This is a genomic window from Kordia algicida OT-1 (assembly GCF_000154725.1).
Lineage (GTDB): Bacteria > Bacteroidota > Bacteroidia > Flavobacteriales > Flavobacteriaceae > Kordia > Kordia algicida.
Genome location: NZ_DS544873.1, coordinates 2,082,384 through 2,140,054, shown reverse-complemented (window position 1 = coordinate 2,140,054; position 57,671 = coordinate 2,082,384). Strand labels below are relative to the sequence as shown.

The following is a 57,671-nucleotide window of genomic DNA, read 5'->3' as shown; positions in this document are numbered from 1 at the left end:
AATTTTTGCGAATGCATTATTTGTTGGAGCAAATACTGTAAATGGTCCTTCAGATTTTAATGCTTCTACCAAACCAGCAGCTTTTACCGCAGTCACTAATGTTGAAAAACTTTTGTTTGATGCAGCAATATCTACAATATCTTTATTTTGCGCATTGGTTTTTGCTGTACATAAAAATAAAGCTACAGTTGTAATTGTTAGGATTAATTTTTTCATAATAATTTTTTTAGATTTTTAATTTTTAGTTCTTTTTTTATTTATTCTTAAGCGCTTTCATTTTTATATACACAAGTTTTTACTGTTTGGATGAGCTAGGTGAATTTTTTTTTTAAATTTGATAAGATTTATTTCAAAAGTGAAAGACAACACCTTACTTATTGAGCAATTTCAAAATCGTGATGAAGCTGCGCTATCCAAGCTATACGACTCGTATTCTGGTGCTATTTATGGTGTAATTATTCGGATGTGTAGAAATGAAGAAGCTGCCCAAGAAATTTTACAAGAAACTTTTATGAAAGCTTGGAATAAATCACATTTGTACGACGCATCTAAAGGAAAATTTTATACATGGCTGTATAGAATTGCTAGAAATACAACGTTAAATTTTCTTAGAAAACAGGATAAACTCATCCAAACGGAAGATTTAAGTGTATATAAAGATGAAGGTATAACAGAAAATCAAGAATTGCATACAGAGTTGAAAGGTGTATTGGCAAAGTTAGAACCACATCACCAAAAAGCGATACAACTCGTATATTTCAACGGACTTACACACAAAGAAGCACACGAAGAAATGGGCGTTCCGTTAGGAACTTTCAAATCGTATGTGCGCCAAGCTGTTGAAAAATTACGCGGACATTATGCAAAGGAATCGCTGATATTAATTTGTATATTAGAACTGTTGACATGAAAGATAGAAAAACTATCATAGAAAGCGGAATGTTAGAAATGTACTTGCTTGGCTTATTGCCAGATGAGCAAGTAACTGCGCTTGAAAAAATGTTAGCAGAAGATGCTGTTTTGGCTAAAAAATATGCTGAAATTGAACAAGACTTCGAAAATGTTTCATTAGAAAACGCCATACAACCTCCAAACTTCATCAAAGAAGACCTTTTTGCAGCAATACAAGAAGAAGCAAATGTAAAAACGCTTCCCAAAGAAGAAAAACTAGCCGACGAGCAAAATGGTGGAAAAACGGTATCATTTTTATGGATAGGAATTGCCGCTGGAATCGCTGCTATGTTTATGATAAGTGCTTTGTGGATGTTTAATCAATGGAATGCAACACAGAATGATTTGCAAATCACACAACAAGAATTACAAACTATCAAAGAACAAATAGCAAATTTAGAAGGAAACTTAAAAGATGCTGAATTGCTCGCGGAAGTAGTAAAAGACCCAAACACGTTGCAATATTCTTTAAAAGGAAATGATAAAATTCCTAACGGATTTGCTACAGCATACATCAATCATCAAGATAAATCTGCCATTGTAAACGCTCAAAAACTTCCTGCGTTGCCAGCCGATAAAACCTATCAAATGTGGGCAGATGTTGATGGCGAAATGATAAATATGGGAATCATTGACAAAAGTAAAGATGTCGTTGTATTAAATTATATTGACAAAGCAACTTCGTTAAACATCACTATTGAACCTGCTGGCGGAAGCGATCATGCAACGGTATCACAATTGGTAACCAACGTTTATCTGTAGAATTTTACAATACTCACTTTTTATTCATTCCGAAACATTCCGAGAAAACTTGTCACATTTGTACGTCTCTACTATAAGTTGACAATTTTACTATAAATTTGAAAATCGATTTTATAAAAGAAAAGTTATACCAAACTCCTTTAAATTCGTCTGAATTTTTTAGATACACAAAAAAAGCAACAATGAAAATCCTTATCATCGGTGCATCAGGTTCAGGAACCACAACATTGGCAAAAGAATTGGCAGAGGTAATAGAATGCAAACATTTGGATGTCGATGACTATTATTGGAAGCCAACCAATCCGCCGTTTCAAATAAAAGTTACTTCGGAAGAACGAAACAAAAAGCTACAAACAGATTTTGAAAACTCCGAAGATGTAATTGTCAGTGGTTCGTTGGTAAGTTGGGGAAGTTATTGGCAAACCGCCTTCGATTTGGTTGTTTTTGTCACACTAGAAAAAGAAATTCGTTTGGAACGACTGCAAAAACGAGAACTAGCACGTTACGGAGACAAATTGCAAACAGATACGGAGATTCAAGAACGATCGCAAGCATTTTTGGCGTGGGCATCTCGTTATGACGATTTAAAATTTACAGGTCGTTCTATCAAAACTCATCGCGATTGGCTAGCTTCGATTTCCTGTGAAATTGTTGAAGTAAATAGTAAAAATGCTGTTGAATACAATGTGTTTCAAATCTTAGAGAAATTTTAGTAATTTCATGTAAATTCATCGCATTTGTAACATTTTTTGGCACACAACTACATATAATTGTATATTTCATCACGAGAAAATGAACCCTAACTATTGAAAGAACACTACAATTTTAATCCGTTTGCTGGCGTGTTAGATCACGAAATCAGTCATACGATTGTACCGCGATTTTCGGTTGCTGAGATTGCATCTTATATTGAGAATAATCCGTCGATTGCTATTGAATTTTTAGGTAAACAAGGACGCGGAAAAACCACACATTTAATTTGGCTGCAACAGCAATTACCACACTATCCAATTTTTCTATTGGAAAAAGGAGCAAAGGTTTCAGAGATTATTCAGCATACCGCAAACATCGTTTTTGTAGACAGCATTCACCATTTGAGTTTTAAAGAACGTGTACAACTGTTTACCACAAAAAAAGTAGTGATTTATACAACACATTACACACGAAAAATATCGTGCTTGTTGGTAAAAAAGCCCATGAAAACGATTCGTTTCAAAGGAATTGATACCAAAATCTTAGGTAAAATTATACACAACAGATTGTTGCTTGCGCAAAACGAAACATCGATGAAACAGACAACTTTCAGCGAAAGCGAATTAAAAAAAATCATTCAGAAATATGGCGACAATTACCGTGGAATTATTAACAAACTTTACGAAAAATATCAATGAGTAGTGCTACATTACAAGCAGAAGTTTTTATCAATCAAACTCATGACGGACGTGCTTCTTCAGGGTATTTAGAACTCGTTTCTTCTGAAAATATTTTGATAGATTCCATTTTGGCAGACATCCATTTTGAAGCTCGCGGACGTATGCGCGGGCAGAAAGAAACATTGACTACTTTTCCAATTATTGTTGAACCAACTTTGGTAAAAGCTCACGAAGAAACCATCTTGCCGTTTACGTTTTTTTTAGATGATGCGCCAATTCAAAGTTATCATGGAAGAAATGTGAGTTTTAGCTATACTTGCGAGGTCACAATGCAAGTACATAAAGATGATTTTAAGAAATTAGGATTGAGTTTATTTTCGAGCGTGAAATCGTTTATGACATCCGATAGAAGACTGCGAACACTGAAAAAATTCGACATAAAAGATACCAACAGTTCCTTTAAAGTACGAGAAGGAACGTATGATTTTTCATTGAAAAAAAACTATGGTATTTCTGTGATCTTGGCATTTTTGCTTTTCTTATTATATGTACTTTTTGTGCCTGAAATGAACGTTGCGTATCTGGTTTTGGGAATTGTAGTTTTAATCATTACAACGATTATCACGCAAGCACTTATGGAATCTTCTTTGAGAAAAATAGCAATGAAACTTGAGCATGAAGGCGACAATTTTCGCTGTACGGTTGATAAAACAAAAAAGTTTACCTTGAAAGAACCTACGTTGTTTTATGAAATCATTGAAAAAGTCACGGACAGGCGCGGAACAAAAACCTCAACAAGCATCGAAACGGTGTATATTTCCGAAAGAAAATCATTGAATAATTTTAGAAAAAATGCTGAATTTTCATTTCCGTATGTCAACAATCCAGATTTGGCAACGTTGGAACTAGACGACGTAGCTATTTTTTGGCAAATGACCATAACAGGAACTACAAGTTTGGGGCTTAAATTAAAACTGACTAGCAAATTTCCCGTTAAAAAAGAAAAACTTGTAGACGATAAAGAAGCGTTGGTTACCTTATAATATATGTTTCAACAGAAAAAATCAACATACGTAGAAAACGCACAACAACTGGCTTTTTGCAAAGTCTGTAAAAATAGATTGTTTGCTACTGATGAAACTTTGCTTTGCAGATTGACGAATGCTGTTGCTAATTTTGAAACCGAATGTACTACATTTAGCTTAGATGACGAATCGCTGGAAACTACAGAAAATAATGTTCGCCAAAACATTATCAAATTTATTCACAAAAACTACTTTACATTTCAACTAAAAGATGAAAATTACAAGTGGTTATTTCACAAAGTAGCAACTCCAAAATACAAAACGGTTCAGGAGACGCACGGACTATCGTTTAAAGATATCAACACAAATCAAGAAAGAGTCGGTTGGAGCTTTTGTGCAATTGTTGCAGTAGTGTTTGGCTATACTTGGACAACAGAATCTTGGCACATTCTTATTTGGTTACTCACGCTTTTTGTAGCAATTGGTTTCTTTATTTACGCTATATTCACGTTGTTCTATTACAAACACAAAACCGTATTGAGAACCACTGCAGAAGGTTTGTATTATCACGATCAATTGTATCATTGGAGTGATATTAATGATTTTTGCTTTTTAGATACTTCACAAGAAAAAGAAAAAAATATACGTGTTATTATCGGAACAATTTCTAGTGGAATTGTAGCATTTAATCTTACTAAAATTGATATAGCGGAAGCTGAACTTATCGAAATTTTAAACCTGAATATCGCACAACATTACACCATTTTAGACAAAAAAAGAGGCGCTATGATTGTTTCTGAATAATAATCTTATCTTTAATGAAAATCACACATGAAAAATTGTATCAACTGTAATAGTTCGATGGAAGCCACTGCACATTTTTGTCCGGAATGCGGCACAAATCAAGGTGTAAAAGTGGTGTATATTGATAGAAACGACAAACCTGTTGGCTTAATCGTTTTGTGCGTGTTGACTATTTGCGGTTCACTTTTTACCATTGGACGTGCCATTATATACGAACTTTTTGCCGCCATTACAGAAGATGAAGGCATTGCTACAAGAGGATTGATATACATATTAACTTCGGTTGGAACCATCATTGGTGCAGTTTTAATGATTTCGAGAAAATTAATTGGATTGTACATCTATTCGGTAAGTCAGGTAATATATATCATTACACTTGTTATTGCAATATATACGCATAACAGCGAAACTGGTTTTGTGCCAAGAAATGGTTTGGCAGATATGTCGGGTATTATGATCTTTTACTTCGGACTTCCTGCGTTGATCTTTCTCGGCGTGTATTGGCTGAAAGATATTCGAAAATACTTATATTAATTTCCTCTAAATAAACAATTATGGGTTGGAAAACATCAATGGTTTTAATTGAAAACCGATATGGTTTTAATGATGAAACGGCGCTTTTAAAAGCACTTGGAAAGGCGAATTACGAATTTGACAAAGAAGTTTTGTTTGAAGAATGTTTGTATCCAAATGACGAATCAATCAATATTGGATATCACAATAACACGCTGATTATTTGTGACGATTATCAAATTACCCAACACGCTATAGAACTTTCGGATGGATTAAATTTATCACCACCAGAAACCGCGTTGGTTTCTATATTTCCACATGCAGAAATATTATCGGTATCATGTCATAGTGTTTCAAATTTTCACGGATATGCTTTGATACGTCGCGGATTGAAAACACGTTTAAAAATGGCTGTTGATGGCGAATGTATTGCACATGGTGAACCTTTTCAAGAAGAACTAGAAATTTATAAAAATTCGTATGAAGAAGATGGAATTCGTTATTGGAAAGATGAAAACTATCCTGATGAACCATTTACGGAAGATGCATACATGGAAGATTTCACCTTTGGAGTCGCCAAGCGATTATTAGGCGTCAATTTAGATACAGTAGAAGGCTTCGAATTGATGCAGCATGTAAAATTTAAAAAGTACAAAGATCCAAACGCAAAGCCAAAAGAGTTACCAAACTTTGCAATGCGAACTTTGGAAGAAGAAGAAAAACATAACAAGCGTACCAAATGGTTGAAATACTTATTATATGCGTTACTTTTTTTAGCAATTGCTTATGCAAAATCTTGTTTACGGAATTCGTAAATTATCAAAAAAAACATACATAATACAACTCATAAAGCCTTCGTAAAGTAAATGGAACATACTTCAACACAAATAAGAACTAGCAATACAACCATAATACTATTATTACTTTTTCTTGAACGTATGTGTTATTATGGAATTCGTTCCATACTTATTTTGTATATGGTTGGAGAAGCACTTCAATTAGGTGATTACGGCGCGATTACTATTTACAAATACCTGACTTACTTTTTAATACTCACACAATTTATCGGTGGAATTTTTGGTGATTTTGTACTTAATAATAAAAAAGCAATACTCATTGGCGGATTATTAGCTGTTGTAGGTTGTATAAATACTATTCTTCCTTCTGAATATCTTGTGTATCTAGGATTGGCACTCATGACGTTCGGTACAGGTTTTATAAAAACAAACATACTAGCGGCATTTGGTAAAACGTATATTAATCATAAAAAATACCTTAACACAGCTTTCAGTTTTTACTATTTAATTGTAAATATTGGTGCGTTCATAGGATTCTCTCTGTTTGCTATTATAAGTACTAAATTAGGCTTTGTGGTAAGTTTTGGAATCGCTGCAATATTATATGTTGTAATATCATTGATTTCTTTGGCTATTTCCGAAGGAAAAGAAAAGCTTGAGTACGACATGCAAAAAGTTTCAAGTAACAGTGTTTTGTATGTGGTTGTAGCAATATTTCTATCGGCACTATTTTGGGGAATTTATGAATTGGGAGGAACTCATACATCGGTAATACTCTCAAATGGAGATTTTACAGGACAATTTGGGGACAACATTTCTTTAGGATTTATAAATCAATTAAACTTCTATATCATTGTTCCGTTACTTATTTTTGGTGGAATTCTTTGGTTAAAATTTCACCGTTCACAATTTCTAAAAATTGCTTTTGGATTTTTATGTATGTCACTCGCTTTTCTACAATTGACAAATGTTGCTATGGTTGATGTAGAAGATAGCTTATTTCACTTGATAAGCTCGATATTCTTTTTAGCGTTGGCAGAAATATGTATTGGTCCCATGGTTTTATCTATTGTCACACGGTATACAAATCCTAAATTTTTAACAATGACCATGGCTGCTTATGCAGGAATTAGTTTTTCAATTGTGTATATGCTTTCTCCAGTAAGTGATATTGTATATGATAAATCTGAACTCTTTACTTTTCTAGGAATGATTTTAGCAGCTGCAATTACAATTTTATTATTTTTAGCTGTGTTTTTGCGAAGGTACTATCTTAGAAACAATCAAAACCAATCATCAACTACTTAACATATAAACATGTCATTTTTCAAAAAACTATTTGGTCAAAAAAAGAAAACTTACGAAGAAGATAAAGCATTTACTATTTTCTTTGAGGATGCTTTGAGCAGATATTGTTATGATCCAGAAAAGAAAATCAGTGTAAAATTTTCATCACCAGAAGATAATACTGTCAAAATGCCGCCTTCTGCGGTATACATTGGCGCTTATGAAAAATGGAAAACCATTCAATCTGTTTGGGATCAACGAGGTGCTTTGTATGAATCCTTGGATGAAAATCATTCAAACTTATTGAATAAATGGCAATATATGGAACGCTTAATCATTGATCGTTATCCTACAAGAGCGTTACAATTTGTAAAAGAAAAAGCAAGCGAAGAAGACTTTCAAGATGTGGAATTTGTCACTTCTGTAGCGCGAAGTTTTTTCTTTGTGTCAAATTATGATGAAGCTTACAATTATAGCTTAAATGCGTTAAAAATAGAACCCAATCACAAACGTGCTAAAATTGTACTTGCGGATGCACTTCATATGTTGGGCGATCATGAAAAAGCGCATGAAATATACCACGATATTCTCGAAAAGACAGACTTAAAAGCTATTGAAGAAGATGGAGAAATCAATCTATTTGATCTCGTAAGTTTTCATGGGCAAATTTTGCATTCTTCCATATATGCAATTTCGTTATTGAGTGATGAGCGAATAGGAGAAGCTATGTGGAATGCTGTTGCAGAAGAATTTTATCACTGTCCACAATTTAGAACACAACATGCTTTTTGGTTATTTCAGAATGGAGAAAATCTCAAAGGAGTTGCCAAACTAATTTCTACAACACAAGAATTTCCACAACACGAAGAAGCTGTCATCAATGCACACAGTACCATTTTACAATTCAGAGAACAAATGAAGGCAGATCACTTGTGGCAAGATGAGTTGGAAACACTTACCAAAATCATTCAGGAAAACGAGTGGGAATTTGCTCGATAATTATAAAAAGGAATTGATGTCAATAAAATCATTTACATGAGAAAAAACATTACGAGATTTATCATAGTTTGTATTTTGTTGTTCATTTTCAAGGGTTTTCTCTATAGAAGTCTCGTTAATTACACAGAAATTGGAAAACGAAAAGGTCATACAATTACTAACGAAAAACTCATTGATAGGATAAAAAAAGAAACTATAAATGAAGAATTGACGCTAGAAACAATAGCAGAAATCAGTCAAGAAATTACGAGTAAAGAATTATATTTTGTATCTAGGTCATTAGAAGCAAATCCAAATACAAGCTTTAAAACAAAAGAAGCAAACTGCATCGGATATGCCGCGATGTGTAATGCCATTGGAAATTACATCATCAGACAAAATAAGCTGCAAGAAACCTACGAGTTCAAACACTTAGTCGGAAAAATGCACGTTCTCGGTTATGACATTCACGAACTATTTTCGAGTCCGTTCTTCAAAAACCACGATTACAATGTCATCATCCACAAAAAAACAGGCAAAAAAATCTATCTAGATCCAAGTGTATATGATTACACATGGATTGATCGTGTGTGTTCGGAATAATTTAATCGTAAACAAAAGATAACTTTATCATTAAACTCTAAAAATATTATAACATTGGATAAAATCTGGAAACCAAGAGGAGAAAAGTCAGATACATTGATTTTCATTCATGACGAATGTATTTACAAAGGACGACCAAGTAAAGAAGTCATAAGTATATTCAATATAGAAAGCACAAGCGAAAAAATACCTGTAGGATTGCTCAGTATTCCCTTTAGTTACATCCATAAAGTCATCAACCAAAAAGGTATCAATCATATCAAATTAATAGTAGGGAAAGATTCAGAAGAAGAATTATTTATAGAAGATGAAACCTTAAAAAATGAAATTTTTGAGTATTTAAAAAATAGGCTGTCAACATTTACATACACATCAGAAACACCGAGTGTATTTACTTACGCACGTGCAAAAATTATCGGAATAATAGTCTTAACACTGTTATTTTCTTGGGGATTTTACTTTGCTATTCAAATGGAAAGCGGATATGAATATAATGCAGCAAAAGGAATTACAGGAATTGCACTCGCTTTAGGAACGCTTGGAAGCAAGAACCTTCTAATAGGCTATGTTGTACTTTTGGGAATAATAATTTTTACACTGATTAAAAAACTAGAAACTCGTTCAGAAATTCAAATGCTAAAACGATAATTGTAGTCTAAATTTTAAATAAACCTACAAATCATCCGTAAAATGCGTTCGATCTTTCTCTTTGCTAAATTTATCCGCGTTGTAACTAGAAGATTTTCCTTTCGGAATAGACAATGATTTCCATTCTTCAGCACGAATCAATTTGGCAACATACACCAATTGTCCAATATGATACGGATAATGACACAATTGGCGCGTAATCGCTTCCAAAACCGTATGTCCTTGATTTCGGATATAGATAATTCGAGAAACATCGTCCGCTTGCAACGGATTGATCGCGTCAAACAAACATTGCCAACCTTTTTCCCAAGCGGCAATCATTTCGGCTTTCGTTTTATACGTTGCTTCAAACTCTGAATCGCGGTGACGCCAATCCTTTTCGCCATCTTCTGTTAAAAAATTTGTCCAACGACTCAACATATTTCCTACAATATGTTTCACAATAATTGAAATACTATTGCTATCTTCATGCTGTTGCCAATGAATAGCTTCGTCTGTTAATTGTGCAAACGTTTTATCGCCCAAACTTTTATAATAGGCAAACTGTTTGCGTGTACTTTCTAGATAATTTTCTGCTACGGAATTCATAAAAAAGATTTAATTCGATACTCTTGAAAGTTACTAAAATTAAAAAGTAATTTAAGAAGAAAGCAATCGATTTACCTTATCCTGCAATTTCGGAATCACCTCTTTTTCAAACCACGGATTTTTACGTAACCAAAAGCGATTTCTAGGTGATGGATGTGGTAGCGGAAAAAACTTCGGCAAGTAACTCTCATAATTAGAAACCGTTTCCGTTAAGGTTTTCTTTGCTTCATCTTTCAAATAATACTTTTGTGCATATTGACCGACAAGCAAAATTAATTCTGCTTCTTGCATCTTTGTTAGTAACTGTTTATGCCAAGCTGCTGCACATTCTTTTCGCGGTGGTAAATCGCCTGAAGTTCCTTTTCCTGGATAACAAAATCCCATCGGAATCAATGCAATATTTTTCGCATCATAAAAAATTTCGTCAGACACATTCAACCATTGGCGAAGTCGTTTTCCACTCATATCATTCCACGGAATTCCATTCTGATGTACTTTCAAACCTGGCGCTTGTCCGATTAAAATGATCTTAGAAGATTCATGCGCTGCCAAAACCGGATTCACACCAAGTGGTAAAAAATCTTTACAAATGGTACAACTTAGTATTTCTTCTAGTAAATTTTCCATGAATCTTACATTTCGACTGCGCTCAATGTGACACAGAAATAATAAATAACTCTAATAATCTAAAAAAGCGAAGCTCGGTCTAATATCTAACAGCGAAGCGATCTAAAATCTAAAGTCTATTCCTCAGGTACAAACTTCAAAGCAACTCCGTTTATACAATGTCGTTTTCCGGTTGGTTTTGGTCCGTCGTTAAACACGTGTCCCAAATGTCCGCCACAAGTCGCACAATGTTCTTCAGTACGTGCGTAACCAATCTTATAATCAGTACTAAACGCCACATTTCCTTCAATTTCTTTATAAAAACTTGGCCAGCCTGTTCCCGAATCAAACTTAGTTTCACTTTCAAATACTGGTGTATTACAACCAGCGCAGTGATACGTTCCTTTCTTATAATTTTTATTCAACGGACTGCTAAAGGCATATTCAGTTCCAGCTTCGCGCAACACATAAAATTCTTGATCGGTTAACTGCTTTCTCCATTCGGCTTCCGTTTTCGTAACTTTAAACTTCTTTTCCTGCGTTGTTTTTGTCTCTTTACTTTGAGCTATATTTTTCTGTTGTTTTTGAGCAGCAGAATTACAACTAAAAAACAAACCAACTAAGGCAATGAATACTATCTTTTTCATACGTTCTTTTTTATTTTTTTAAGCAATTTTATTTCTTAAAAATACGGTTTTTTACACAAATAGTTTGTCGTAACCATAAATGAATCATTACGAAAACCTTTTCGATTTAATATAAAGCTAACTGTCTCATAATTATAGCAATTATGTCATTTTAATTAACTAATTTTAAACTCTTTATCAAAAATCAACTAAGAAAAAGGTTAAAAAACAACAATGAAAGTACTTTTCTTTACAAAAGAATTTCCACCTTATGTTTACGGTGGAGCAGGAGTTCACGTAGAATATTTGGCAGACGAATTGAAACAACTAATGCAAGTTGAAGTACGCAGTTTTGGCGATCAGGAAATTAACTCTGAAAACCTAAGCATCACAGGATTTTCTGGCGATCATACAGACTTTGAATCAACTAATAAAAAGCTCAAAACTATTTTCAATACGTTGCAAACAAATTTGCACATGAATGCTAATGAAATTGATGCAGATGTTGTGCATTGTCATACATGGTACGCGCAGTTTGCAGGAATTATGGCAAAACTTTGTTACGGAAAACCGTTAGTGATTACAACACATTCACTAGAACCGTTACGACCGTGGAAACGCGAACAACTCGGTCGCGGATACGATACTTCTTCTTGGATTGAAAAAACAGCGATCGAAATGGCTGATGCGATCATTGCCGTTTCAGAAGAAACGAAAGTTGATGTTTTAAAACATTTCAATGTTGATGAAGCTAAAATAAAAGTCATCTACAACGGAATCAATCTACAGCAGTATCAATATACAGAAGAAACCTCAACGTTAAAAAAGTTCAATATTGATCCTTCCAAACCATATGTATTATTTGTGGGACGAATTACGCGTCAAAAAGGAATCATTCATTTGGTAAATGCCATCAAACATATAGATAAAGACACGCAAATTGTCTTATGTGCTGGCGCGCCAGATACGGAGGAAATCGCCAAAGAAATGCAAGAAAGTGTGGAAGCTGTTAAAAAAACACGCGACAATATCTTTTGGATTGAAGAAATGTTGCCAAAAAATGAAATTATTCAACTATACTCACATGCTACTGTTTTTTGTTGCCCTTCTATTTATGAACCGTTCGGAATCATTAATATAGAAGCAATGGCTTGTAAAACGGCGGTTGTGGCAAGTGCTGTTGGCGGAATAAAAGAAGTGGTAGTTGATAATGAAACAGGAATTTTAATCCAAGTCGAACAACAAAATACAGCTCCTTTTGAGCCGACACATCCAGAAAAATTTGCAAAAGATTTGGCTGACGGAATCAATAAAGTTGTCAACGACAGCGAACTCAGAAATAAAATGGAACTTGCAGGAAGAAAACGTGTAGAAGACTTTTTTGACTGGAAAGCCATTGCAAAACAAACAGAAAACCTATACAAAACGATCCTATAATAATTATGATAAACGACAAAGTACTAAGTATAATTCTTGGAGGCGGACAAGGCTCAAGACTCTATCCATTAACAGAAGCACGTTCAAAACCAGCCGTGCCAATTGCTGGAAAATACAGATTGGTAGATATTCCAATTTCTAACTGTATCAACTCAGATATCAAGCGTATGTATGTACTAACGCAGTTCAATTCGGCTTCGTTAAACAAACATATATCAAACACCTATCACTTTAGCTTTTTTAGTTCGGCTTTTGTTGATGTCCTTGCGGCAGAACAAACAATTTCGAGCGACAAATGGTTTCAAGGAACTGCCGATGCTGTACGACAAAGTATGCATCACTTCTTAAAAAATGACTTTGAATACGCGTTAATTCTTTCAGGAGATCAGTTATATCAGATGGATTTTAACCAAATGATTCAGCAGCATGAAAAATCGGGTGCAGAAATTTCCATTGCAACCTATCCTGTAAATGCAAAAGATGCAACTTCGTTCGGAATTATGAAAACGAATGATGAAAACGTGATTACGTCGTTTGTTGAAAAACCTTCAGCAGATGTATTGCCAGATTGGAAATCGGATGTAAGTAGGGAAATGAAGAAGGAAAAGCGATTGTATTTAGCATCAATGGGAATCTATATTTTTAACAGAGATTTGCTTATCAAATTGATGGACAATCCAGATACGGTCGATTTTGGAAAAGAAATCATTCCACAAAGTATTGACAAACACAAAACAGTAAGTTATCAATATGAAGGTTATTGGACAGATATTGGAAATATTGATTCGTTCTTTGAAGCTAATTTAGGATTGACAGACGATATTCCAAAATTCAATCTATACGATCAAAAACGACGAATATATACAAATGCGCGAATTTTGGCGACTTCAAAAATCTCAGGAACTACGTTAAATAATACAGTAATCTCTGATGGTTGTATCATTCAAGCTTCTAAAATAGAACGTTCTGTCATCGGAATTCGTTCACGTATCGGAAAAGATACCGTGATTGTAAACACGTATATGATGGGAAATGATTCATATGAATCTTTAGAAGAAATCGAAGAAAGTAAAATTGACATTTTGATGGGAATTGGCGATCGCTGTTATATTAAAAATGCAATTATTGACAGAAACTGTCGCATTGGTGACGATGTCAAAATAAATGGTGGTCCTGACTTAAAAGATATAGAAACCGACACCTATTTTGTAAAAGATGGTATTGTAGTTCTTAAAAAAGATGCGGTCATTCCTAAGGGAACGATTATTCAATAATTTTCAACCTTATAGAAGTTGAAAGTTATTGAATCTCGTTGAAGAATGGGATCTTTTCGATAATCAAAATAGATTTGTTAAAATCCTGCTTGAAGAAGTGGGATTTTTTCTTTTTAACAAGAATCAAAAGTAAAATGTTTTTATAAATACTAAGAATGCCTTGATTTTTAATTTATAAGATTGTGTAGTAGTTATTTATCGATGTTGGACATACTTTTTATTCATCTACGACTCCAATAAACATTAAATATTCAATTTCCGTATCATAGATTTCGAATAATTGTTTTTTACTCAGGTCAACTTTTTCTACATTCAGAGCATATTCCACCATTTGGTTAATATCCAATTCGGCATTCGATTCAGATTCGCTTTCAGGATTTGGACTATCAGAAGTCAGCCTAACGTTGTCCATATAATTCATTTCAGCAAGTAGCGCATCACGAATCAAATTCAAGTCAGTTTTTCTCTTATTTAACTTTAATGCAATGAAACACGTTGCTTCGTCTAAATCATAAATTTCTTTTCCAGCGTTATTTTCATTTACAGTACAGATTGGTTCGTTTCTACAACCAAAAAATGAGAGCAGGGTCAGGATTAATAATTTTTTCATGTTTCTTGGGTTAAATTATGTGTAATGTATTTTTTAGTCAAAAAAATGGACATATAAATAAGTCATTTCAGTTTGTTTTTCAGTCCACAAAAAATATTCACTAAACGTATGGTTTAGAAAATCATTTTCAAAATAAAGTCACTATTTGGCAACTATAGCTGTATTGTAAGCGGTACTAATTTTAAGTGTCAATAATAGGAGAACTCAAAAGAAAGGCACTCATAAAAGTGCTAAGAATGCCTTGTTTTTTTGAAATTATAAGGTTGTGCAACGGTTACCATTGTTGGCAACTGGCTTTTTTTTACTTCCTTCTTTTCCTTAAACTAATTATTTCATTTTTTAAATCTAATAGCGCTCTGATTTTTAAGTCGGAATATCGTTTTTCCTCTTTATATTCCTTTTCATATGTTTTTAAAAATTCAGATGTTGCAGTTATATTACTTTCAGGATATTCAAAACTACGAGTTAGTCCACAAGTATTAATTTCAATTTTATTTCCGTACAAATTAGCGTAAATCAACCACTTTCCTTTTTCGTCAATTATAGGTCCACATTGATTGTCGTAAAATCCACTATATATTTTTTCAATTTCATCTCCGTTAAAAGATTCTACAACTCTAACTTCAAAAGTGTTTTTTTCGGAATCAATTTTCAAAACTTCTCCAATAAAAATACATTCAGAATTTTCAAATTCGTAATCTTGAACAGCTTTCAAACTTTTCGGAATGGAACAATTGCAAGCAACTGCTTTTAAAGAAAATAAAGTTATAATTAGAAGTAATATGTTTAATTTATATTTCATTTTTTGCTTGTTGTCAACAGTTAGTATATGAAAAGTAGCAGGTTTTTACGTGCTAATTTTTCGGTTTATAGCTGACCTTTATTTTATTATTTATATTTCGTTTAAGCACTTAAATCGCTATTATTTATCTTATTACATGCAAGACAAGAAAATCTATCAAAAAAATTATGCAATCATTTTCAAAATAAAGTCACTATTAGGCAACGATATCTTGATTATAAACGGAGTTAATTTTAGAACTCTTATAACAAGAATAAAAAGAAAGGCACTCTTAAAAGTGCTAAGAATGCCTTGTTTTTTGTAGAATTATAAGGTTGTGCAACGGTTATCGGTATTATGCTCTTTAAATTTTCCTTAATTCAACTCTTCGGTTTTTAGCTTTTCCTTTATCTGTTGTATTATCTCCAATAGGTTTGGTTTGTCCAAACCCATCGCTTTTTAACCTTGATTCATCAATACCTTCATCAACCAGTGCCATAAGAACAGATTTAGCTCTATTTTTAGAAAGCTTCATATTATAAGATTCATCACCCGCATTATCAGTATGTCCTTCGATACTGATTTTTAAATTTGGATTTGTTTTTAACATTTTTGTGATTTCACTTATTATTTCATAGGAGTCTGCTTTGATTCTTGATTTTCCAGTATCAAAATTTATATGCAATGAAATAAAACCATTGGAGTTAATCTCATTTATGATATCTTCTGCGGTTATTTTTTCTATAGTTTGTTCAAATTCTTTTGATTCTACTATCCCAATTTGTGCAGAAACTACATCAGAATAGACTTGAATTCCAATTCTTTTAGTTGGTGTTTTTAATGCATACATACGAATAGGAGAATTTACTATGTCACCAACATAGAAATTATTAAAATAAGCGTAACGGTCGTTTACATTCGCTCCCTTTTGATTTACTAATTCATTTGGAATTTTACCTTCGAAAATAAGTTGAGCACCAATAGAATTTAAATAGTCTTTTATACTTTTATCAAAATAGTATTGATTCCACTCTTTATTTCCATCCATCATAATTCCCATTTTATCTACTCGTCCTTCTATGTCAAAAAATGATTTACCATTAAACATTTCTAGTTTATGGAAATCATAAGATTCTGTTCTGCTAGTATTTTTATCTACCTTCATCCCTTTTGGAGGTGTGATATATGGGTATACTCCAATGTCAAATGTTGACTCGGATATATTGTCCCAAGAAAATTCTTTTACTGTGTTATTAGACACATCTTTTACTTGTTTATTTTTATCAGAAATAGAAATTTCCTCATTAACAACTTCTTTTGATTGATTGTCATTTGTTTTTTTATCATTTTTACAAGAGATTAAAGCAGTAATTGCGAATAAGCTACTGATTAAGTTTATTTTTTTCATTACGATTCTCTGTTAGTTTTTTTAGTTATTGAGCACAACGTCGTTTGTATATGGTTTGTTGCATGGTTTAAGCACCTAATTTAGCAAATAAAAACCGAATAGAAAATCCGCAAGGATTTTCGTTGGTAAGCCTTCACTAGCAATGGATTATATACGTTGTGCCTGTTACACAAGTCGAAGATATTGAATAATTGCGTATCATATTGCATGCAAGACAAGAAAATCTATCAAAAAAATTATGCAATCATTTTCAAAATAAACTCACTATTTGGCAACTATAACTGTATTTTAAGCGGTGCTAATTTTAAATAGGAGTAGGAAAAATTAAAATAAATACTTCCTTAAAAGGACTAAAGTCAGCCAGTTTTTATAAAATTATTGGGTTGTGCAACGGTTACCGTTGTTGCCAGTAGTGTTTTTTAATTATTTTATTCTTTTTCTATTCACGTTGTACATATCAAAGTTCGGGTGTTTCCAAAATTTTTCAAGTCCGTTTTTCTCAATATATTTCATTTCAGATGCATAGATTGGATAAAGTCCAGCAATATTAATTTTGTAATTCAGTCCGATATCGATATTCGCAAAATCTTTTTTGTCCAAAATCGAAGGTGCGAATACAAGAAATGCGTCCATTTCCGATTCGTCCGATATTTTTTCTCTAAAGTTAATTGTGTTGCTGTAACTAAATGGACAATCTCCTCTTAAACTATTCGCTAAATATCCTGCAACTTGAGCCCAAGAAGCATCTTTCGAGTCAACTGTGATTATTAATTCAGGTCGTCCAAATTTCCATTCAGGATGACTTACGAGTGAAAGTCCGTATGTAATTCCAGTTATCATTCCTTTTTCAGGGATGTCTTTATAAACTATGCTTGTAACTCCAGCAATTCCGTCAGTTTCAGATTCCTCTTTGTAATATTCAGGTTCAGTTTGGAAAATTCTGTCCAAATGAGCCATAAACTTTTCGACTGGTGTTTTTTTCTTAAATAATCCTTTCAGCATAAAGATTGGTTTACATTACTGGCAACGGCAGTCTGTCTCAAAACTACCTATTAGGTTTCTAATTTACATTAAATTTTAAAATTACGTAGCTATTTTAAAGACTTCTTGTCTCTTGTAAAATAATGATTTTAACACGCTAATAATGCTCTTTTTGGGCTTATATAAGCGATTAACCCTTCTAAAATGACACAAACAAAGTTTTTTGGTACTCTTTGAAGCTTTGCCAATATTGATGATTCTTTTCAAATTGTAGGCTAAAGCAACTAATCCAAAATCAGCTGAAGCCGATTCAATTGTCCGTTTAGTAATGATATAATCAAATCCCCATTGTCTTTTGATGGTTCCAAAGGGATGTTCTACGATAGCTTGTCGCTTTTTGTAGGTATCTTCATTAACTTTTATACGTTCTGCATTGCCTTCAATAGCATGCGCATATTTACTTCGTTGCACGATCTTTCCATTTACTTTAGCTGTTGTACATAAGTTTCTAACAGGACAAGTTTTACACGCCTTGGTTTTGTATTGTTTGAACTTATAGTTACGTGCCTTATACCAATTTTGATTACTTGTTAGTTCTTGTTTTTGTGGGCATATATAACAATCTTTGTGTTTATCATATTTAAAATATTCTACATTATATTTAGGGTCAGGGGCTTGACTGGCTCTGCCAATATTAGGGATAGCAACTAATGTTTCGATACCTAACGAATGTGCAATATCAAATTCACTACCTGTATGATATCCTTTGTCATAAAGGGCAGTAAACTGATGATGTCTTAAAATAGATTTAGCTCTTCTGAGCATCATTCCCATGGCTTTCTTATCGTTTTGATTGGTGATTTTATAATCAATAAGTATGTTGTGTTTTTCGTCAACAGTAGTTTGTGCCGTATAGCAAACTTCTGTTATCATTCCTCTTACTATTTGATGTCTGCTATCTGGATCGCTAGTAGATAATTGAGGGTTTTCAGTAGTAGTATCAGCTTCTAATTCTTGCTTTATCTGCGTGTACTTAACTTGATGTCGTTTGTGTTTTTCAATGTTTTTCTGAATTTTAACTTTACTATCATTATCAGCAGTAGCCAATTCAGTATTGTATTGCGATAGTTTTTTATCAATATACGCTAAATGACGTTCAATCTTTTTCTTATTATAATTGTTTTTCTTGCTATTCTGCGCTCTTAATTTGGTGGAATCACCAGCGATAAGAACTCCACCAATCAGGTTAAAATTCTTAGCAATGGTTACACTTTGTCTGAAAACTCGTTTGATAGCTTTTGAGTTTTCTTTTCTAAAACGCGCTATCGTATTATGGTCTGGTTTAAGATTTTTCAAAAGCCATATCACTTCAATATTTCGGGAGCATTCTTTTTCTAAAACTCGTGAAGATCGTGTACGATTCATATACCCGTAAATGTATAATTTTAGTAAATCAGCAGGATCATAAGACGGTCTTCCTTGAGAAGCTATGGCGTCAAAACCTAATTCTTGTAAATTAAGTGAGTTTACAAATTTATCTATAAATCGTACAGAATTATCTTGAGGTATCATATCTTCAAGACAAGTAGTGTATAATGTAAGTTGTGTTCTCGAATCACCTTTTAAATATTCCATACTTAAATATCGGAATATTTAATATTAATAGAAAATAATATGCGAGTTTTGAGACAGTCTGACGGTCTCGGCTATGAGTAGTTGCGTGGGCTAGTACTTAACTTTGCAAGTACACACCAAACTGAAAATTCCGCAGGAATTTTCAGGATAAGCCTGTAATAACAATTGTTTATAGCCAATGTTGGGCATAGTTTTTTATTCGGTTTTTGTTACACTCTTGATTATTTCTACAATTTTACTATTCGAGTTATTTTCAGGGTCAGATTTTAAATATCCTGTTTGCTGATTAGAAAATATTGAATGTGTTGTTTCTAAAAGAACAGCATTTTTAGTAACGTCATCAGCACTCGCAGCACTTGAAAAAGTTTCAAATGTACTTAGTGCATTTTGTCGATGCTTATTCATTATCGCATTATGTTTATGTGCTTTATAATTTCTATTTGTTAAAGAAAGTCCATAAAATAATGCAGTAAGAATTACAATCTTGGTAATTGTGAATTGCACAATTTCAGTATTCTCTTTAAAATACAAGCCTAAGAAAGCCATTCCAATTGCGCTAACAATTATCGCAATAATAATCCACGTCGTGTATTTCAACCATTTTTTTGATTCAGTTTCGTGAAGCTCAGATTCTGCTTTAAATAGTGTTGAATGCTTAGAAACTCCGATTTGGGTAGCTGCACTTTTAGCGCTATCGAGTATGTCGTTTAATTCTTTTAGTTTTTTATCGCTTTCTTCTTTTGCTGTTTTCTTCTGTTCGTCTAATTCAGCTATGAGTTGATTCATTTTAGACCTCTCAACAGAAAGGTCGTTTGAATTTAAAAGTCCAATTGATAAGATTGGTACAGAATGGGTGTAATAAGCATCATACTTATCTCGAATATTATTTATTATTGTTTGACGCGCATTTGCTGCATTGTTTTGCGTTGGGTCAAAGTTTTTAGCTTTGTCAAAATAAGTTATCGCGTTATTTATTTGAGCATTAAATTGGTTCAGTAAGCTATATGGAACCTCTTGCAGGTTTACTTCTTTAACTCGTTTGAACAAATCGATAATTTTCACAAACTGTTCTTCAATCTCTTTAAAACTAAATTGTGTTCCTAATTCCTCTTCTCGAGTCAATTCCTCAATCCAGTAAGAAAGCATTTTTTCCAATCTTTCATTTACTTGATCTAGGGTAGTTTCAAATTGCTCTAATGTTGCCATTTATTTTGGTTGTTTTAAATTATGCCCAACATATGCATATACCGATTCAGTATATCATACCAATATTAAGTAATAACAGGAACTCATTTGTTAACAACTTCCTGTTATTTTTTATAAATGTAAAACAAAACGTACATATACGCAATGTGGTTTTCCATAAAACAATAAAAAGAAAAATGATGCGCAAGTAGTCTTTTGTATATTAGTTACAATAGCAACTTGCTTTGAAGTTTATATTTTCATTATAATGTAAAATAGCTATTTTTGATAAATTTTCAATAAAATCGTTTTTATGTAGTATTTTATTGAAAAATATACAAAATATATGACAGGGGAATGAATTTACATCAATGTTTTTAAATTCCCCTGTATCGGGGAATGTGTTTACATTCATGTTTTTGATTTCCCCTATGTTGGGGAATGTATTTACATAGATGTTTTTAACTTCCCCTATGTCGGGGAATGAATTTGCATTAATGTTTTTGATTTCCCCTGTATCGGGGAATGTATTTACATCAGTGTTTTTAATTTCCCGGACATTAGAAAATATATTTAACGTGAGTTCGACGTAAGAATTTTAGTTTGAAACTTTTCTTTTCCGCAGTATAGCAGGAGTTTTTCGTTAAAAATTTTCGAAACCTTGGAGAAAATTTAGAAAAATTCATGCGGTTTTAGTTTTTCCCTAAAAGAAAAACTAAAAATACCTCTGGAAAAGTTCCCTTTCTTTTGTTTCTTTTCTTTGGGTAAGCAAAGAAAACGAAAATAAAACACTGAAAATGAATTTCATAGCAGAATTATTTCTAAAATTACTATAAATGTAAATTGAATGATTTATATCGAACTGACGTTATTTACATTAATACTTTAAGTTTCCCTGAATTTCCGAAACCTATTCGCAACAATACTACATGTTTTATATAATCACCTACTTGTGTTGAGTAAAGTCAAAAGTAATACTCGTACTGAGTGGAGTCGAAGTAAACCTACTCGTACTGAGCGAAGCCGAAGTAAAACCCCAATCACGCAAACGTTGTAGTTTCAAAATCAATAAGATAATCGCGGAAACACTATGTGAATTGTAGTGATTTTTAGTAATTTCGAACTTTAGAACGCTAATAATTCCGAAAAATGCAAAACCAAAAACGCGTCGTTATCGATCATATTTCTCCACAACTCAACGGTGGCGAATTTTTTATCAAACGAATTGTAAATGAAATTGTCACTGTAAAAGCACATGTCTTGGTAGACGGACATGATGTGATTGCCGCTTCCATACGCTACAAACATGAAAAAGCAAAAACATGGAAAGAAGTACGCATGCAAGACCTTGGAAACGACGAATGGCAAGCCTCTTTTGTTGTAGAAAAACAAGGTTTTTACACCTACAAAATACAAGGTTGGGTTGATTATGCTTTAAATTGGCAACATGGAGCAGTACGTAAAATTGACGACAACCAACACATTACTTCGGAATTGCTAGAAGGAGCAGAATTGCTAAAACCATTGCTAAAAAAAACAACGAAAACGGAAAAGGACTTTATTGGCGATTGTATCGACGCATTTCAAGATGCAGAACGCTATAATGAAGCGATAGCTGCGGCTAAAAGTACGAAGTTACACGACATCTTTGTCAAATATCCAGAAAAGCATCTTGCGAACGAATCACACGAATTGCAAATCTATGTAGATCGTAAAAAAGCGCAATTCAGTACTTGGTACGAATTCTTTCCACGTTCAGCTTCGGAAACAGCAGGAAAACACGGAACCTTCAAAGATTGCGAACGTTTACTACCAAGAGTGGCAAACATGGGATTTGATACCTTATATTTCCCACCAATTCATCCTATTGGAGAAGTCAATCGTAAAGGGAAAAACAACACGACAGAAGCCAAAAAAGGCGATGTGGGTTCGGCTTGGGGAATCGGTTCACAATACGGCGGACACAAAGACACGCATCCAGCATTGGGAACAATTAACGACTTTAAACGTTTGGTTAAAAAAGCAAAAGAACACAACATCGAAATTGCTATGGATTACGCATTGCAAGCCGCGCCCGATCATCCTTGGGTAACTTCGCATCCAGATTGGTTCAAGTGGCGACCAGACGGAACGGTTCAATATGCCGAAAATCCACCAAAAAAATATCAAGATATCTTGCCAATCTATTGGGAAAGTGAAGATTATAAAAATCTTTGGAATGAATGTTTAAGCATTCTATTGCACTGGATTGACTGCGGCATTGAAGTATTCCGTGTAGACAATCCGCACACAAAACCGTACTATTTTTGGAATTGGATCATTGCGGAAGTCAAAAAGAAACATCCAAACGTGATCTTTCTCGCGGAAGCGTTTACCAAACCAAAAGTAATGCAACAATTAGCAAAACAAGGATACACACAATCATACACATACTTTACGTGGCGCGACAACAAGCATGAGTTGATTGAATACATGAACGAACTCACGCAAACAGATCAAAAAGAATACATGCGCCCGAACTTTTGGCCAAACACGCCAGACATCAATCCGTTTCACTTGCAAGGCGCCAACGAAGCAAAATACATTCAGCGATACGCATTGGCAGCAACCTTAAGTTCCAACATCGGAATTTACGGACCAGTTTTTGAGCAAATGATTGACGATGCGATTCCTGGAAAAGAAGAATACTACATGTCTGAGAAGTTTCAACTGTGTCACTACGATTGGGAAAAACAAAATAAACTCACCACATTAATAAGTAGAATCAACGCCATTCGTCATGAACATGAAGCGTTGCAACAAACGAATAATATCAAATTTTGCCACATAGAAAATGATAACTTATTAGGTTTTTACAAGTGGAATCAAGATCGGACAAGTGAAGTTTTAGTCATCATCAGTCTCGATCAATACTATTCGCAGCAAGGAAACTTTCAGTTGCCGTTGCAAGAATTAGGCATTCAGCACGGACACAAAGTAGAAGTGCATGATTTGGTCACAGGAAACAGTTACAATTGGTATAGCGAGTGGAATTTTGTAGAATTGCATCCTGCGTTGCCATTTCATATCTTTAAAGTCAACAAGTAGATTCAGTAAAAACCACCATCAATGGCTAAAAAAACCACCAAAACCACTACAAAAACGCAGTACAACTTTAATGATTCTTGGGAAGAATTGTTAGAAAACAAAGCGTTTGTCAAAGCGTTTTTATCGGAAGTCTTAGAAGATTATATCATAAAGCAGCGTTGGTACGGTGGCAAAGCCAGCAAACTAAAATACATTGAACTCTCGGAATATTTCCGAATTCAGCAACATGGCGAAGTCTATTACGGATTGATCTTAGAAGTAAATTTTGTAGAAGCCTTCTATCAGCATTACTTTTTACCAATTGCGTTTGTGTCGGATGAAAGTTTTGCCAAAGAAGATCGAATACTTCCCATAAGCATCAAAAATCAACAAGGTTTTATCATTGATGCTATTAATCTTGAAGCCTTTCGGAAACTGGTTTTTGAACGCATTCAAACAGCCATTCCAAACGATCAAACACGTGTGCAATATCACAAAAGCTTAGAATTTAATGCCGAATACAAATCGTCACGTTTTATGGGTTTGGAACAAAGCAACACGTCTATTGTATACAATGAAAGTTGTGTGTTGAAGTTCTTTAGAAGAATCTATGCAAATAAAAATCCTGACTATGAAATGAGTCGATTTCTATCAGAAAAAAAACAATACAAAAATACGCCCGCATATTTGGGGAGTTTAAGTATTGTTGATTCTGAAAAGGACAATATTACCATTGGACTCATGCAAGAAATGGTGCCCAATGAAGGCGATGCGTGGGATTATATGTTGAAAGAATTGCACAAAGTATTTCTAAATCTTGAAACGAAAAATATCAATATCAAAGAACTGCCTGAAACGATACTTTTTGAACGTTTAAGTATTCGTGATGTTTCTCCAAGAATTATTGATTGGGTAGGATTGAATCTATTCTTAAAAATTCAAACGTTGGCAAAACGTACTGCCGAAATGCACATTGCGCTTGGAAGCGAATTTGAAGAAACTGCCTTTACACCAACGCATTTTAATGGCGATTATACAGTTTGGTTGAAAAATAGATTGTTATATCAATTCCAGAATCGACTCAACACGGTAGAAAATAATTTGCACAAATTGGATGGTTTGTCATTAACGCTTGCACAAGAATTTTTAGACAATAAAAATCTCATCAGAAAACGTTTGGTAAACTTCGATTGGACAAAACTAAAAGGCGAACGCATTCGTGTGCATGGCGATTATCACTTAGGTCAAATTTTGGTAAAAGATGACGATTTTTACATTCTCGATTTTGAAGGAGAACCCGAAAGTACCATTCGCGATCGTAAAGTAAAACAACCACCATTAAAAGATGTCGCAGGACTTTTTAGAAGTTTTCACTATGCCATATATGCCACAATTTTCAATCATAGTGACGAATACAAGCACGCACAAGAAGAACTTTTTGAAGCAGGCGAATTGCTCTACACATACTTTATTGGTGTCTTCTTAAAAACATACATTACCAAAATTCAAGATGCAAACCTCAACATTGGCTATAACCAAGAACGCATCTTTTTACTAAAATATTCATTGCTTGAAAAAGCGATCTACGAACTTGGGTACGAACTCAATTCACGACCACTTTGGGCAGTTATTCCACTCAAGGGAATCACAAACATTATCAATCACTAGCATATGGCAAAAGTCAACCACTTTGGGGAAAACTCAAAAAATATTCAGAGTAAACCACTTAAAAATATTTTGACGCAAGCGTCAGAACATTCAAATCTCGATTATCGAGTAGTTCCACATAGTTTATTCTCTGAATTTGATATCAATCTGTTCAAAGCTGGAAAACATTACAAACTTTACGAAAAATTTGGTTCACACCTAATGACACTTAATGGTGTTGAAGGAACCTATTTTGCAGTTTGGGCGCCAAGTGCTAAAACGGTTTCTGTCATTGGTGATTTCAACTTTTGGATAGAAGGCGAACATCAACTAAATGTACGTTGGGACGAAAGCGGCATTTGGGAAGGATTCATTCCAAATGTTGGAAAAGGAACAACTTACAAATACAAAATACAAAGTCATCACAACGACATCAAAACGGAAAAAGCAGATCCGTACGCGCGTCGTTGCGAGCATCCGCCAAAAACAGCTTCTGTAGTTTGGGAAGCCGATCACGATTGGAAAGATGCCAAATGGATGGAAAAACGTAAAAAACACAATGCCTTAGACGCGCCATATTCGGTATACGAAGTGCATTTGGGTTCGTGGAAACGTAAAGTTGAAGAAAACAAGTTTCTAACGTATACGGAATTGGCCGATGAATTAGTCGCATACGTAAAAGAAATGAATTTTACACATGTAGAATTAATGCCAGTCATGGAATATCCGTACGATCCAAGTTGGGGATATCAATTGGTAGGATACTTTGCGCCAACAGCGCGATTTGGAACTCCAGAAGAATTCAAATTATTGGTTGATAAACTCCATCAAAACGACATCGGAATCATCTTAGATTGGGTTCCTTCGCACTTTCCAGAAGATGCGCACGGACTCGGTTTTTTTGATGGAACATGCTTGTACGAACATCCAGACAAGCGAAAAGGCTATCATCCTGATTGGAAAAGTTTGATCTTTAACTATGGGAGAAACGAAGTAAAATCATTCTTAATCAGTAATGCGGTTTTTTGGCTCGATCAATATCATGCTGATGGTTTACGCGTTGATGCAGTAGCTTCGATGTTATTTTTGGATTACTCTCGTAACGAAGGCGAATGGGAACCAAATCAATTTGGTGGACGTGAAAATTTAGAAGCTATCGCATTTATGCGAGAAATGAACGAAGCTGTGTATTCTATGTTTCCAGATGTGCAAACTATTGCTGAAGAATCAACTTCGTTCCCAATGGTATCGCGTCCTGCAAGTATTGGCGGACTCGGTTTTGGAATGAAATGGATGATGGGTTGGATGCACGATACATTGCAATACTTTGCAAAAGAACCGATTTACAGAAAACACCATCAAAACGATTTAACCTTTAGCATGACATACGCATTTACGGAAAACTTTATGTTGCCGTTATCGCATGATGAGGTTGTGTATGGAAAACATTCTATCTTAGGAAGAATGCCTGGCGATGAGTGGCAACGTTTTGCAAATCTACGTTTGTTGTATAGTTATATGTTTACCCATCCAGGAACGAATTTACTATTTCAAGGAGCAGAGTTTGGACAAAGTGGCGAATGGAACTTTCAGCAAAGTCTCGATTGGCATTTGTTGGAATATGACGTTCACAAAGGTGTTCAAAATGTAATTAAAGACTTAAACAAACTCTACAAAACTGAACCAGCATTACACGAAAAGCAATTTACCGCAGATGGTTTCGAGTGGATAGATTACAACGATGCAGAAAACTCAGTTTTAGTACACATCCGAAAAGGAAAAAAGCCAGAAAACGACTTGATTGTAGCGTGTAACATGACACCAATTCCACGCGAAAACTATCGTATTGGTTTGCCATCGGAAGGTACTTTACAGGAAATCTTCAATAGTGATTTAAAAGAATATGCAGGAACAAATGATTTTGTCAACAAAAAAGTTTCTTCTGATGCAACTGAATGGCAATTCAGAAATCATTCTGCAGAAATCAACATTCCGCCGTTGGGAATGGTTGTGTTGAAGTATGTGTAGATTCGCTTCACTCGATTCAAGGATTTAAAAATTCAATGATTCAAGGTTGTTTCTGAGATCATTATTTGATTTTATATAAAATCCTAAGTTTTAAACTCGTGCCGAACCGAGTAAGAAATATATGATTTACAAACTCATATCCACAAATACTTCCATTAAACAAATCTTACTTTATATGTATGAGTAGAAAGTACAAATTTCATAATCAATCAGGAGTTTATTTTGTGACTTTTACAACGGTATATTGGATAGATGTATTTACAAGACAATCATATTTTGATGCACTGATATGATAGATTGGAAATATTCAAGCGCAAGAAACTTTCAAGACGATCATACTGTTTTAGAAACTGATGACATGGGCTTTTTTGGATGAATTTTTGATATTTTTTTATCGGCACGAGTTACAAACTCGCACTAGCATATGAATAGTCGAAAGTCTCTAACTAATGACTTTTAAATGTTAAATAGGGTATTACCGTACTTAGATCTTTGTCTGTTTTTTTATATTTTTAGTCTTAACCAAAACTTTATATCATGAACAAAAGAAATCTAAAATCATTAGCGCTTAACAAAAAATCTATTTCAAATTTTAACTACGAACAAACACTAACAGGTGGAAGAGATACATTCCATTATATGTGTGCATCTTTTAGCTGTAGAATTAGTATTTGTGAAACGCGTTGTGATACAATGTGTCAATAATATTACATAAAAAAAGATTTTTTGATGAATCAATTTGTAAAAGTGGACTTCGGTTCACTTTTTCTATTTTTTTCCACAAATAAAAAAATACAATCCAACGCTAGCGCAAATTTTTCAGCTTGTGCCAACAAAAAAACTAAAAAGTATTCATGTGTTCGAGGTACAAATAGATTTTTGTATTAGTTGAATTTCAAATTTAGAACACCTGATAATCAGAAATTCACAAAAAACTCACTAAAAAACTCACTTTTCAATAATAATACATAACTATAACGTTATCGTTAATAATTCAGGGTTTTAAAGCTTTTAATTCTCTAAACTTTTGCGTTTTTTTACATAATATCTTAAATCTACAACATGATTGTAAATACAGAATTAGAAAACAAAGGAAATTTATTTCCTTCCAAAATAATAAACTTCCGAAAGGACGTAGATACACTATACTTTACTGCTGAAAATGATGTCGTATTGCAAATGCGAATCGTACGCGATAGTGTCTTGCGTTTTCGGTACACAACCACAGGAACTTTTGAAAATGATTTCTCTTACGCCATTACCAAATACGCTAGTACAGGATACAATCATTTGGCAATTGAAGAAGATGAAGAAAAATATATTGTCACAACTTCCAAATTGATCTGTCACATTGCAAAAACAAACATGCGTATACAATTGTATGATGCAAAAGACAATACGTTGGTAAATGAAGACGAACTAGGTTTTCACTGGGAAGAAAGTTATGAATACGGTGGAAATATTGTAAAAATGAGCAAAACGGTCAATGAACGTGAAAGCTATTTCGGATTGGGAGACAAGCCAGATCATTTAAACCTAAAAGGAAAACGTTTTCAAAATTGGGTGACAGATTCGTATGCATACGGAAAACATACCGATCCAATATACAAAGCCATTCCGTTTTACACAGGTTTGCATCATAACAAAGCCTACGGAATCTTTTTTGACAATACTTTTAGAAGTTACTTTGATTTTGCTCAAGAACGCAGAAACGTTACCAGTTTTTGGGCGCAAGGTGGTGAAATGAATTACTATTTCATCTACGGACCACAAATGCAAGATGTCGTAGAAAGTTATACAGATTTGACAGGGAAACCGCATCAATTACCACCATTATGGGCATTAGGATATCATCAATGTAAATGGAGTTACTATCCAGAAAGTAATGTAAAAGAAGTCACGCAGAAATTCAGAGACTTAAAAATTCCGTGTGACGCCATCTATTTGGATATTGATTATATGGATGGTTTCCGTTGTTTCACTTGGAATAAAAATCATTTTCCTGATCCGAAGCGAATGGTAAAAGAACTCGCAGATGACGGATTTAAAACGGTTGCAATCATTGATCCAGGAATTAAAATTGACAAAGACTACGATGTTTTTAAAGAAGCATTAGATAAAGATTATTTCTGTAAACGTGCTGACGGGCCTTACATGAAAGGAAAAGTATGGCCAGGCGAATGTTACTTTCCAGATTTTACCAAACCAGAAGTTAGAGATTGGTGGTCAGGATTATTCAAAGAATTAATTGAAGATGTCGGCATTAAAGGTGTTTGGAACGATATGAACGAACCTGCGGTAATGGAAGTGCCAAACAAAACATTCCCAGACGATGTTCGTCACGATTACGATGGAAATCCGTGCAGTCACCGTAAAGCACACAATGTATATGGAATGCAAATGGCACGTGCCACATATCAAGGATTGAAGAAATTTAACTACCCAAAACGTCCGTTTGTCATTACACGTGCAGCATATTCAGGAACACAACGTTATACCTCAACATGGACAGGTGACAACGTCGCAACTTGGGAACATTTATGGATTGCCAATGTACAAGCACAACGTATGTCAATGTCTGGTTTTTCCTTTGTGGGAAGTGATATTGGTGGATTCGCCGAACAACCGCAAGGAGAATTATTCACACGCTGGATTCAACTTGGAATCTTTCATCCGTTTTGTAGAGTGCATTCTTCAGGAGATCATGGCGATCAAGAACCATGGGCTTTTGATGAAGATGTCACAGACGTAGTGCGAAAGTTTGTAGAATTACGCTATCAACTCTTACCATATTTATATACAGCTTTTTGGAATTTAGTCGATCATGGAACGCCGTTATTAAAATCGTTGGTAATGTTCGATCAGGAAGATCATCAAACGCATTACAGAACTGACGAATTTGTTTTTGGAGATAAAATCTTAGTATGTCCAATTCAAGAACCAAACAGTAAAGGTCGTCGTATGTACATTCCACGCGGAAAATGGTATAATTTCTGGACAGATGAATTGGTAGAAGGTGGAAAAGAAAAATGGGTAGATGCAGAAATTGATAGCATGCCAATTTTTGTACAAGAAGGAGCTATTATTCCAAAATATCCTGTACAACAATACGTAGGCGAAAAAGAAATTGACGAAGTAACACTTGATGTATATTACAAAGAAGGAAAAGAGCGTTCACAACTATTTGACGATGCACATGATGGTTACGATTATACGAAAGGTCGTTACAGTTTAAGAACTTTTAAACTCACAGGAAAGCCAAACGAATTAATTATCCAACAACATAAAGAAGGAAAGTTTGAAGCGAAATATGAAAAATTCAGACTCAACTTACACGGATTACCATTTGAAATCAAAGAAATTCAGTTGGACAACGTTACTGTTTCCTTAACCGATGTCAAAGCGGCAACAACAGGCGCAATGATCGTAGATAAAGATTTCTCTGAGATTCACATTATTGGATAGTTTTGCTAAATGCTAAATGCTAAATGCTAAATGCTAAATGCTAAATGCTAAATGTGTTTTATTGAGCGCAGTCGAAATGATCATATTTGAGATTGAAAAATACAAGAGCCAAAACGTTTGTTTTGGCTTTTTTTATTTTTGCAAGATTAAAAACTTCAAATTGTCTTATCAAGCGAATTAGAATAACAAACTCGTATCAAGGTTTTCACGTTCTTTCAAAGACTATTTAACGTGAGTTCGACGTAATAATTTTAGTTTGAAACTATTCTTTTCCGCAGTATAGCAGGAGTTTTTCGTTAAAAATTTTCGAAACCTTGGAGAAAATTTAGAAAAATTCATGCGGTTTTAGTTTTTTCCTAAAAGAAAAACTAAAAATACCTCTGGAAAAGTTCCCTTTCTTTTGTTTCTTTTCTTTGGGTAAGCAAAGAAAATGAAAATAAAACACTGAAAATGAATTATATAGCAGGATTATTTTTAAAATTACTATAAATGTAAATTGAATGATTTATATCGAACTGACGTTATTTATTAAAACTATGTTTGGAGACTTAAAGCATTGAAATAACAATTATTTCTAATATTCAACTAACAAAATACTTTCACAAACCGAAATCAGTCTGAATTTATAAATTACGATAATTAGTCTTGTAATTTTGAATTACTTAAGACATACTTTTGATTCATTAATAATTTAAAAATATACTCAAAATGAAAAAAAAGAATCTAAAATCCTTACACCTCAACAAAAAATTCATCTCCAATTTTGATTCAAATGAATTAACAGGAGGAACAGGTTCTGTTTACTGTTCAGTATCATGTGATCCTTTTACGGATGCACATTCTTGCAGATTCAATGATTGTTTTCCACAATCAGGAAATCTTTCTTGTAAAGGGAATAAATAATTACAGACTGTTTAATATAAGAGTCAAGACGTTTTGTTTTGGCTTTTTTTGTGCTTTCGCAAGATTGTGTATTGTAAAGATTAAAGTTACTTGGGACGATTTTAACCTACGTAACAAAATTGTAGCTTCAAAAATAAATAAGTTGGGTGAAGCATAAATAACAAGAATTCCCGTTATACATAAATTACCAGTGAGTTGACTCAACCAAAAACAATCATACCAATTAGCAAAATGAAAAATCAAATTTTAGTTTATTTTCTAATCATTTCTACTTTTTTTTCTTGTAATACGCAACAAGAAGAATTGAGTGAAATGCACTTGTTTTTACAGGCAAATTATGAATTCAGCAACAGAACATTAAATAAAAACAAAGGCGATTATTATCGGATGATTGAAGATGTGCCAAGGAAAAAAATTGAAAATCTGCATGAATTAGATGTGAAATTTGAAATGCTAATTTCGAAAATAGATAGTGCAATCAAGCATAAAGAAAGCAATCTTGAAAGCATCATTGCGGAATCAGACGAAATTCTAAATGAAGTACCCAAAATGGTAAATAATAGAAAAGATTATCTATTACCAGCATTTAAACAACCCATAACGAATTCGAATGATTTAACGCTAAAATATATAAAGAATAGACTTGTAATTGCAATGGCGTATGTGTTTGAGTATGCAAGTAGAATAACGTATGCGGTTGACGGATTATATTCAGTAAAAGTAGATGATATTATTACCAGAAAAACGGAAAGTGGAATTAAACTTACGTTAACTTCTCGGCATGGGCAAGCCATTAAAGAAAACAGACATATTATAATCGATAAAATCGAAAGGAATGGTGTAGAAGAAAAAGTCGAGTATAAACTGAAAGATAATTACGCTATTGCTGATGTTGCGCTTGATTCATTACAAACAGGAATTTACAAAATAAATGGAATGTTGCGATTTTATCATAGAGAAGGTAAATTTGACATTCCGTTTGATAAAACAATTACAGTAGAATAAACTATTGTGAATGATAAATGCAATTAATTTAACGTCAGTTCGATATTACTAATTTATCACGTGTCTGATTATTAGTGCATTGTATCTTAATGTCAAATCGAGCGCAGTCGAGATTCAATCGATTTTTTTATAGTATTCTCGTGAGCTACGCTCGGTATCTACGATAATGCTCGAACTAACAATTAATTATTTTTCAGTAATTTCTTAAGTCGAACTCACGTTAATTTATGCTGTGTGCTATTTATTTATAAAAATTAAACATTTAACGGAGTAAAAAATCTTCAACCTTTTCAATCACTTCTTTATTCCCAAGAATCCTACGATGTCCTAAATTTTGTGTAATATGAAGCGTTCCATTTGGTAATGCTTTATGAATTGCATACGCACAACTTACAGCAACATCTACATCATCTTCATCATGAACCACTAAGGTTGGAATATTCACTTCTTTGGCGGCATTACTCGCAGAAGCATAATCAATATCACGTCCGAATTTTGAATCTAAAATTGCTTTCATCTTCGTTGCAACAGAATCTTTTAGCGTAAGCGTACGAGTAAAATGTAGAATAATATCTGTTATGACATCTGCCGCGCCAATCGTGGCTAACTTTTTAATCTGAAAACCTTCACGAACAGCATTCAATAAAGCCATTCCACCCAAACTATGACCAATGGCAAATTCAAACGGTCCAAATTGTTTGTCTATTTCATGGATAGCTTCAATAAATTCAGGCATAGAAGTCAATTTTCCAGGTGCTTTTCCGTGTGCAGGCGCATCAAAACTTATGGTTTGATAGCCTAATTTCACAAAATGATCTGCAATTTTTACCAATTGTGTGCCGCGTCCACTCCAACCATGCGCTAACAAAATCTTTTTTTTACCATTTCCGTAGGTATAGGTTATAATATCTTTTTGGATACTAGGAATGTGCAACGAAGCTTGTTGTGAATTTTTATCCATATGAAATTCACGCTTTGGCATTTTATGTTTTAGCGGAGTGATAAAAAGTCGCTGTGCATATTTGGCGGCAATAGATGGCGCAATAAATTGTAAAAAACGTCCTGTATATAGGATTACTTTGGGAACCTGAACAGTTGGTTCAGGCTTTGAATTTTGTGCAGTTTGACTCATTTTTTGGTAAGATATCTAAGATTTTTCAAAATTGAGATTTTTTTTTGAGTTAAAGAAATAGATCTTTTGGTTTAATCATATATTTGGATATTATGTAATTTTGTAATACAATAATCAAAGAATTTTATAATAACCTAAAAATATACTTATGAAGAAAACATTATTATTTCTCTCTATATTTCTGTTGGTTTTATCATGTGCTACAAATCCGTTTACAGGAAAAAAAACGATGGCATTTGTATCAAATGACCAATTATTTCCAACAGCTTTTGCACAGTACGATCAATTTTTAAATGAAAATAAAGTAGTAACAGGAACTTCTAAATCTGCAATGATTCAAAGAGTAGGAGAGCGCATTGCTGTAGCTGCCGAACGTTGGCTAGATGCTAACGGACAACAAGGATATTTAAAAGATTACAAATGGGAATATAATTTGGTGGAAGATCCAGCGGTAAATGCTTGGTGTATGCCAGGTGGAAAAATTGTATTCTACACAGGAATTCTACCTGTAGCTGAAAATGAAACAGCCATTGCAGCAATTATGGGACACGAAGTTGCGCACGCTTTGGCAAATCACGGGCAGCAACGTATGAGTGCCGCGTATTTACAGCAAGGATTAGCAATTGCAGGAAATATTGCCATTAAAGATGATAAATCTCGTCAGGCTTTTAATCAATATTATGGAGTAGGTTCTAATGTATTAGGAATGTTACCATTTAGTAGAAAACACGAAAACGAAGCAGATAAAATCGGAATTTATTTGATGGCAATTGCAGGATACAATCCAGATGAAGCTTCAGAATTGTGGAAGCGTATGGGAGCAAAAAGTGGAGGACAAGCACCACCAGAATTTTTAAGTACGCATCCATCAAGTGAAAAACGTGTACAGAATTTGCAAGCAGAAGCAGATAGAGCAAAAGCAGAAGCTAGAAAATTTGGTGTGACAACTTATCGTTCGTTAGGAAAATTTTAAATTAACACACATTCAAAAATAAATCTGTATTTTAGGAGCTGTCCAAATTGGGCAGCTTTTTTTAGTGAAACTCAACTTTGAAAAGTCTGAAAAGACGCATTCAAAGTTGTTAGTTGAACTAATTTCGTTGAAAAGCAATTTTTGAAGAAGCTAAAAGATTAAAATACATTAATTTTATTTAGAGCATACACATTATGGCAAAAACTACTGGATTGCAAAAAGGTGATAAAAAATTAATCAATGCTTGGGCATTTTACGACTGGGCAAATTCTGTATACTCATTAGTCATAAGTACTGCGGTTTTTCCTATTTATTATGCAGGTGTAACCAAAGAATTTGAAAGTTTCAAGCTCACTGAAACCATTCCATTTTTGGGAACAGACTGGAATCCTGAAACATTAATGAGTTACACAATTGCTTTTTTTATGTTAATCGTAGCTTTTATTTCGCCAATACTTTCTGGAATTGCGGATTACACAGGAAACAAACTCAAATTCCTAAAATTCTTTTGTCTGTTAGGTTCGTTGTCTATTATCGGTTTGTACTTTTTTAAAGATGAAGCCACATTGTGGATTGGAATTTTACTCACCATCACTTCAGGAATTGGTTTTTGGGGAAGTATTGTATTTTACAACGCTTATTTACCCGAAGTAGCACATCCTGAACAGCAAGATGCCGTAAGTGCCAAAGGATTTATTATGGGATACATTGGTTCTATTTTATTACTCATTATCTGTTTGGCAATGATTATGTTTTACGATACTTTCGGATTTGAAACAGCAGGACAAGCCACACGCATCACATTTATCGTTGTGGGAGTTTGGTGGTTAGGTTTTGCACAAGTCACCTACCGAAAATTACCCAAAAATGAACATACACGTACACCACAAAAAGGATATTTAACAAGCGGATTTAAGGAATTAGGAAAAGTGTGGACAGAACTTAAAAATTATGCACAACTACGTACGTTTTTAATATCATTTTTCTTTTTTAGTGTTGGAGTGCAAACTATTATTTACATGGCAGGAATCTTTGGAAGTTCAGAATTGGGCTTGCCAGATACAAATCTTATCGGAGCCATATTATTGGTACAATTCGTTGCCATTTTTGGAGCATTTATATTTTCAAGAGTTTCTAAAGCTTTTGGAAATCTCACAGCTTTAAAAGTCACCATAATCATTTGGGGCGTAGTTTGTTTTGTAGCATTTTTATTAGATAAAAACCAAGATAATATTGCCTTTTATTTTTACGCTTTGGGCGGATTAATAGGTTTGGTGCTTGGCGCAATTCAATCCTTATCACGCTCAACATATTCTAAATTGCTTCCAGAAACGGATGATACGGCGACGTACTTTAGCTTTTATGATGTAACAGAAAAAATAGCCATTGTATTGGGAATGCTTGTTTTTGGAGCTTTGAATGCCATTACAGGTTCCATGCAATGGTCTGTATTATTCTTGGCGATATTTTTCTTATTATCGTTTGTAACGATCAGTTTCATCAAGAAAACGAAATATGTGAAATAGCAAATGCACCACATCGATTCTGTTGAAATACTAGGATAACTCGCTTATTTTAGTACATTTGTTTGAAATTAAAAACCGATTCCAGATGAAAAAACTATCTTTCTTATTAGTAATATTTATTTCTTTAACGGCATTTACATGCGAAAATGAAGCACTTGATGATGGTGTAGAAGAAGCTATTGTGGAAAATCCGACAAACCCAAACAACCCAACAAATCCGAGTGATCCATCAAATCCAAGTGATCCAACTTCTATTGTTGGTACATGGAGCGCAGTTTCTTTAGATGCAGGGACAGAATCTTCCGTTACCGTTGGCGATCTTACAACTTCAGCAACTTCTGTGATTACAGGAGAAAATTTAGATTACACAGTTACTTTTACCGACAACGAAACATTTAGTACGCAAGGTAATTATGACATAACATACACAGTAACAACTCCAGATGAAACTGCAACGTCAACACAAAATTATACCAATGTTTCAGGAACAGGAACATACGAAATTACTGGAGCTAATATGATGACAGTTGGAGGCGCATTTTACGATCTTCAAGTAGATGGTTTGGATACAAGTGCCATTGCGGACATGCCACAAGAATTACAATATACACTTAGTGCAGACGGACAAACATTAACTTTTGTACAAGATCAACAAGAAGTACAAGATGTTGAAGGCATTGTTGTTTCTACAACGGTTACCTCAACTTCAGTGTTTACACGACAATAATAAAAAAACTATGACCCGTCCTAAAAAACCGTTACAGTTATTTAGGATTAAAAATAGTTAAAACACAGATAAGACAGCTGTCTTATCTGTGTTTTTTCTTTTATAGGTTTTTATGTTGACTTTATTTTGTTTGTGCATCTGTTCTGGAGTTAGCATTTGACATGATAAATGCGGTCTTTTGGTATTATAAACTTTAATACTCTGTTGTACTATTTTCTTCATTAGTTTGATGTCTATTTTAGAGGTGCCCATCAAAAACTCTTGTTTCAAGATTCCGTTGATTCGCTCTGCTACTGCATTTTGATATGGATCATAGGATTCTGTCATACTACATTTAATATGACTCTTAGTTAATATTCTTTGATATTGATTACTACAATATTGTAAACCTCTATCAGAATGATGTATTAGCCTTTCCTTGGGATATTTTCTGTTTTTAACAGCTTGCTTTAATGCTTTTATAGAACTATCTACTGCTAAGGTATTGGATAGATAATACCCAACGATCATCTTAGAATATGCATCTGTAATAAGCGATAAATACATGGGATTAGCTCGATTACCTACATAGGTAATATCTGCTACCCAAACTTGTTCTGGTCTGTTTACATCTAAATTCTCTATTACATTGTTATGTTTTCTAAACCGATGATGAGAGTTAGTAGTGATATGATAGCTCCGCTTGGGTTTAATCAACATATGATTTGCCTTTAAAATAGCAAATAAACGATCTCTGCCGACACCTAAACTACGTAAAGACTCTTGTAGAATATGATATAACTTCCTTGTGCCAATACGTGGTTGCTCTATTCTAACAGATTGAACCAGCTCTATCACATCACTAGCAATACACTGTCGTTTCTCTTTTGAACGTATCGCTCGGTAATATACTTGCCTGCTTACCCCAAGTAACTCACAAGTAGATGAGATACTTTCTCTGTAATGTATTCTAAACATATCGATTACTTGGGTTTGGAGTTTTTTCTGATAGGAATATTAAACTCTTTTTCTGCTAAATCAATCATCATATCAAACAAAATAGCTTTCTTGTCAGCACGCTCCGCCAGATGTTCTGCACGAGCCTTCTGCTTTTCTAACAGTTTGATTTTTTCTTCTAATTCTAAAATCTTTTGTTCTGGAGTCTTTGTCATAGAAAGTGGAGTTTGATTATGCCAATCAAAGTTACCATATTTTTTTAACCAAGTTCTGATGGTAGATCCAGATTGTATACCATACTTTGATAAGACTTGTGAGCGTGTCAGTTTACCCTGTTCAATCTCTTGAACTACTTGGAGTTTAAAAGATAATGAATAATCTTTTTGAGTACGTTTTACATAATTTGTTTTCATTACGCTTAAAATTTAGTGTAACGCTATTTCAGGACGAGACACTACATACAAACAAAAAACCACTCAAATTGAGTGGTTTTTTTATAGCTGTTTTTTTGAATCTTCTAGTTCATAGAAATACTTCCTGAACCTGACACTTTCGTATCTTCTGTAGATGGGTTTCCTTTGTATGTAATATCTCCAGAACCTGCTACACGAGCTTTTAAATTATTCTTTACGTTGACTCTAATATCACCTGAACCTGCCAAACTTACCTCAGCATTTTTGGCTTCTAATTTGTAGGCGTGAATGTCTCCTGAACCAGCCAATCTGATATCTGCATTATCTGCATTTCCTCGTGCGGTCATGTCTCCAGAACCTGAAACTGCCATATCCAAATCGCTAGCGTCCACGTCAAGAATGATATCTCCAGAACCTGCCAAAGCCATCTTAAATTTACGAGCTTTTATAATTGCATTTTTAGTATATACATCTCCAGAACCTGATAATGAAACGGTTCTCAAATCTTCAAAAGGAACAGTAATTAGTAATTTTTTATTGTTACTCACACGTAAACTGTATCCTTTTTTTACTTTAATCTTTAACTTATCGCCACTTACTTCGGTTTCTACATATTGTAATAAGTTAGATTCTCCTTCTAGTGTAATTTTTCCTTCAGTTCCTGATACTAATTCTACGTCAAAAGAACCTGCTACGGCAACTTCATCATAATCAGATGTCGTCCTTGAAATGGTGGTCATGTCTCCATTTCCTTTAATTTTCTTTCCTTTTCCCCAGCCCCATTGTGCGTGAGATACGGTAGTTGCTAATAATAATGCGATGATGAATACTGTTGTTTTTTTCATGATTGTTGATTTTTTAAGTCTGTTTATTTTTTGATGATGTTTATTATTGTTTTTCAAATCGAACACTTCCGTATTCAGAGTTGATCGAAATATTGTTGCTACTATTGCTATCTCCGTAATAACCTTGGTAGTACTTTGAGCTAGATTCTACACGTTTTTTGTTCATGGTAAAACTACTGTCTCCTTTCAGGCTAGCATATTCTAAATCGAACTCAAAGTTAAAATGATAACCAGATTGATAGCCAATTTTAATACCTGCGTATTCTGATTCAATTTTAATATTACCAGCATCGTCTGTCATTTCAGAAATTTTGATGGAACCATAATCGGCAGTCAAATCTACATTTCCAGTAATAGTTCCTAAACGAAGCGATAAATAATCGCCAGCTCCTTGTATATTATTCGCTTGCGCTATCTGCAAAGTATTATAATCACAGTTGTACTGAATATTATTAATTGTTCCAAAGCGTGATTTTGTATAATCGGCATTCAAATCAATATTACCTCCTTTATTTAAGGTAAAAGAAGAATAGTCAGCATTAATTCGACCACTTTTCATATAGGCAACTGTTACATCATTTGTGTAATCGAAGTTTAAAGAATTATTGTCTGCAAGTAATTCTCCAATTTCCATGCTACCATAATCGCAATTGAGCGAAACTCTATTTTCTGCCTTGTTCACAAAAATAGAACCGTAATCGTTAATAAGATCGAGTTCATTTCCTCTAGGGAATTTAACCGTATAATTTACGGTAACACTTACGTTGTTGCGTTTATTCCATTTCCACCAGGCTTTTGATCCGTTATTAAAGTTTGTTTTTGCACTGACCATTGATGACGAATTGTTAAAATCGACATCAATTTGCTGCAAGCGTTCTTTTACTTTCGATTCTGAATTTCCATTGGTTTTTATTACTACTTCAATCGCAACCGTATTTTTGTCCCAAGCAGTCATATGAATTGCGCCGTAGCTATTTTTAATCTTTACCAAAGCATCATCGTTCACAGAATACTCTTTCGTAATGGTTTTTTCTTTGGTATATTTCCCTTTAAGTTTTCCTTTTCCATTATTCGCAAATGTTAGAACAGGCAATAAAAAGGCAAGTAATGTTAGTTTATATAATAGTGTTTTCATTTTTGAATAATTTAATTTCGTCTATTTGTGTCAATACGTTTTCTAGTAAATTGATTCGCAATTGGAAATTAGTTACCATTGCATGCAAAATACGTTTGTCGTTTCCACGTTCAATCAATTGATTTTTTAGGTTTGAATAATCGTTCTCTAAGCGTTCCAATTGTAGCAAAGCATCTTGAATAATTTCTTTAGTATCTTCATCTTCTGCCGCTTTTACTTTGGCAAGTTCTTTTTCAATTAAAGAAGCAAAATACAATTGTGATTTTTCTACTTCTGGCGAAAAAGTGACCTGAGTTTCTTCTGCGGAAGCGTTAAAATTAGAACCAATAAAGATTCCGAGACTTAATAAAATAACACAAGCAGCCGCAATTTGTTTCCACCAAGTAAACAAAATCACTGGTTTAGAAGTGTTTTCCGTTTCTTCATTTTGTTGTTGTTGCAACTTCTGTAAAAAACGATTTTCGTGTCCTTTATCGGGAGTTTCCACATCAAAATCATCTTTCAATCGGTCAAACAAGTTTGTAATATTGTCCTTTTTCATCATACGTATACTTCAAGTTTTTTTCGCAAACTCTCTTTAGCACGAGATATCATCGTTCTACAATTTGCGTAGCTAATATCTAGAATGGTACAGATTTCCTCATAATCAAACCCTTCAATTAAATGTAAGGTCAAAGAAACTCTGTAATTGTCCTTCAGTGTTTTTAAAGTTTGCAATACTTTTTGAGCCTGTAAGCTTGTAAACTCCTCATCTGAAGCAACTCCATCATTATCTTCGACCTTATGTAACATGGTGTCGATAGAAACTTCGCTTTTTCGTTGTTGCTTTTTGTACAGATAAATACTTTTATTCACTACGATTTTTTTTAACCAAGCTCCGAATGAAACTTCTTCGCTAAAAGAATCCAATTTTAGAAACGCATTTAAAAACGATTCCTGCATGGCATCTTCTGCTTCTGCGCTGTCTTTTAAAATTCGAAATGCAGTATTATACATCGCTTTATAATAGCGATTGTAAATCTCCATTTGCGCAGACTGGTTTCCTTCTTTGCACAACGTAACGAGTTGTTCAGTATGTAACTTTTGGTGGCTCAAAAAGTTTTGTTTATTGTAAAGAGTATTGAAAAATTCAATTGTTACAGTTTGGACTAAAATAATTTAATATTTCTTGATTCTTATCCCTTTTGATAAGAAAGCTTGGCATAACAATTGTTTCTATACAATGCTTAAGACTACTAAAATCAATGACTTTTGTTGATTTATAAGTGATTAAGCACTAAAAAATAAAAATAATATAGAAAGGGACATGCTGTTATTATGACAGAATGACCGAGGAACACACATATGAGCGAAACTAAGTTTTTAAAAATGGACAGTTTGTCATTTCAATCTATTGATGAAGATGCGGAATTGATTCCGTTGATGACACCTGAAGATGAAGAAGAAATTAATAGAGAAGCATTGCCACCGAGCTTGCCAATCCTTCCATTGCGTAATACCGTACTTTTTCCAGGCGTAGTAATTCCAATTACTGCAGGGAGAGACAAATCAATTCAGTTGATAAAAGATGCCAATAATGGCGGAAAAGTGATTGGTGTGGTTTCTCAAAAAGATGAAACTGTCGAAAATCCGACGCTTGATGATATCAATACCTTAGGAACAGTAGCACGAATTTTACGTGTGTTGCAAATGCCAGATGGAAATACAACGATCATTATTCAAGGTAAAAAACGCTTTGAAGTAGATACATTGTTGCGCGATACGCCATACATGGAAGCTACGGTAAAAGAAGTTCCAGAAACGCGACCAGATATTAGAGATGACGAATTTCAAGCAATATTAGAATCAATTAAAGATTTGGCATTGCAAATCATTAAGGAAAGTCCAAACATTCCGTCGGAAGCATCTTTTGCCATTAAAAACATTGAAAGTTCTTCGTTTTTAATCAATTTCATTTCGTCTAATATGAACTTGCCTGTGAAAGAAAAGCAAGAACTATTAGCCATTACCGATTTAAAACAACGCGCCTTGGCGACGTTAAAGTTTATGAATCTGGAAATGCAACAATTGGAATTGAAGAACGACATTCAATCAAAAGTTCGTCACGATTTAGATCAGCAACAGCGTGAATATTTCTTGCAACAACAAATGAAAACCATCCAAGAAGAATTGGGCGGAGGCGTTTCGTATGAGCAAGATATTGAAGCAATGCGAACACGTGCAAAGGATAAAAAGTGGGATGAAAAAGTGAAGAAGCATTTTGACAAAGAACTGTCAAAAATGCAACGCATGAATCCACAAGTTGCCGAATATTCCATTCAGCGTAACTATTTGGAGTTGTTTTTAGATTTGCCTTGGAACGAATTCAGCAAAGACAAATTCAACCTGAAAAAAGCACAAACCATTCTCGATCGCGATCATTCAGGTTTGGAAGATGTAAAAAAGCGAATTATTGAATATCTAGCGGTATTAAAACTGCGTAACGATATGAAATCGCCAATTTTATGTTTATACGGACCTCCAGGAGTTGGAAAAACCTCTTTAGGAAAATCGATCGCAGAAGCTTTGGGCAGAGAATACGTGCGTATTTCACTTGGTGGATTGCGTGATGAAGCAGAAATTCGCGGACATCGTAAAACCTACATTGGTGCCATGCCAGGAAGAATCATTCAAAGTTTGAAAAAGGCAGGAACGTCAAATCCTGTATTTGTGTTGGATGAAATTGACAAACTATCTAGTAGTCACAATGGCGATCCGTCGTCAGCGATGTTGGAAGTATTAGATCCGGAGCAAAATACGGAGTTCTATGATAATTTCTTGGAAATGGGGTACGACTTGTCAAAAGTAATGTTTATCGCAACAGCGAATAGTTTGAGTACCATTCAGCCAGCTTTGCGCGATCGTATGGAAATTATCAATGTAACTGGATATACTACGGAAGAAAAAGTTGAAATTGCGGGAAAACATTTGTTAGGAAAACAATTGGAAGAACACGGATTGACAGATAAAGACCTTAAAATAGGGAAGAAGCAACTCGAAAAAATTGTAGAAGGATATACACGTGAAAGTGGTGTGCGTGGATTGGAAAAGCAAATTGCCAAAATGGTACGTTATGCGGCTAAATCCATTGCAATGGAAGAAAAGTATGAGAAAAAAGTAACCAACGCCATCATAGAAGATGTATTAGGTCCTGCAAGAATGGAACGTAACAAATACGAAAACAATGATGTTGCCGGAGTTGTAACAGGTTTGGCTTGGACAAGTGTTGGTGGTGATATTCTATTTATCGAATCTACCTTATCGAAAGGAAAAGGAAATCTTTCCATCACAGGAAACTTAGGAAAAGTGATGAAAGAATCGGCAACGATTGCGATGGAATACATGAAATCAAATGCTGACTTTTTAGGCGTAGAACCAGAAATATTTTCAAAATACAATGTGCACATTCACGTTCCTGAAGGTGCAACTCCAAAAGATGGACCAAGTGCAGGAATTACGATGTTAACGTCATTAGTTTCTTTATTCACACAAAAAAGAGTGAAAAAAGATATTGCTATGACAGGAGAAATCACTTTACGAGGAAAAGTATTGCCTGTTGGCGGCATCAAAGAAAAAATATTGGCAGCAAAACGTGCAGGCATCAAAGAAATCATTCTTTGTGCGCAAAACAAACGCGATATTTTGGAAATCAAACAATCGTACTTAAAAGGATTGACATTCCATTACGTTACTGAAATGAGCGAAGTAATTAAACACGCGATTACTGACGAAGACGTAAAAAACCGCAAAGAACTTTCAGTGAAATAATAGTTGCTCAAAAATTTTAAAAGACTGTTTGAAAAGTTTTTGGAACGTCATTCTGGACTTGATCCAGAATCTCATTGAGTTGAATTTTCATTCTTATGAGAAACCGAATCAAGTTCGGTTTGACGAAAATTATACTTTTCAAACAGTCTTTTTTACCTTTTCAAAAAAGCAGTTGCCCAACCTGTTAAACCAAACAATATTTTCTGTACTGCGAGTGTGTTGAGCAACTGCAACTATGACCAAGAGATTATGACTTCTCCTAAAAACACTGCTTTTTTAAAGAGTATTTTCCGTGAATGTAAGCTACTTATGGTATGTAAAACAAAGAAAGCAAGTGCGGTTTTATAAAATATCAGCAAAAGAAAATACCATACAGACTATGCAAATAACAGATTATCAATAAAAAGTGTAGATTTGCTATTGAAAAAAAATATTAAAAAGAAATATCTGATAATTTTATAGAAGGCGTAAAATATTTATAATATCTCAACGTTTTCAATAAAGATTTTAGTTACTTTGTACACATGCAGAAAAAGATCCTCTTTTCCTTTTTTTTGTTTATAACTACGCTTGCTTCCGCACAAATCGGAGGTAGATACACGTATCAGTTTTTAAACTTAATATCGTCACCAAGACAAGCTGCTCTTGGAGGTAAAGTAATTACAAACTACGATAAAGATGTAAATCAAGCGTTGTTCAATCCAGCAAGTATCAACTATACCATGGACAATCATTTATCATTAAATTATGTCAACTATTTAGGAGATGTAAATTATGGTTCGGCGGCGTATGCGTATACTTGGGATCGCAGAGTGCAAACATTTCACGCAGGTGTTACGTATGTAAGTTACGGTCAATTTGATGGTTATGACGAACAAGGAAACGAAACAGGAAGCTTCACAGGAAACGAAATTGCTTTGTCTATGGGCTATGCTTATAACATTCCTTGGACAGACATTCACATCGGAGCCAATGCAAAATTTATCAACTCAAAATTAGAGCAATACAATTCTTTTGGTGGTGCGCTTGATTTAGGAATTATGTACATCAATGAAGAATTGGAATTAAATGTTGCACTTGCGGCGAGAAATATTGGAATTCAGTTTACAACTTATGCAGGTGTGCAAGAACAATTACCTTTTGAATTGATTTTCGGAATTTCTCAAAAACTCGAACACGTTCCTATTCGTTGGCACCTTACGTTTGAAAACTTGCAACAATGGAATATTGCTTTTGCAAATCCTAACAGAGCGGAACAATCTATTGAAGGTGGCGTTACAGAAGAAAAAGTAACATTCTTAAAAAACTTGATTCGTCACACTATTGTTGGAATGGAACTATTTCCAGACAAAGGTTTCAACATTCGTTTGGGATACAATTTCCGTAGAGGAGAAGAATTGAAAATTGTAGACCAACGTAACTTTTCAGGAATTACCGCAGGATTTGGGCTCCGAATTAATAAACTAAAATTTGATTATACCTACGCACGTTATTCTATAGCTGCCAACACAAGTATGTTTGGTGTGACGCTTAACTTGCAATAATCACGCTTTCCAAAGGCGTAAACAAAGTGCTGAGTCATGAAAAAAATTACCATAGCTATTGATGGCTTTTCATCTACAGGAAAAAGTACTATTGCCAAACAACTTGCTAAAGAATTAGAATATATATATGTAGACACAGGTGCCATGTATCGTGCGGTAACACTCTACGCGCTTCGCAAAAAATATATTGATGCAGACAACTTTTCGATCAACGATTTGGTGTCAGATTTAGACAACATCAATTTAAAATTTCATTACAATGAAGCTTTGGGCTTCGCCGAAATGTACTTAAATGGAGAAAATGTTGAAAAAGAAATCAGAACCTTGCGTGTTTCTGACTTTGTAAGTAAAGTGGCTGCGGTTCCAGAAGTTCGCTATCAGTTGGTAAAACAACAACAGAAAATGGGCGAAGACAAAGGAATTGTGATGGACGGGCGCGATATTGGAACGGTTGTATTTCCAGATGCAGAATTAAAACTCTTTATGACAGCTTCTCCCGAAAAAAGAGCGATACGTCGTTACAAGGAACTCATTGAAAAAGGCGATGACGTCAAATATGAAGATGTATTGCGAAACGTGCAAAACAGAGATTATATAGATTCGCATAGAGAAGATTCTCCATTACGTCAAGCAGAAGGTGCAATTGCTATTGATAATAGCGATATGGGACTCAAAGAGCAATTTGAGCGGATTCTAAATTTAGCCAACAGAACTATAAACGCATAAAAAAAGCTTCCAAATAGGAAGCTTTTCATTTCTATAAAATATCGTTTTATGACAAATGTGGAATTACTAACTCTTGTCCTGGATGAATTACGTCTGGATTGTCAAGAAGATCGTTATTTGCTTTAAAAATAGCGTGATATTGATTTGCTTTTCCGTAGTAATGTTTTGCAATTTTTCCTAAAGTATCTCCACTTTCTACCGTGTGACGATGATACACTGACTCGTCTGCTACTTTAATATCTGCTTCAATATCTTGTGGTAATTCTCCACCAGCTTCTTTAATTTTATTCCACATTATATCTTTTTCATACTGTGTTTTGGCAGTTCCGCTTACCTTCAATATTCCATTTGCTTCTTCTACATTTCCATTTTGAATATTCAATTCTTGTCCAAGGTCTAAAACTCCTTGATATTTAGCTTTTACACTCATTATATTGTCATTTTTGTTATTAATATTATAAAGATAAATTAAAAAAATAAAAACTATGTTATAGAAATGTTACAATCTATTTTTTCGACGAAAATCATATTTTATGGCTAAATTGAATAAAATCAATGCCGTTTGCGTGACTATTTGTTTGTAAATCAAAATAATAATCTTACTTTTGCACTCCTTTTTAGCATGACAGAGAATAGAAAAGGGAATAGGAAATTTTTATAAAACATAACAATCTACTGTTTTTACATGCAAAGATTCTCTAAATGAGCAGTATACAAATTTTACATCAGCAATGGCTGAAGAAAACACAAACACAAACGTTCAGGACGTTAAAAATCCTGAAGAATTCTTAGCAAACTTTAACTGGCACAATTACGAAGAAGGAATTGACCAAGTAGAAGACGAAAAATTAGAAGAATTCGAAAAATTAGTAGCAGAAAATTTCGTTGATACAGATGATGATGCTGTAGTAGATGGAACTGTAGTAAGAATGACTGACAGAGAAGCGATTATTGACATTAACGCTAAATCTGAAGGTGTAATTTCTTTAAACGAATTTCGTTACAATCCAGACTTAAAAGTAGGAGACAAAGTAGAAGTATTAATTGATGTTCGTGAAGACAGAACAGGACAATTAGTATTATCTCACAGAAAAGCGAGAACTATCAAAGCTTGGGACAGAGTAAACGCTGCTCATGACAATGGTGAAATCGTAAATGGTTTTGTAAAATGCAGAACGAAAGGTGGTATGATCGTTGACGTATTCGGAATTGAAGCGTTCTTACCAGGATCTCAAATTGATGTAAAACCAATTAGAGATTACGATCAGTACGTAAACAAAACTATGGAATTCAAAGTGGTTAAAATTAACCATGAATTCAAAAACGTGGTGGTTTCTCACAAAGCGCTTATTGAAGCAGATATCGAGGAGCAGAAGAAAGAAATCATTGGTCAATTAGAAAAAGGTCAAGTATTAGAAGGTGTTGTGAAAAACATCACATCATACGGTGTATTTATTGATCTTGGAGGCGTTGACGGATTAATCCACATTACGGATCTTTCTTGGTCTCGTATCAATCACCCGAATGAGGTTGTTGAATTAGATCAGAAATTAAACGTTGTAATCCTTGACTTTGATGATAACAAGTCAAGAATCCAATTAGGATTAAAACAATTGAGCGCTCATCCTTGGGAAGCTTTAGATTCTGAATTAAAAATCGGAGACGTAGTAAAAGGAAAAGTTGTTGTAATTGCTGATTACGGTGCATTTATCGAAGTAGCTGAAGGTGTTGAAGGATTAATTCACGTATCTGAAATGTCTTGGTCTACACACTTACGTTCGGCTCAAGATTTCGTAAAAGTAGGAGATGAAGTAGAAGCGAAAATCTTAACATTAGATAGAGAAGATCGTAAAATGTCTCTTGGTATCAAGCAAATGACGCCAGATCCATGGACTGATATTACAACTAAATACCCTGTAGGTTCTAAGCACACAGGAACGGTACGTAACTTTACTAACTTTGGTGTATTCGTAGAATTAGAAGAAGGAATTGACGGATTAATTTATATCTCTGATTTATCTTGGACTAAGAAAGTGAAGCATCCATCTGAGTTTGTTACTGTTGGTGACAAATTAGAAGTACTTGTATTAGAATTAGACGTAGAAGGACGTAAATTAAGTTTAGGTCACAAACAAACTACTGAAAATCCTTGGGATAAGTATGAAGGTGAATTTGGTGTAGGTACAACGCATACCGCAGAAATTACAGATACAAATGATAAAGGTGCAACGGTAGCTTTAAACGAAGATGTAGTAGCTTTCATTCCTTCTCGTCACTTAGAAAAAGAAGACGGAAAGAAATTGAAGAAAGGTGAAACAGCTGAGTTCAAAGTAATTGAGTTCAACAAAGAATTCAAAAGAGTTGTAGCTTCTCACACAGCTATCTTTAGAGAAGAAGAGCAACGTAATGTTCAAGCAGCAGCTAAAAAATCAGCATCTGCTGAGAAAACTACGCTTGGAGATTTAGACGCTTTACAAGAATTAAAAGACAAAATGGAAGGAAAATAATTCTAAACATTTTATCACATAGCAAAAGCCGTTTCAACTTGAAACGGCTTTTTTTGTGGTTTTTATTTCTAAATTAGTGTTTAAAACCGCAGAGAATTCATGTAGTTTATAATGTAAAAACTATCGAAAATGCATAACTAACATTTACAGGAATTCCGTTTTGTTTTCCTGGTGTAACTTTCGGAAACAAAGTAGCGATACGATTGACTTCTTTACGAACTGCATCATCTTTAGAACCAATAAAAGTAAGTCTCATCACTCCAGAGGTATCAATTCTCATAGAAAAACTGATTCGAAATTCATTTTCTGGATACTTGGAAGCGTCAATAATATTCATATTGAAATTTTCTCTAATAAAATTTTTTACGGCATTTTCAAAATCAGTTTTCTTTTCTGTTTCGGTCGTATTTCGATTATAATTAGGAAATGATGGACTTTCTTCCACAGTACCAAAAGGTATTTCTTCTATAAAATCAACAATTGATACTTCCATTTGTGTCGTTTCTAGTGCATCGAAAGTTATAGAATTGACTGTTTCAGATTGTCTACACGGAAATACCACATTTTCAATTTCCTTTTTCAACTTGACAAGTTCACGATACTTTTTCAATGTTTTATCATTCGTTTTTCTAGTCGTTTGATAGATAATTTCAGTTTCTAGCGAACGATTTTCAGTAGTAATATTTGCCAATTTCTCACGTAAAATCGTTTCTGTAATTTCCCTTAATTTTATCTTGTCGGAAGTGTTTTTGATGGTTTTTTCAAAATAAAAAGGAACAGTATTCAAATAAGCTACACAATACACGCGATACGTTAGTAAGTCATTTAACTTGTATGTAAAACGACCATTTTCAGCCTTCAATCGCACAAAACTATTGAACTCAGTAGGAACTAAATACACAAATAATTTATCAAAACGTTGTGTGTTTTCAATTGAAACTTCGTAATCAGCATAGGTAATTGTGACAGATTTTTGGTTATTCCGAATGGTGGTTGTCGTTCTATTTTGCACACTTGAAATGAGTTGTTCATCAATAACTCGGTCAATATTTTTCCAGCCTGTCGTTCGAATTGGTGCTCTATACACACGTTTTTTTCTTTCTTTTTTAATGATGGTTGCCACAGAAGTAACCTTCGTAGAAACTTCGCCAGAAACTGTATTTGTTCGATTGAAACGACGCGGTAAACGAACAGCGAGACTTTTTGAAACCCTGTCTGTCGTAATTGCCAGTTCGTTATTATAATAATTTTGCAATTGCTGTTTTGAAAATGCTTGATATTTCTTGTTAACGTCTAATAACGAATCTATTTTTTGTTGTGTTTCTTGCAATGCCAAGCGATACACTTTTTGCTGTTGTAGATAATAATCATTCAGTTTGGAAACTTCTGAATTTGCATTGGGAACATTCGTCAATTTTTGTTTAGAAAATTCTAGAAACGGCATGTTGATCGCTTCTCCATTTGTAGAATATGCAATGATAGAATCTGAGATATACAAATCACGATCTAGATTTTCTAAGTATGTATTTAGCATGTAATTTGCAGTTCTACAATTTTTATGAATCGCGCGCAAACGTTCTTCAAAAGCTTTGGTGGCGATAAATGTATTTTGGAAACGTTCATTCCAAATGGCTTTTACTTTTAATGGATCTAAGCCAGAAACTACTTTTTTCTCAGTACGATTTGTTTTTACAGAATCTTTACTTGAAACAATTACATAATCAGTTTTTATCGTGTCTTGAAAGCGAATTCGATCTTTATTAGTTTCTTCTTCAATATATTCTCCAATAGTTTGATGGTTCACTGCTTTTTTTGAAACATCACCAAAAGAATAATACAAACTGTCTGTGAATTTTTTATTCGAAATATCATAGCCTTTTTCGGCAAGTGTTTCCAAATACTTTGGTGGATAAAAGTTAAGACTATAAATGTCTTGTGGAATTAGTGTATTGTGTAATGATTTCGGATTTGTCCAATTGATGGTTCCATCTTCCAAAACTTCGCCATCAAACAATTGCATGCCTTCTTTGTAGTTTTGCGTTGGAATGTCTGCGATGATTTCTTTTTGCGGATTGATTTTCAGCTTTTGTCCGTTTTGAGTTGCTTCTATAAAAAACATGCCGCCAGTTTCCAGAGGTTTATCATTAAAAAAGGTAGCCAATCCTGCTGTCATAATCGTATGTGAATCGATAGCTTCTTTTACTTCGAGTTGTACGTTTCCGTTGATAATGTTTTGATTTTTGTCAACAAAAGCATGCTCAGGAATCAAGAATACAATCCCATTTTTCGTTTCTACAATGGTATCTTTTTCAATAAGAATACTAAAAACTTCCGAAGTAATTTCATCCGCAGGATTCACAACAATATTTTCGGCAAAAACAGTAGTTTCATTCGGCGTAATCACGGGCGGTTTTTCAATGGAAGTTTTTTTGGGAATTGCTTCTTCTTCCATTTCTTTGATAACAGAAGTTTCTTGCTCTTTTTCTGTGGAAATCTGTTGTTCAACATTCGTTGGAATCGTTTTCACTTGCTGCGTCGTTTCTGCGGAAGCGTTCCAAAAATACCAACTTAAAAGTGCCAACAACAACGGAATTACAATCATTCCGATGAGTTTTAATAATTTCCAAAAGAGATAGGTTTTATGTGCATTTTGAATGGTTTTTTGTAACGAAATTCGTTCCAAACTATGCACCAATTGTTGTTGTAATTCAACATCGTTTTTAAAATCGGAGTCGGTTGCCATGCGCGTTTCAAATGCTTTTGTTTCGGTTTCAGAAAGTACGTTTAAAATATACTTTTCTATAGATGCAATAGTTTCTAATTCAGTTCTCATCGGTTGGCTTTTAAGGTTCGTAATTCGTTCTTAGCGCGTTCCAAACACTTGTATTTTTGTGTTTTGGCAGATGATTCTGAGGTAAATCCTAGCAACTTGGCAATGTCTCGCATTTTCTTTTTATCGATGTAGAAAAGCGAAAGCAGTTTTAGGCATTTGTCTCCAATAGATTTTAAGGCCTTTTCAGCCAATTGGTATTTTTCTTCTTCCTGTATATGCGTTTCCACAGGAATGGTTTCGTCTTTTAAAAACGCTTGTTCAAAAGCGTCGGATTGTTTATTTTTTTGTTTTAATTGATCTTTCCACAAATATTTGCAAATACTGAATACATAGGTTTCAATACGTGCAGTGAGTTTAAAATTGGGCGTGTTGGCTTTTCGGTAGAAAATGAGTAATGCTTCTTGAAACACGTCTTGTGCTTCTTCTTTTGTTCCGCCATGTTTGCATATAAAGCGCGATACTTTTGGAAAGTATCTGTAAATCTTTACAAAGGCTTTTTCCTTTTGGTCGGAAGTTAGCAATTGTAACAATGATTGATCGTTCATAATAATCTGTTTATATACTTAATGGTAAAACGCGGAAAAGGTAACCGTTTTTTTTGAAAAAAGATTTTTAGCAGTTCAAGATATTAGAGTTATTCGAAAAAGAAAGGCTAGAATTTTTTAAAATTCTAGCCTTTTTATGATGTCGATTTTTATTTTTAAAATTTTATTACTTGTGGCTTACTTTAAGTTAAAATATAAAATATTTATAGTTGGGTTTTATTGTCTTTTCCAATTCAATACAAAGCAATTATCTTCCTTAATTAAAAGAATTTTTAACGCCACATGATTTAATGGATACACGGGTTTAAACCCATACTTTTTTTGAATTTCTAGCATATGTTCTTCAAGTACTTTTTTCTCAATTGAATACAAATCTTCTACATTACTATAAATTACCTTTTCTTCTTTTGTACACTTTTTTCCTGTATTAGTAAAAACGAATTTATCCTTGTAAACATAAGTTTCTTTAACATCATATACACTTTTCTTAAAGTTTTGATTGAGCTTAAGATATATCTGCTTTTTCTTTATTTTTTGTCCATCTTTATGCAACTTAAAATAATCTGTATCATTTTCTTGTGCATGTGCTCCCATTATAAATATGAGAATAATTATAAAAGTATTTCTAATTACATGTAGTGTCTCCATTGCTGAAATAAGTGTTTAGATGATTCATAACTGTTTGTTTTTCTGCTTCTGTTAATGCATTTAGTGCATTTGAGATACCGAAAAGTAAAATAAATATGATGAAAATGTATTGTTTCATGTTTGATATATTATTAATTACAGTTTTCATTTTTATGGTTATTGACATATGTTGTTATAACTTGATCGACTCTATTTTTTCTGTCTGTTGAAAAGTAGTATATGAACCAATCATTAGTCAGTTATAAAGAAATCATCAACCCAAAAAACTTCATATTGAATAATCTTATTTTGTGATATCTTCTCTATAAAATAGACTTTTTCAAAAATACGATGCTTGAAATCATTGGAAACCGTGTGTTTTTGTTTTAAATATTCCAAATCAATTAATTTCAAGGTATCTAAAACTTGTGCTGAATAGATATTTTTCACACCTTGTTTACGAATCGAAAATGTTTCACCACAAATTTTAAACTCAGTAATACTACCTTTTTTGTTTTTTCTATATTTATTTAAATATACATATCCTTTATTCTCGGTAAGAACTTTACATTTTTCTTTATTAGTTTTATCAAACAATAGATAGACCGTTTCTTTTTGCTTTTGTTGAGCTAAACAATAAAAACATGAGAATACTAAAAATAAAGTTATAATTTTTTTCATTGTGTGCATGTTTCGTTTGTATTATTAGTGATGTAGTTTGAAATAACGGTGTCAATTCTGTTTTTTTCAGATAGAGGTAAATTAACCCAAGCAGGAATATTATCATATCTTAATCCTTCCCAAGATAAATCTAGATATAATTGTTGTGGCTCTTGATTGTCAGGTACACTTATCCCCGTGTCAAATTCCTGTAGTATTCTTGCTAAACTTTTTCTGTAATGAGTAGCCATTTGTGCATGTTGCCAATTTTTATACCTTCTGTAATAGTCATAAATACCAGGGAAATCACCATTTTCTAATAATTCTTCTAATTCTTCTTCTGTAATTAAATCAAAATTACCTTGATTAATTAATGACATTAATTTTCTGAACATTTCAGCGTGAAGTATTTCATGTACTAGAGTTTTGGCAACTAGCAAGTTTGGTCTGTAATTAATTCCTTGTGAAGTTGAATTATTATTCATCACGACTGTAATTACGTAATCAGGTGAGTAACCATTTATTGGAGGTCTAGTCGTCCCTCTTGTAGAGCCTAAATCTTCTTCAATTAGCTTTAAATGTGCTACAGGAAAATCACCATCAAATTTTTTTATTGAATTCTTAAAACCAACACTTGAAGATTTTAGTTTATTGTAAACACATAGCGCTTTTCCTTCCAATTCATTAATAACTTGATAATCATCATATACATCTATTAATTGTGTTATTATTTGTTCTTGTGAATTTTCATTGCAACCATTATCTTGAAGGTAATTATTAATTGTAATCCAATTAGTTAACGTTAAATTATTTAAATTAAGAATCTCAGGATCAATCGTAGTCATATCAACGGTATTAAATTGCGCCAATCCGTTTATACACTCTAAAATAGATTGTTTTACGTTTTCTTCTCTAGTAATGATAGAAGTAATAATATTATCTGTTGCATCACCACCTGAATCACCTGAGTTAGTAGTAGTGTTATTTCCTCCACCTGTTGAGGAAGTGTTTGCATTCGTAGTTGAAGATGTATTATCGTCAGTAGCATTGCCAGTACTACTACTTCCTCCATCTGGACAATAAATATCTATAACTGTATACGTATCGCAAGGATTATCGTCATCATTTTCATGCTCACATTGGTTTTGTATATGTCCATTTGTAGAATATAAATGTGAATTGCTAGAACCATTCGGAATATGAAATTCTTGATATGTAACAGTGCAAGGCAATGAATTTTTCTGTAAGATATCAGCAGAGTCTATCGCTACCGCTTCATAATGTATATCATAAGCAGTAGTAATATATCCGTTTTGTAAATATTCTTCTTTTTGTGAAGCAGAAAAAAGATATGTTACCAAACTGGCTTCATACGTGTCACTTTCAGTATCATAAGAAAAAACTACATTCTCAACAGTACTTACTGAGTTATTCATACGATGAACAGCAAAAGTATACGAATGCGTGTCGTTTTCAAGATCTTCAACAAACTTCGCAACGTTAGTTTCTATAGTAAAATTGTACGTGTCATTGTACACATTTTTACCAATTTGTTGATTCTTAAATGTTGATAGACTGTTCATCTTCGCATTAAGTTTTACATTATTTTCCAAATCTTTCTTAAATAATGTACTTGACTTGATAGTAGGTTTTGTTTGTAAAATTTCTTCTTGCTGTGTTTCTATAAAAGTATCATCTTGACAGCTGAATATAATTAACAATACGAATATACATAAAAAATGAAATAATTTTCTTACTATTTTCATAAATTTTGCGTTTTAGGATTTGTGAGTTAGTATTAGAGAATCTTTGGCTTTAATCATATATCTATCTATTTAATCCACAAAAGTTAATGTCATTTCTGAGTAGCTTGAGGTATTTTTTATAAAAAATAAGTTATTGAATTATAGTTAGTTAAGCTTATGAGCGGTAAGCTTTTTCTGTAATCCATATGCATAGATACACACAAAAAGATGGTATTCCTTACGGATTCCCGCAATCGTGTTATTTTTTATATGTAGTTGCAGTAATTTTGAATGAAAATTTTTTAAAATTGATGGAGTTTTCAGAATACAATGTGTAAAACCAAAAAAATCTGTACTTTTGTACTCCAAATACCATTTGGACGAAAACTATGAGTCAAAAAATCTTATTGAACTCAAAAGAGATCGAAATTATTCTACATCGATTGGCATGTCAGCTCATCGAAAATCATCTTGATTTTTCAAATACTGTACTTATCGGAATTCAGCCAAGAGGAATCTATCTTGCAGAACGTTTAACCAATATTTTACGTGATGAATACCATGTAAAAGATATTGAGTTAGGATATCTCGACATTACTTTTTACCGAGACGATTTCCGCCGCAGCGAAAAAATTTTAGAAGCAAATAAAACGAATATCAACTTCGTTGTCGAAAACAAAAAAGTTGTTTTTATAGATGATGTTTTATACACAGGAAGAAGTATTCGTGCAGCATTAACGGCAATTCAGTCGTTTGGAAGACCTGAAGAAATTGAATTATTAGTTTTGATCGACAGACGATTTAGTCGCCATTTGCCAATTCAACCAAACTATCGTGGACGCCAAGTAGACGCCATTAATAAAGAAAAAGTAAAAGTAAGTTGGAAAGAAAATGATGGCGAAGATGTAGTATATCTTATTAACCAAGAAAAAGACAAATAGAAATGAGTGAATTGAGTGTAAACCACTTGCTAGGAATTAAATATCTCAAAGAACAAGATATACAACTCATTTTTGAAACGGCAGATCAATTTAAGGAAGTCATTAATCGTCCTATAAAAAAAGTACCTTCCTTACGAGATATTACGATTGCCAATCTGTTTTTTGAAAACAGTACACGTACAAAACTTTCGTTTGAATTGGCAGAAAAACGCCTTTCGGCAGATGTGATTAACTTTTCCGCTTCGCAATCTTCTGTAAAAAAAGGAGAAACACTCATTGATACGGTAAACAATATTTTGTCTATGAAAGTAGACATGGTTGTCATGCGACATCCAAATCCTGGAGCAGGTGTATTTTTATCCAAAAATGTAAATGCAAGTATCGTAAATGCTGGCGATGGTGCACACGAACATCCAACACAAGCTTTGCTCGATTCATATTCTATTCGTGAAAAACTAGGCGATGTAGCTGGAAAAAATGTTGTCATCGTTGGTGATATTTTGCACAGTAGAGTTGCGCTTTCAAACATTTTTGCACTCAAATTACAAGGCGCAAATGTAAAAGTATGCGGGCCAAAAACATTGTTGCCCAAATACATTGAAAGTCTAGGTGTTGAAGTAGAAACCAATTTGCGAAATGCATTGGAATGGTGCGATGTGGCAAACATGCTTCGTGTACAAAATGAACGTATGGACATTAGCTATTTTCCATCTACACGAGAATATGCACAACAATACGGAGTTACCAAAACATTGCTAGATTCTTTAAACAAAGAAATTGTGATAATGCATCCAGGTCCCATAAATCGCGGTGTAGAAATTACAAGTGATGTTGCCGATTCTAAACAATCCATCATCCTAAATCAAGTAGAAAACGGAGTTGCTGTACGAATGGCAGTCATTTATCTGTTAGCTTCAAAGATTAAGAAATAACAAAATCTAAAGTTTTTCAAGTATTTTCATTAAAATCGTGTTAAACATATTTTAAAAATACAATTATGCCGTAATTTTTGTAAATTGTTGATACGTCTTAAAAATACAGCTTACAAACCCTCTAAACTTTC

Annotated in this window: 51 protein-coding genes and 1 pseudogene (1 of these 52 only partly in view); 29 read left to right on the top strand and 23 right to left on the bottom strand. The window is 33.7% G+C overall.

The genetic code is table 11. From position 1 onward, the window contains the following. Positions 1-216, bottom strand: the 5' end (the start) of a protein-coding gene (locus KAOT1_RS09135) for a fasciclin domain-containing protein (protein ID WP_007094499.1). Its footprint begins 297 nt before the window's first position; only the first 216 of its 513 coding nucleotides appear in the window; its start codon is at positions 214-216; its stop codon lies off the left edge, out of view. A 139-nt stretch (positions 217-355) separates the two neighbouring features. Between KAOT1_RS09135 and KAOT1_RS09130 the strand changes: the two genes are divergently transcribed. The 12 genes from KAOT1_RS09130 to KAOT1_RS09075 all read left to right on the top strand — a co-directional run bounded on the left by KAOT1_RS09130 (position 356) and on the right by KAOT1_RS09075 (position 9,741). Next, positions 356-910 (top strand): RNA polymerase sigma factor, encoded by a 555-nt coding sequence (locus KAOT1_RS09130; RefSeq protein ID WP_007094498.1) that lies wholly within the window; start codon positions 356-358, stop codon positions 908-910. After that, complete coding sequence (locus KAOT1_RS09125; protein ID WP_007094497.1) at positions 907-1,713, top strand: anti-sigma factor; 807 nt, start codon at positions 907-909, stop codon at positions 1,711-1,713. The genes KAOT1_RS09130 and KAOT1_RS09125 overlap by 4 nt, the downstream gene beginning before the upstream one ends. A gap of 182 nt (positions 1,714-1,895) precedes the next feature. Continuing rightward, positions 1,896-2,426, top strand: coding sequence for an AAA family ATPase (locus KAOT1_RS09120; protein WP_007094496.1), 531 nt, complete (start codon positions 1,896-1,898; stop codon positions 2,424-2,426). Between the two features lie 93 nt (positions 2,427-2,519). After that, positions 2,520-3,104 carry a hypothetical protein gene (locus KAOT1_RS09115; RefSeq protein ID WP_007094495.1) on the top strand — a complete coding sequence of 195 codons (585 nt, stop codon included), beginning with the start codon at positions 2,520-2,522 and terminating at the stop codon, positions 3,102-3,104. Beyond that, positions 3,101-4,129 carry a hypothetical protein gene (locus KAOT1_RS09110; RefSeq protein WP_007094494.1) on the top strand — a complete coding sequence of 343 codons (1,029 nt, stop codon included), beginning with the start codon at positions 3,101-3,103 and terminating at the stop codon, positions 4,127-4,129. The genes KAOT1_RS09115 and KAOT1_RS09110 overlap by 4 nt, the downstream gene beginning before the upstream one ends. 3 nt (positions 4,130-4,132) lie before the next feature. Beyond that, entirely contained in the window at positions 4,133-4,915 is a 783-nt protein-coding gene (locus tag KAOT1_RS09105; protein WP_007094493.1) for a hypothetical protein, read from the top strand. A 27-nt stretch (positions 4,916-4,942) separates the two neighbouring features. Continuing rightward, positions 4,943-5,449, top strand: coding sequence for a zinc ribbon domain-containing protein (locus tag KAOT1_RS09100; RefSeq protein ID WP_157560086.1), 507 nt, complete (start codon positions 4,943-4,945; stop codon positions 5,447-5,449). 20 nt (positions 5,450-5,469) lie between these two features. Next, the gene (locus tag KAOT1_RS09095) at positions 5,470-6,243 is read left to right on the top strand and encodes a hypothetical protein (protein ID WP_007094491.1); all 774 of its coding nucleotides are present in this window, start codon (positions 5,470-5,472) and stop codon (positions 6,241-6,243) included. A gap of 51 nt (positions 6,244-6,294) precedes the next feature. Next, positions 6,295-7,533, top strand: a complete 1,239-nt coding sequence (locus tag KAOT1_RS09090; RefSeq protein ID WP_083777298.1) for an MFS transporter — start codon at positions 6,295-6,297, stop codon at positions 7,531-7,533. Between the two features lie 9 nt (positions 7,534-7,542). Then, positions 7,543-8,511 (top strand): tetratricopeptide repeat protein, encoded by a 969-nt coding sequence (locus KAOT1_RS09085; protein WP_007094489.1) that lies wholly within the window; start codon positions 7,543-7,545, stop codon positions 8,509-8,511. Positions 8,512-8,547: 36 nt separating this feature from the next. Further along, positions 8,548-9,093, top strand: a complete 546-nt coding sequence (locus KAOT1_RS09080; protein WP_007094488.1) for a hypothetical protein — start codon at positions 8,548-8,550, stop codon at positions 9,091-9,093. A 54-nt stretch (positions 9,094-9,147) separates the two neighbouring features. Further along, entirely contained in the window at positions 9,148-9,741 is a 594-nt protein-coding gene (locus tag KAOT1_RS09075) for a hypothetical protein (protein WP_007094487.1), read from the top strand. A 24-nt stretch (positions 9,742-9,765) separates the two neighbouring features. Here KAOT1_RS09075 and KAOT1_RS09070 read toward each other — a convergent pair whose 3' ends face one another. From KAOT1_RS09070 to msrB, 3 genes are all read right to left on the bottom strand, one after another. Next, positions 9,766-10,329, bottom strand: a complete 564-nt coding sequence (locus KAOT1_RS09070) for a DUF1572 domain-containing protein (RefSeq protein ID WP_007094486.1) — start codon at positions 10,327-10,329, stop codon at positions 9,766-9,768. Between the two features lie 51 nt (positions 10,330-10,380). After that, positions 10,381-10,956, bottom strand: coding sequence for a uracil-DNA glycosylase family protein (locus KAOT1_RS09065; RefSeq protein WP_007094485.1), 576 nt, complete (start codon positions 10,954-10,956; stop codon positions 10,381-10,383). A 116-nt stretch (positions 10,957-11,072) separates the two neighbouring features. Further along, positions 11,073-11,582, bottom strand: coding sequence for a peptide-methionine (R)-S-oxide reductase MsrB (gene msrB, locus KAOT1_RS09060; RefSeq protein WP_007094484.1), 510 nt, complete (start codon positions 11,580-11,582; stop codon positions 11,073-11,075). A gap of 213 nt (positions 11,583-11,795) precedes the next feature. On the opposite strand from msrB, the gene glgA reads away from it, so the two are divergent. Then, on the top strand, positions 11,796-12,998 hold the full coding sequence (glgA, locus tag KAOT1_RS09055) for a glycogen synthase (RefSeq protein WP_007094483.1): 1,203 nt from the start codon (positions 11,796-11,798) through the stop codon (positions 12,996-12,998). 5 nt (positions 12,999-13,003) lie between these two features. Further along, a complete protein-coding gene (locus tag KAOT1_RS09050; RefSeq protein WP_007094482.1) occupies positions 13,004-14,272 on the top strand; it encodes a glucose-1-phosphate adenylyltransferase in 1,269 nt (422 codons plus the stop codon). Between the two features lie 217 nt (positions 14,273-14,489). On the opposite strand, the gene KAOT1_RS09045 is transcribed toward KAOT1_RS09050, so the two are convergent. The 6 genes and pseudogenes from KAOT1_RS09045 to KAOT1_RS09020 form a co-directional block, all read right to left on the bottom strand. After that, positions 14,490-14,882, bottom strand: a complete 393-nt coding sequence (locus KAOT1_RS09045; RefSeq protein ID WP_007094481.1) for a hypothetical protein — start codon at positions 14,880-14,882, stop codon at positions 14,490-14,492. Positions 14,883-15,183: 301 nt separating this feature from the next. After that, positions 15,184-15,684, bottom strand: a complete 501-nt coding sequence (locus KAOT1_RS09040) for a hypothetical protein (RefSeq protein WP_007094480.1) — start codon at positions 15,682-15,684, stop codon at positions 15,184-15,186. A 343-nt stretch (positions 15,685-16,027) separates the two neighbouring features. Continuing rightward, positions 16,028-17,071 carry an OmpA family protein gene (locus KAOT1_RS09035; protein ID WP_007094479.1) on the bottom strand — a complete coding sequence of 348 codons (1,044 nt, stop codon included), beginning with the start codon at positions 17,069-17,071 and terminating at the stop codon, positions 16,028-16,030. Positions 17,072-17,494: 423 nt separating this feature from the next. After that, positions 17,495-18,073, bottom strand: coding sequence for a suppressor of fused domain protein (locus KAOT1_RS09030; protein WP_040559437.1), 579 nt, complete (start codon positions 18,071-18,073; stop codon positions 17,495-17,497). Positions 18,074-18,292: 219 nt separating this feature from the next. Beyond that, a pseudogene (locus tag KAOT1_RS09025) lies at positions 18,293-19,687 on the bottom strand (IS1182 family transposase); the annotation flags it as partial. Positions 19,688-19,882: 195 nt separating this feature from the next. After that, positions 19,883-20,893: a hypothetical protein gene (locus KAOT1_RS09020; protein WP_007094476.1), complete on the bottom strand. Its 1,011-nt coding sequence runs from the start codon at positions 20,891-20,893 to the stop codon at positions 19,883-19,885. A gap of 1,128 nt (positions 20,894-22,021) precedes the next feature. Between KAOT1_RS09020 and KAOT1_RS09015 the strand changes: the two genes are divergently transcribed. From KAOT1_RS09015 to KAOT1_RS08990, 6 genes are all read left to right on the top strand, one after another. Beyond that, positions 22,022-23,959, top strand: a complete 1,938-nt coding sequence (locus KAOT1_RS09015) for an alpha-1,4-glucan--maltose-1-phosphate maltosyltransferase (RefSeq protein ID WP_007094475.1) — start codon at positions 22,022-22,024, stop codon at positions 23,957-23,959. 21 nt (positions 23,960-23,980) lie between these two features. After that, positions 23,981-25,606: a hypothetical protein gene (locus KAOT1_RS09010; protein ID WP_007094474.1), complete on the top strand. Its 1,626-nt coding sequence runs from the start codon at positions 23,981-23,983 to the stop codon at positions 25,604-25,606. A gap of 3 nt (positions 25,607-25,609) precedes the next feature. Next, the gene (gene glgB / locus KAOT1_RS09005) at positions 25,610-27,613 is read left to right on the top strand and encodes a 1,4-alpha-glucan branching protein GlgB (protein WP_007094473.1); all 2,004 of its coding nucleotides are present in this window, start codon (positions 25,610-25,612) and stop codon (positions 27,611-27,613) included. A 1,062-nt stretch (positions 27,614-28,675) separates the two neighbouring features. Next, positions 28,676-31,078 carry a glycoside hydrolase family 31 protein gene (locus tag KAOT1_RS09000; RefSeq protein ID WP_007094470.1) on the top strand — a complete coding sequence of 801 codons (2,403 nt, stop codon included), beginning with the start codon at positions 28,676-28,678 and terminating at the stop codon, positions 31,076-31,078. Positions 31,079-31,786: 708 nt separating this feature from the next. Further along, positions 31,787-31,981, top strand: coding sequence for a hypothetical protein (locus tag KAOT1_RS08995; protein ID WP_007094469.1), 195 nt, complete (start codon positions 31,787-31,789; stop codon positions 31,979-31,981). 231 nt (positions 31,982-32,212) lie between these two features. Then, the gene (locus KAOT1_RS08990) at positions 32,213-32,986 is read left to right on the top strand and encodes a hypothetical protein (RefSeq protein WP_007094467.1); all 774 of its coding nucleotides are present in this window, start codon (positions 32,213-32,215) and stop codon (positions 32,984-32,986) included. A gap of 262 nt (positions 32,987-33,248) precedes the next feature. On the opposite strand, the gene KAOT1_RS08985 is transcribed toward KAOT1_RS08990, so the two are convergent. Further along, on the bottom strand, positions 33,249-34,118 hold the full coding sequence (locus tag KAOT1_RS08985; protein ID WP_007094466.1) for an alpha/beta fold hydrolase: 870 nt from the start codon (positions 34,116-34,118) through the stop codon (positions 33,249-33,251). 148 nt (positions 34,119-34,266) lie between these two features. Here KAOT1_RS08985 and KAOT1_RS08980 point away from each other — a divergent pair, with 148 nt between their 5' ends. From KAOT1_RS08980 to KAOT1_RS08970, 3 genes are all read left to right on the top strand, one after another. Continuing rightward, complete coding sequence (locus KAOT1_RS08980) at positions 34,267-35,091, top strand: M48 family metallopeptidase (RefSeq protein ID WP_007094465.1); 825 nt, start codon at positions 34,267-34,269, stop codon at positions 35,089-35,091. A gap of 194 nt (positions 35,092-35,285) precedes the next feature. Continuing rightward, positions 35,286-36,617 carry an MFS transporter gene (locus tag KAOT1_RS08975; protein WP_007094464.1) on the top strand — a complete coding sequence of 444 codons (1,332 nt, stop codon included), beginning with the start codon at positions 35,286-35,288 and terminating at the stop codon, positions 36,615-36,617. An 85-nt stretch (positions 36,618-36,702) separates the two neighbouring features. Next, a complete protein-coding gene (locus KAOT1_RS08970) occupies positions 36,703-37,344 on the top strand; it encodes a hypothetical protein (RefSeq protein ID WP_007094463.1) in 642 nt (213 codons plus the stop codon). A gap of 57 nt (positions 37,345-37,401) precedes the next feature. On the opposite strand, the gene KAOT1_RS08965 is transcribed toward KAOT1_RS08970, so the two are convergent. The 6 genes from KAOT1_RS08965 to KAOT1_RS08940 form a co-directional block, all read right to left on the bottom strand. Further along, positions 37,402-38,301, bottom strand: a complete 900-nt coding sequence (locus KAOT1_RS08965; RefSeq protein WP_007092993.1) for an IS3 family transposase — start codon at positions 38,299-38,301, stop codon at positions 37,402-37,404. A 5-nt stretch (positions 38,302-38,306) separates the two neighbouring features. Next, complete coding sequence (locus KAOT1_RS23410) at positions 38,307-38,693, bottom strand: helix-turn-helix domain-containing protein (protein ID WP_007092873.1); 387 nt, start codon at positions 38,691-38,693, stop codon at positions 38,307-38,309. A gap of 104 nt (positions 38,694-38,797) precedes the next feature. Beyond that, complete coding sequence (locus tag KAOT1_RS08955) at positions 38,798-39,538, bottom strand: GIN domain-containing protein (protein ID WP_007094462.1); 741 nt, start codon at positions 39,536-39,538, stop codon at positions 38,798-38,800. Positions 39,539-39,581: 43 nt separating this feature from the next. Then, entirely contained in the window at positions 39,582-40,673 is a 1,092-nt protein-coding gene (locus KAOT1_RS08950) for a hypothetical protein (RefSeq protein WP_007094461.1), read from the bottom strand. Then, complete coding sequence (locus KAOT1_RS08945; RefSeq protein ID WP_050765236.1) at positions 40,654-41,217, bottom strand: hypothetical protein; 564 nt, start codon at positions 41,215-41,217, stop codon at positions 40,654-40,656. Before KAOT1_RS08945 ends, KAOT1_RS08950 begins: the two co-directional genes overlap by 20 nt. Next, positions 41,214-41,768, bottom strand: coding sequence for an RNA polymerase sigma factor (locus KAOT1_RS08940; protein WP_040559436.1), 555 nt, complete (start codon positions 41,766-41,768; stop codon positions 41,214-41,216). The genes KAOT1_RS08945 and KAOT1_RS08940 overlap by 4 nt, the downstream gene beginning before the upstream one ends. Before the next feature lie 249 nt (positions 41,769-42,017). On the opposite strand from KAOT1_RS08940, the gene lon reads away from it, so the two are divergent. From lon to cmk, 3 genes are all read left to right on the top strand, one after another. Next, a complete protein-coding gene (lon, locus tag KAOT1_RS08935) occupies positions 42,018-44,480 on the top strand; it encodes an endopeptidase La (RefSeq protein WP_007094458.1) in 2,463 nt (820 codons plus the stop codon). A 524-nt stretch (positions 44,481-45,004) separates the two neighbouring features. Next, positions 45,005-46,024 (top strand): type IX secretion system protein PorQ, encoded by a 1,020-nt coding sequence (porQ, locus tag KAOT1_RS08930; protein WP_007094457.1) that lies wholly within the window; start codon positions 45,005-45,007, stop codon positions 46,022-46,024. 36 nt (positions 46,025-46,060) lie between these two features. After that, the gene (gene cmk / locus KAOT1_RS08925; RefSeq protein ID WP_007094456.1) at positions 46,061-46,750 is read left to right on the top strand and encodes a (d)CMP kinase; all 690 of its coding nucleotides are present in this window, start codon (positions 46,061-46,063) and stop codon (positions 46,748-46,750) included. A 46-nt stretch (positions 46,751-46,796) separates the two neighbouring features. Here the strand turns inward: cmk and KAOT1_RS08920 are convergent, their stop codons facing one another. Next, on the bottom strand, positions 46,797-47,180 hold the full coding sequence (locus tag KAOT1_RS08920; protein WP_007094455.1) for a LysM peptidoglycan-binding domain-containing protein: 384 nt from the start codon (positions 47,178-47,180) through the stop codon (positions 46,797-46,799). A gap of 301 nt (positions 47,181-47,481) precedes the next feature. Between KAOT1_RS08920 and rpsA the strand changes: the two genes are divergently transcribed. Next, entirely contained in the window at positions 47,482-49,257 is a 1,776-nt protein-coding gene (gene rpsA, locus KAOT1_RS08915) for a 30S ribosomal protein S1 (protein ID WP_007094454.1), read from the top strand. A gap of 106 nt (positions 49,258-49,363) precedes the next feature. Here the strand turns inward: rpsA and KAOT1_RS08910 are convergent, their stop codons facing one another. The 5 genes from KAOT1_RS08910 to KAOT1_RS08890 form a co-directional block, all read right to left on the bottom strand. Next, positions 49,364-52,090, bottom strand: coding sequence for a hypothetical protein (locus KAOT1_RS08910; protein ID WP_007094453.1), 2,727 nt, complete (start codon positions 52,088-52,090; stop codon positions 49,364-49,366). Continuing rightward, entirely contained in the window at positions 52,087-52,635 is a 549-nt protein-coding gene (locus KAOT1_RS08905) for an RNA polymerase sigma factor (protein ID WP_007094452.1), read from the bottom strand. The genes KAOT1_RS08910 and KAOT1_RS08905 overlap by 4 nt, the downstream gene beginning before the upstream one ends. 216 nt (positions 52,636-52,851) lie before the next feature. After that, positions 52,852-53,283, bottom strand: coding sequence for a hypothetical protein (locus tag KAOT1_RS08900; protein ID WP_007094451.1), 432 nt, complete (start codon positions 53,281-53,283; stop codon positions 52,852-52,854). Between the two features lie 231 nt (positions 53,284-53,514). After that, positions 53,515-53,943 carry a hypothetical protein gene (locus tag KAOT1_RS08895; protein ID WP_007094449.1) on the bottom strand — a complete coding sequence of 143 codons (429 nt, stop codon included), beginning with the start codon at positions 53,941-53,943 and terminating at the stop codon, positions 53,515-53,517. Next, positions 53,940-55,688 (bottom strand): hypothetical protein, encoded by a 1,749-nt coding sequence (locus tag KAOT1_RS08890; RefSeq protein WP_007094448.1) that lies wholly within the window; start codon positions 55,686-55,688, stop codon positions 53,940-53,942. Before KAOT1_RS08890 ends, KAOT1_RS08895 begins: the two co-directional genes overlap by 4 nt. 368 nt (positions 55,689-56,056) lie before the next feature. Here KAOT1_RS08890 and pyrR point away from each other — a divergent pair, with 368 nt between their 5' ends. Beyond that, positions 56,057-56,608, top strand: coding sequence for a bifunctional pyr operon transcriptional regulator/uracil phosphoribosyltransferase PyrR (gene pyrR, locus KAOT1_RS08885; RefSeq protein ID WP_007094447.1), 552 nt, complete (start codon positions 56,057-56,059; stop codon positions 56,606-56,608). 2 nt (positions 56,609-56,610) lie between these two features. Further along, on the top strand, positions 56,611-57,540 hold the full coding sequence (locus KAOT1_RS08880) for an aspartate carbamoyltransferase catalytic subunit (RefSeq protein ID WP_007094446.1): 930 nt from the start codon (positions 56,611-56,613) through the stop codon (positions 57,538-57,540). Positions 57,541-57,671 lie beyond the last annotated feature (131 nt).

Excerpts from the sequence above, each read along its gene's own strand:
- KAOT1_RS09125 (WP_007094497.1), top strand. The coding sequence starts at position 907 with ATGAAAGATAGAAAAACTATCATAGAAAGCGGAATGTTAGAAATGTAC.
- KAOT1_RS09120 (WP_007094496.1), top strand. The coding sequence starts at position 1,896 with ATGAAAATCCTTATCATCGGTGCATCAGGTTCAGGAACCACAACATTG.
- KAOT1_RS09110 (WP_007094494.1), top strand. The coding sequence starts at position 3,101 with ATGAGTAGTGCTACATTACAAGCAGAAGTTTTTATCAATCAAACTCAT.
- KAOT1_RS09105 (WP_007094493.1), top strand. The coding sequence starts at position 4,133 with ATGTTTCAACAGAAAAAATCAACATACGTAGAAAACGCACAACAACTG.
- KAOT1_RS09100 (WP_157560086.1), top strand. The coding sequence starts at position 4,943 with ATGAAAAATTGTATCAACTGTAATAGTTCGATGGAAGCCACTGCACAT.
- KAOT1_RS09095 (WP_007094491.1), top strand. The coding sequence starts at position 5,470 with ATGGGTTGGAAAACATCAATGGTTTTAATTGAAAACCGATATGGTTTT.
- KAOT1_RS09090 (WP_083777298.1), top strand. The coding sequence starts at position 6,295 with ATGGAACATACTTCAACACAAATAAGAACTAGCAATACAACCATAATA.
- KAOT1_RS09085 (WP_007094489.1), top strand. The coding sequence starts at position 7,543 with ATGTCATTTTTCAAAAAACTATTTGGTCAAAAAAAGAAAACTTACGAA.
- KAOT1_RS09080 (WP_007094488.1), top strand. The coding sequence starts at position 8,548 with ATGAGAAAAAACATTACGAGATTTATCATAGTTTGTATTTTGTTGTTC.
- KAOT1_RS09070 (WP_007094486.1), bottom strand. The coding sequence starts at position 10,329 with ATGAATTCCGTAGCAGAAAATTATCTAGAAAGTACACGCAAACAGTTT.
- KAOT1_RS09065 (WP_007094485.1), bottom strand. The coding sequence starts at position 10,956 with ATGGAAAATTTACTAGAAGAAATACTAAGTTGTACCATTTGTAAAGAT.
- msrB (WP_007094484.1), bottom strand. The coding sequence starts at position 11,582 with ATGAAAAAGATAGTATTCATTGCCTTAGTTGGTTTGTTTTTTAGTTGT.
- glgA (WP_007094483.1), top strand. The coding sequence starts at position 11,796 with ATGAAAGTACTTTTCTTTACAAAAGAATTTCCACCTTATGTTTACGGT.
- KAOT1_RS09050 (WP_007094482.1), top strand. The coding sequence starts at position 13,004 with ATGATAAACGACAAAGTACTAAGTATAATTCTTGGAGGCGGACAAGGC.
- KAOT1_RS09045 (WP_007094481.1), bottom strand. The coding sequence starts at position 14,882 with ATGAAAAAATTATTAATCCTGACCCTGCTCTCATTTTTTGGTTGTAGA.
- KAOT1_RS09040 (WP_007094480.1), bottom strand. The coding sequence starts at position 15,684 with ATGAAATATAAATTAAACATATTACTTCTAATTATAACTTTATTTTCT.
- KAOT1_RS09035 (WP_007094479.1), bottom strand. The coding sequence starts at position 17,071 with ATGAAAAAAATAAACTTAATCAGTAGCTTATTCGCAATTACTGCTTTA.
- KAOT1_RS09030 (WP_040559437.1), bottom strand. The coding sequence starts at position 18,073 with ATGCTGAAAGGATTATTTAAGAAAAAAACACCAGTCGAAAAGTTTATG.
- KAOT1_RS09020 (WP_007094476.1), bottom strand. The coding sequence starts at position 20,893 with ATGGCAACATTAGAGCAATTTGAAACTACCCTAGATCAAGTAAATGAA.
- KAOT1_RS09015 (WP_007094475.1), top strand. The coding sequence starts at position 22,022 with ATGCAAAACCAAAAACGCGTCGTTATCGATCATATTTCTCCACAACTC.
- KAOT1_RS09010 (WP_007094474.1), top strand. The coding sequence starts at position 23,981 with ATGGCTAAAAAAACCACCAAAACCACTACAAAAACGCAGTACAACTTT.
- glgB (WP_007094473.1), top strand. The coding sequence starts at position 25,610 with ATGGCAAAAGTCAACCACTTTGGGGAAAACTCAAAAAATATTCAGAGT.
- KAOT1_RS09000 (WP_007094470.1), top strand. The coding sequence starts at position 28,676 with ATGATTGTAAATACAGAATTAGAAAACAAAGGAAATTTATTTCCTTCC.
- KAOT1_RS08995 (WP_007094469.1), top strand. The coding sequence starts at position 31,787 with ATGAAAAAAAAGAATCTAAAATCCTTACACCTCAACAAAAAATTCATC.
- KAOT1_RS08990 (WP_007094467.1), top strand. The coding sequence starts at position 32,213 with ATGAAAAATCAAATTTTAGTTTATTTTCTAATCATTTCTACTTTTTTT.
- KAOT1_RS08985 (WP_007094466.1), bottom strand. The coding sequence starts at position 34,118 with ATGAGTCAAACTGCACAAAATTCAAAGCCTGAACCAACTGTTCAGGTT.
- KAOT1_RS08980 (WP_007094465.1), top strand. The coding sequence starts at position 34,267 with ATGAAGAAAACATTATTATTTCTCTCTATATTTCTGTTGGTTTTATCA.
- KAOT1_RS08975 (WP_007094464.1), top strand. The coding sequence starts at position 35,286 with ATGGCAAAAACTACTGGATTGCAAAAAGGTGATAAAAAATTAATCAAT.
- KAOT1_RS08970 (WP_007094463.1), top strand. The coding sequence starts at position 36,703 with ATGAAAAAACTATCTTTCTTATTAGTAATATTTATTTCTTTAACGGCA.
- KAOT1_RS08965 (WP_007092993.1), bottom strand. The coding sequence starts at position 38,301 with ATGTTTAGAATACATTACAGAGAAAGTATCTCATCTACTTGTGAGTTA.
- KAOT1_RS23410 (WP_007092873.1), bottom strand. The coding sequence starts at position 38,693 with ATGAAAACAAATTATGTAAAACGTACTCAAAAAGATTATTCATTATCT.
- KAOT1_RS08955 (WP_007094462.1), bottom strand. The coding sequence starts at position 39,538 with ATGAAAAAAACAACAGTATTCATCATCGCATTATTATTAGCAACTACC.
- KAOT1_RS08950 (WP_007094461.1), bottom strand. The coding sequence starts at position 40,673 with ATGAAAACACTATTATATAAACTAACATTACTTGCCTTTTTATTGCCT.
- KAOT1_RS08945 (WP_050765236.1), bottom strand. The coding sequence starts at position 41,217 with ATGATGAAAAAGGACAATATTACAAACTTGTTTGACCGATTGAAAGAT.
- lon (WP_007094458.1), top strand. The coding sequence starts at position 42,018 with ATGAGCGAAACTAAGTTTTTAAAAATGGACAGTTTGTCATTTCAATCT.
- porQ (WP_007094457.1), top strand. The coding sequence starts at position 45,005 with ATGCAGAAAAAGATCCTCTTTTCCTTTTTTTTGTTTATAACTACGCTT.
- cmk (WP_007094456.1), top strand. The coding sequence starts at position 46,061 with ATGAAAAAAATTACCATAGCTATTGATGGCTTTTCATCTACAGGAAAA.
- KAOT1_RS08920 (WP_007094455.1), bottom strand. The coding sequence starts at position 47,180 with ATGAGTGTAAAAGCTAAATATCAAGGAGTTTTAGACCTTGGACAAGAA.
- rpsA (WP_007094454.1), top strand. The coding sequence starts at position 47,482 with ATGGCTGAAGAAAACACAAACACAAACGTTCAGGACGTTAAAAATCCT.
- KAOT1_RS08910 (WP_007094453.1), bottom strand. The coding sequence starts at position 52,090 with ATGAGAACTGAATTAGAAACTATTGCATCTATAGAAAAGTATATTTTA.
- KAOT1_RS08905 (WP_007094452.1), bottom strand. The coding sequence starts at position 52,635 with ATGAACGATCAATCATTGTTACAATTGCTAACTTCCGACCAAAAGGAA.
- KAOT1_RS08900 (WP_007094451.1), bottom strand. The coding sequence starts at position 53,283 with ATGGAGACACTACATGTAATTAGAAATACTTTTATAATTATTCTCATA.
- KAOT1_RS08895 (WP_007094449.1), bottom strand. The coding sequence starts at position 53,943 with ATGAAAAAAATTATAACTTTATTTTTAGTATTCTCATGTTTTTATTGT.
- KAOT1_RS08890 (WP_007094448.1), bottom strand. The coding sequence starts at position 55,688 with ATGAAAATAGTAAGAAAATTATTTCATTTTTTATGTATATTCGTATTG.
- pyrR (WP_007094447.1), top strand. The coding sequence starts at position 56,057 with ATGAGTCAAAAAATCTTATTGAACTCAAAAGAGATCGAAATTATTCTA.
- KAOT1_RS08880 (WP_007094446.1), top strand. The coding sequence starts at position 56,611 with ATGAGTGAATTGAGTGTAAACCACTTGCTAGGAATTAAATATCTCAAA.